The sequence below is a fragment of the Streptomyces pratensis genome, from assembly GCF_037137275.1.
Lineage (GTDB): Bacteria > Actinomycetota > Actinomycetes > Streptomycetales > Streptomycetaceae > Streptomyces > Streptomyces pratensis_B.
Genome location: NZ_JBBBEN010000072.1, coordinates 1 through 57,671 on the forward strand (window position 1 = coordinate 1; position 57,671 = coordinate 57,671).

The window sequence follows — 57,671 nt, forward strand, 5'->3', positions numbered from 1 at the left end:
TCCGCTTTCGCGTTCTCCCTTTCCGGCGGCTCCAACTTTACCAGACTCTCATTCGTTCCGTTTACCGGTCCGTTTTCGAAATGCTGGTGGCCTGTGGAATGGCCTTGCCTTTCGGCTGACCCGACTTTATCAGAGATTCTGAGTCGGAATTCCCGCCTTGTCCGGTGCTCTCCGGGCACACACGTGTGCCCCGCGCTTCCCGTTCAGGCGGAGCCGTTAACGTACTGGAGCGAGGCTCCCCGATGCAAATCGAGGGCCCCGCTCCAGTACGGCGGTGCGGAGGGGGTCAGACCTCCACCACGACCGGAAGGATCATCGGACGCCGACGGTAGGTGTCGGACACCCACTTGCCGACCGTCCGGCGGACCAGCTGCTGGACCTGGTGGGGCTCCATGACGCCGTCCTGGGCCGACTTGTCCAGTACTTCCTGGATCTTCGGGGCGACTGCGACGAACGCCCCGTCGTCGATGCCGGACCCCCTGGCCTGGATGTGGGGGCCGCCCACGATCTTGCCGGAGGTGCTGTCGACCACGATGAAGACCGAGATGATGCCCTCGTCGCCGAGGATGCGGCGGTCCTTGAGCGACGTCTCGGTGACATCGCCGACCGAGAGGCCGTCGACGTAGACGTAGCCTGCCTGGACCTTGCCGACGATCTTGGCCTTGCCGTCGATGAGGTCGACGACCACGCCGTCCTCGGCGATGACGATGTGGTCCTTGGGTACGCCGGTCAGGGCGCCCAGTTCGGCGTTGGCCCGCAGGTGGCGCCATTCACCGTGCACCGGCATCAGGTTCTTCGGCTTGCAGATGTTGTAGAAGTACAGCAGCTCGCCGGCCGAGGCGTGACCCGAGACGTGGACCTTGGCGTTGCCCTTGTGGACGACGTTGGCTCCCCAGCGGGTCAGACCGTTGATCACCCGGTAGACCGCGTTCTCGTTGCCCGGGATCAGGGACGACGCCAGGATCACCGTGTCGCCGGGGACGATGCGGATCTGGTGGTCGCGGTTGGCCATCCGGGAGAGGGCGGCCATCGGCTCGCCCTGCGAACCGGTGCAGACCAGTACCACCTCGTCGTCCGGGAGGTCGTCGAGGGTCTTCACGTCGACGACCAGACCGGCCGGAACCTTCAGATAACCCAGATCGCGGGCGATGCCCATGTTCCGGACCATCGACCGGCCCACGAAGGCGACCCTGCGGCCGTACTCGTGGGCCGCGTCCAGGATCTGCTGGATGCGGTGCACATGGCTGGCGAAGCTCGCCACGATGATCCGCTTCTGGGCGTTGGCGAACACCGTGCGCAGGACGTTGGAGATGTCCCGCTCGGGCGGCACGAAGCCCGGGACCTCGGCATTGGTCGAGTCGGAGAGGAGAAGGTCGATGCCTTCCTCGCTCAGCCGCGCGAACGCGTGCAGGTCGGTGAGACGGCCGTCCAGCGGGAGCTGGTCCATCTTGAAGTCACCGGTGGCCACGGCCAGCCCGGCGGGCGTGCGGATCGCGACGGCCAGGGCGTCCGGGATCGAGTGGTTGACCGCGATGAACTCGCAGTCGAAGACGCCGATGCGCTCACGCTGACCCTCGACGACCTCAAGGGTGTAGGGGCGGATGCGATGCTCCTGGAGCTTCGCCTCGATCAGCGCGAGGGTCAGCTTGGAGCCGATGAGCGGGATGTCCGGCTTCAGGCGGAGCAGATAGGGGACGGCGCCGATGTGGTCCTCGTGGCCGTGCGTGAGGACGACGCCCTCGATGTCGTCCAGACGGTCCCGGATCGTGGTGAAGTCCGGCAGGATCAGGTCGATGCCCGGCTGCTGCTCCTCGGGGAAGAGGACGCCGCAGTCGACGATGAGCAGCTTGCCCGCGTACTCGAAGACCGTCATGTTGCGGCCGATCTCGCCCAGGCCTCCGAGCGGCGTGACCCGCAGGGCGCCCTTCGGGAGCTTCGGCGGGGTACCGAGTTCAGGGTGCGGATGACTCAAAAGACTCTCCTTACCACGCGCGCCACGTACCGCTGAGGCACGTGGCGCGCATGTCATTCGTGCACTTGCTGTTGTCTTGGGTGGTGCTCGGGCGAGTCGCCTCGCCTGTTCAGTTGTGAAAGTCCGTGGTTACAGCTGTACCCCGCCGGCAGCGAGGTCGATCTTGAGCTGTGCCGTCTCCTGGGCGCTCAGCTCCACCAGCGGCAGACGCAGCGGGCCGGCCGGCAGGCCCCGGAGGGTAAGCGCAGCCTTCGTGGTGATCACACCCTGGGTACGGAACATGCCGGTGAAGACCGGGAGCAGCGTCTGGTGGATCTCGGTGGCCTTCTGCACGTCGCCGCTCAGGTGGGCGTCGATCAGGGCTCGCAGCTCCGGGGTGACCATGTGGCCGACCACGGAGACGAAGCCGACCGCGCCGACGGACAGGAGCGGCAGGTTGAGCATGTCGTCGCCGGAGTACCAGGCGAGGCCGGACTCGGCGATGGCCCAGCTGGCGCGGCCCAGGTCTCCCTTGGCGTCCTTGTTCGCGACGATCCGCGGGTGCTCGGCCAGCCGTACGAGGGTCTCGGTGTCGATCGGCACACCGCTGCGGCCGGGGATGTCGTACAGCATCACGGGCAGGCCGGTGGAGTCGGCGATGGCCGTGAAGTGCCGCAGCAGGCCCTCCTGCGGCGGCTTGTTGTAGTACGGCGTGACCGCGAGGAGGCCGTGGGCGCCGGTGCGCTCCGCCGTCCGGGCGAGCTCGACGCTGTGGCGGGTGTCGTTGGTGCCGATCCCGGCGACCACGTGTGCGCGGTCGCCCACCGCTTCGAGTACCGCCCGTACGAGCTGGTCTTTCTCCGCGTCGCTGGTGGTCGGGGACTCACCGGTGGTGCCGTTGACGATCAGACCGTCGTTGCCTGCGTCCACCAGGTGGGCGGCGAGCCGCTGGGCGCCGTCGAGATCGAGTGCGCCGTCCGCCGTGAAAGGCGTGACCATAGCGGTGAGGACCCGCCCGAAGGGGGTCTGCGGAGTGGAGATCGGAGCCATGGGTAACACGCTACTCGCTGCTCAGCGCGTGGTGTCCCCTCGGGGGGACGGGGAAGAGGAGCCCGGCACTGCCTGCTCGGGGGTTCAAGCAGTGCCGGGTCCGTTTGATCAGCCTAGATGAACTTACACAAATGCCGCAATACGGACACCGCCTATGGGGCGACCCGTCCGTTCTTGTTGAAGGCCGCATGAGTGAGCGGCATGAGCCGCGCCCAGTGCGCCTCCATCTGCTCGCCGACCATCTCGATCTCGCGCTGCGGGAAGGAGGGGACCTTGGCCAGCTCGTGCTGGGTGCGCAGTCCGAGGAAGTGCATCAGGGAGCGGGCGTTGCAGGTGGCGTACATCGTCGAGAAGAGACCGACGGGCAGGACCGCGCGGGCGACCTCGCGGGCGACTCCGGCGGCGAGCATCTCCTGGTAGGCCGCGTACGCCTGGCGGTAGGAGTCCTCCATCGCGCGGGTGGTGAGGTCGTACTGCTCCTCGGTGCCCTCGACGAACTCGTATTTCCCGGGCCGGCCCTGCTGCACCAGCTTGCGGGAGGCGCCGGGGACGTAGAAGACCGGTTCCAGCTCCCGGTAGCGGCCTGATTCCTCGTTGTACGACCAGCCGACGCGGTGCCGCATGAACTCGCGGAAGACGAAGATCGGGGCGCTGACGAAGAAGGTCATGGAGTTGTGCTCGAACGGGCTGCCGTGCCGGTCCCGCATGAGGTAGTTGATGAGCCCCTTGGAACGCTCCGGGTCCTTGGTGACCTCTTCGATCGACTGCTCACCGGCCGTGGAGACCCGGGCGGCGAACAGCACGTCCGCGTCGCCCGCGTCGCTTTTCACCAGGTCGACGGTGACGTCGCTGCGGAAGTGGGGCTTGGCGGGTTCGGGGGTGTCGGTCACCGGCGGGGGTCCTTCCAATGGCGTCGCTGGGCGGCGACCACTTTACGGGCCGGGCCGCGGACGCCGGTACCCGCGCATGCGCGGGTACCGGCGGGCAGCCGTTCGGGGAGTCGTTCAAACGTTACGGCGATTCGGGGCACCGATCCGGCCTGTCGTGCGTCTGACTCAGTAGCAGCACCCGTCTCTGAGAGCAAGGAGAGTTTCCTCATGTTCCGCCGGCGTGAATCCGTCCCGTTCTCGTTCGTAGCCGAGGCCGACCGATTCCGCAGTAATGTCACTCCTCCTCCCGCCGCCCGCGCTACCGTTCCCGAACTGCTCGGGCGCTCCCTCATGGGGATGACCGTGGTCGCCGCTCTCGTCGGCTCCCTGCTGCTGGGGCTCCCGGCGCTCGACTCCGGGCAGTCCCCGGCCCAGGGCAAGCAGTCCGAAGCGACCGAGGGGCGCTGACCCGTACGGCCCCCTGGGGTGGTCGGGTCAGTGGTGCCCTCGGTAGCCTCACCGGGCACAGCAATCGAGCGTGCTTGTGAGTGAGGATGAGCCGTGCCCCTGCCCTTTCTGACGGCCGACCGCGCATTCGACGCGAGCGCGGAGGACGTCGCGCTGCCGTTCGACGACCATGACAGCTGGCGGCGGCCCTACCGCCCCGGCCCGTGGCGGGTCGCGGCGGCGGCCACCTGTCTGCTGCTGGCCTCGTTCGTGCTGCTCGCGGCCGTGATCATCGGTGCGACCGGCGGGCCGTCCTCCGCCTTCGTGTGTCTGGCCCTGGCCGGTGCGGTGATCGCCGCCGCGCTGCGTCTGCTGCGGGTCGGCGCGTGGGTCAGCCGCCACGGCGTGCGGCGCGTCGGGTTCTTCCGCACCACCACGGTGGCGTGGAGCGACACGTCGGCCGTCCGTACGGCCCAGCAGCCCGTGAAGTGGATGGGCCTGCCCCGTACGGTGCAGGGCCAGGCGCTCGTCGTGGTCCGGCGGAGTGGCGAGAGGCTGCCGCCTCTGGCCACGGACCACAACGCGGACTTCCTGGGCCGTGACGAGGCCTTCGAGCGTGCCACGGACACCGTGGAGGCCTGGGCGGACGAGTACCGGCAGGGCTGAGCAGCGGTCGGACCACGCGGAGAGGGGCGGGCCCGGAGCGGAAAGCTTCGGGCCCGCCCCTCTCCGTGGCCCGGGAAGTCGCTCAGGCGTCGGACGGGCCGGCGGGCGAGGAGGCGGGCGATGCCGTCCCCGGCCTGCCGTGCAGCGCGATCGCCCGCTGCATCGCCTTGCGGGCGCGTGGGGTGTCCCGCGCGTCCTGGTAGGCGACCGCCAGGCGGAACCAGGCGCGCCAGTCGTCCGGGGCGTCCTCGGTCTCTTCGCGGCGCCGGGTGAAGACGGCGTCCGCGGCGTCCCGGTCGATGCGGCCGGACGGGGTGCGGGCCAGGTCGTCGACCGGCAGGCCGCCCTCCGCGTCCAGCTCGGCGGCCAGCGCGTTGGCGCGGCGGACGAACTGGGTGTTCTTCCAGAGGAACCAGACGCCGATCACCGGCAGGATCAGCACGGCCACGCCGAAGGTGATCGTGATCAGCGTGCCGTGGCGGATGAGCATCAGGCCGCGGCTGCCGACCAAGACGAAGTAGAAGACCAGGACGGCGGCCGTGACGATGTAGGTGATCTTTGCGCGCATGGGGGTGCTCAGTCAGTTCAGGTCGAGGAAGTGTTCCAGGCCGAACGTGAGGCCCGGTGTGGACACCACGCGCCGTACGCCGAGCAGGATGCCCGGCATGAAGCTGCTGTGGTGGAGGGAGTCGTGGCGGATGGTGAGGGTCTCGCCCTCGCCGCCGAGGAGCACTTCCTGGTGGGCCAGCAGGCCGCGGAGCCGGATCGCGTGCACGGGGACGCCGTCGACGTCCGCGCCGCGAGCACCGTCCAGGGCGGTGGCGGTGGCGTCCGGCTGGGGGGCGCTGCCGGCCTTCGCGCGGGCCGCCGCGATGAGCTGGGCGGTGCGGGTGGCGGTGCCGGAGGGGGCGTCGACCTTGTTCGGGTGGTGGAGTTCGACGACCTCCGCGGACTCGAAGTAGCGGGCGGCCTGTTCCGCGAACTTCATGGTCAGGACCGCGCCGATGGAGAAGTTCGGGGCGATGAGGACGCCTGTTTCCGGGGCGTTGTCCAGCCAGGCGGTGAGCTGCGCGAGCCGTTCGTCGGTCCAGCCGGTGGTGCCGACGACGGCGTGGATGCCGTGGCGGAGGCAGAAGTCGAGATTGCCCATCACCGAAGCGGGGGTGGTGAGCTCGACGACGGCCTGGGCGCCTGTGTCGGCGAGGGTCTCCAGCCGGTCGCCCCGGCCCAGGGCCGCCACCAGCTCCAGGTCGTCGGCGGCCTCGACGGCCCGTACGGCCTCGGAGCCGATACGGCCCTTCGCGCCGAGAACGGCTACGCGCAGCTTGCTCATCTTGCTTCCTTAAGGGGTTAGGAGACCACTTCGTGGAGGCGGTCCGCCTGCTTGTCCTTGAGCGGGCCGATGACCGAGAGGGAGGGGCGGCGGGTGAGGAGTTCGCCCGCCACCTCCCGTACGTCCTCCGGGGTGACCGCCGCGATGCGCGCGAGCATGTCGTCGACCGACATCTGCTCGCCCCAGCACAGCTCGCTCTTGCCGATGCGGTTCATCAGGGCGCCGGTGTCCTCCAGGCCGAGGACGGTGGAGCCGGCGAGCTGGCCGACGGCGCGGGTGATCTCGTCGTCGTCCAGGCCGTGGGCGGCGACCCTGTCCAGCTCCTCGCGGCAGATCGCCAGGACGTCGTGGACCTGGCTGGGCCGGCAGCCCGCGTACACGCCGAAGAGGCCGCAGTCGGCGAAGCCCGAGGTGTAGGAGTACACGCTGTAGGCCAGGCCCCGCTTCTCCCGGACCTCCTGGAAGAGCCGCGAGCTCATGCCGCCGCCGAGGGCGGTGTTGAGGACGCCGAGAGCCCAGCGTCGCTCGTCGGTGCGGGCGAGGCCGGGCATGCCGAGGACCACGTGGGCCTGCTCGGTCCTGCGGTTGATCAGCTCGACCTTGCCCGCGGTGCGCAGGGTTCGCGTCCCCTCGCGCGGCGCCATCGGGACGGCGTCGGTGCGGGAGAGGGCGCCGGCGCGCTCGAAGGCCCTGCGGACCTGCCGTACGACCGTGGCGTGGTCGACGTTGCCCGCGGCGGCGACGACGAGGCGGGTGGGGTCGTAGTGCTTCTTGTAGAAGCGGGCGATCTGGCCGCGGCTGAGCCCGTTGACCGTGTCGACGGTGCCGAGGACCGGGCGGCCGAGGGGGGTGTCGCCGAGCATGGTGTGCGCGAACAGGTCGTGCACGCAGTCGCCCGGGTCGTCCTCGGTCATCGCGATCTCTTCGAGGACGACTCCGCGCTCGGCGTCGACGTCCTCGGCAGTGATCAGCGAACCGGTCAGCATGTCGCAGACCACGTCGATGGCCAGGGGCAGGTCGGTGTCCAGGACCCGCGCGTAGTAGCAGGTGTACTCCTTCGCCGTGAAGGCGTTCATCTCGCCGCCGACCGCGTCGACGGCGGCGGAGATGTCGAGGGCGCTGCGCTTGGCGGTGCCCTTGAAGAGGAGGTGTTCGAGGTAGTGGGTCGCACCGTTCAGGGTGGGCGTCTCGTCGCGTGATCCGACGTTCGCCCAGATGCCGAAGGTGGCGGACCGGACGGAGGGCAGGGTCTCGGTGACGATCCGGAGACCGCCGGGGAGGACCGTGCGGCGGACGGTGCCGATGCCGCCTGTTCCCTTGATGAGCGTTTGGGTACGGGCGACGGCCCGCGCCTCGGAGGAGGCGCGGGCCGTCGTCACGGAACTACGGGACGTCACTTGTCGGTGTCGTCCTTCTCCTCGGCCTCTTCGCCCTCGATCACGGGGATGAGGGAGAGCTTGCCGCGGGAGTCGATCTCGGCGATCTCGACCTGGACCTTGGAGCCGACCGCGAGCACGTCCTCGACGTTCTCCACGCGCTTGCCACCGGCGAGCTTGCGGATCTGCGAGATGTGCAGCAGGCCGTCCTTGCCGGGCATGAGCGAGACGAACGCACCGAAGGTGGTCGTCTTGACGACCGTGCCCAGGTAGCGCTCGCCGACCTCCGGCATGGTCGGGTTGGCGATCGCGTTGATCGTGGCGCGGGCGGCCTCGGCCTGCGACCCCTGCTGGGCGCCGATGTAGATGGTGCCGTCGTCCTCGATCGTGATGTCGGCGCCGGTGTCCTCCTGGATCTGGTTGATCATCTTGCCCTTCGGGCCGATGACCTCACCGATCTTGTCCACCGGGATCTTGACGGTGATGATCCGCGGGGCGTTCGGGGACATCTCGTCCGGGACGTCGATGGCCTCGTTCATGACGTCCAGGATGTGCAGACGCGCGTCACGGGCCTGCTTCAGCGCGGCGGCCAGGACCGAGGCGGGGATGCCGTCGAGCTTGGTGTCGAGCTGGAGCGCGGTCACGAACTGCTTGGTGCCGGCGACCTTGAAGTCCATGTCGCCGAAGGCGTCCTCCGCACCGAGGATGTCGGTGAGGGCGACGTAGTGGGTCTTGCCGTCGATCTCCTGCGAGATCAGGCCCATGGCGATGCCGGCGACGGCGGCCTTGAGGGGCACGCCGGCGTTCAGCAGGGACATGGTGGAGGCGCAGACCGAGCCCATGGACGTCGAGCCGTTGGAGCCCAGCGCTTCGGAGACCTGGCGGATCGCGTAGGGGAACTCCTCGCGCGAGGGGAGCACCGGCACGATGGCGCGTTCTGCGAGCGCTCCGTGGCCGATCTCGCGGCGCTTGGGCGAGCCCACGCGGCCGGTCTCGCCGACGGAGTACGGCGGGAAGTTGTAGTTGTGCATGTAGCGCTTGCGGGTCACCGGGGAGAGGGTGTCCAGCTGCTGCTCCATGCGGAGCATGTTGAGGGTGGTGACGCCCAGGATCTGGGTCTCGCCACGCTCGAACAGCGCCGAGCCGTGCACGCGCGGGATGGCCTCGACCTCGGCGGCGAGCGTACGGATGTCCGTGACGCCGCGGCCGTCGATGCGGACCTTGTCCTTGATGACGCGCTCGCGGACCAGCTTCTTGGTCAGAGCGCGGTAAGCGGCGGAGATCTCCTTCTCGCGGCCCTCGAACGCCGGCAGGAGCTTCTCCGCGGCGATCTCCTTGACGCGGTCCAGCTCGGCCTCGCGGTCCAGCTTGCCGGCGATGGTGAGCGCCCGCGTCAGCTCGGAGGTGACGGCGTCGGAGAGCGCGTCGAAGACGTCGTCCTGGTAGTCGAGGAAGACGGGGAACTCGCCGACCGGCTTGGCGGCCTTGGAGGCCAGGTCGGACTGGGCCTTGCAGAGCGCCTTGATGAAGGGCTTCGCGGCGTCCAGACCGGCGGCGACGATCTCCTCCGTGGGAGCCTCCGCGCCGTCCTTGACGAGCTGGATGGTCTTCTCGGTGGCCTCGGCCTCGACCATCATGATCGCGACGTCGCCGTCGTCCAGGAGGCGGCCGGCGACGACCATGTCGAAGACGGCGTCCTCGAGCTCGGTGTGCGTGGGGAACGCGACCCACTGGCCCTTGATCAGGGCGACGCGGGTGGCGCCGATCGGGCCGGAGAAGGGCAGGCCCGCCAGGATGGTGGAGCAGGAGGCGGCGTTGATCGCGACCACGTCGTAGAGGTGGTCGGGGTTGAGCGCCATGACCGTCTCGACGACCTGGATCTCGTTGCGCAGGCCCTTCTTGAAGGAGGGGCGCAGCGGGCGGTCGATCAGGCGGCAGGTGAGGATCGCGTCCTCGGAGGGCCGGCCCTCCCGGCGGAAGAAGGAGCCGGGGATCTTGCCGGCCGCGTACTGCCGCTCCTCGACGTCCACCGTGAGGGGGAAGAAGTCGAGGTTGTCCTTGGGTCGCTTGGACGCGGTGGTGGCCGACAGCACCATGGTGTCGTCGTCCAGGTACGCCACGGCGGAGCCGGCGGCCTGCTTGGCGAGGCGGCCCGTCTCGAAGCGGATCGTGCGGGTGCCGAAGGTTCCGTTGTCGATAACGGCCTCGGCGTAGTGGGTCTCGTTCTCCACTAGTGATTTCTCCATACTCGTCGTCTTTCGTCCTTCCGCCCGTGTGGCGGAGGACGGTGCGGGAGAAGCGCACCGTTGATGCGGGCCGGTCTTCGATCGAAGCTCCCGGGCGCTTTCCCGGGGGCCACTACCGAGGACCGGCGGCGGCGGTCGCTGCGCCCCTCCCTCGTTCTGGTCTCGTAGCCCAGGTTACCGAGCTTGACACCGGTCGTGCACGTACGGCAAAGGGAGCGGTCCCCTGAACTGCGGGAACCGCTCCCTTTTCACAGCGTCCTTACTTGCGGCCGCCGGCCGCGCCGCGGCGGATGCCGAGGCGCTCGACGAGCGCACGGAAGCGCTGGATGTCCTTCTTGGCCAGGTACTGCAGGAGGCGGCGACGCTGGCCGACGAGGATCAGCAGTCCACGACGGGAGTGGTGGTCGTGCTTGTGCGTCTTGAGGTGCTCCGTCAGGTCCGAGATCCGGCGGGAGAGCATGGCGACCTGGACCTCGGGGGACCCGGTGTCGCCCTCCTTCTGGGCGAACTCGGCCATGATCTGCTTCTTCGTAGCGGCGTCGAGCGGCACGCGTACTCCTCTTGGTGTTCGAAGCGCCCACGAGTGCCTCTGGTCTTGATCGCAGAGGTGCTTCCGTGACTCGGAGGCGAAGGTCCGATGAGCGCAGCCCCCAGGATGATCCGAGGACGCGTACACAAACGGCCACTGGTCAGACTAGCAGCCGTTCGGGTCACGTCCCGCCGCAGGTCAGCCGGTGAGGGCGCGGGCCCGCGCGAAGACGTCGAGGACGGCAAGGCAGAGCGGGACGAGCGAGAGCAGCACGAGGCTCTCGGTCAGGTCTAGGAGGCGGCCCCAGAACGGGGAGAGCCCCTTGCGGGGGATGACCAGGCCGATGGCGGTGAGCAGGGCGGCCCCGGCGGCGAGGGTCGCGGAGAGCCAGACCGTACGGATGTCGAGAGCGCCGCGGTCCCCGTAGCGGACCAGGTCGTACAGCAGGTCCCCCGGCGGGTTCAGGGCGAGGCCGAGGACGAGGAGGGCGATGGCGCCGATGCCGGCCACCAGGGCGCAGGCGACCTGGGAGGTGTAGCGGAAGAGGCGGGCGCGCAGCAGCATGGCGAGGCCGGCGGCCAGGGCGAGGAACTGGCCCCAGATGTCGTCGGAGAAGCCGAGGACCGCGGCGGAGCCGACGACCACGGCCGCGCAGCCGCCGACGAGGCCGAGGAGCATCTCGTGGCCGCGGCGGGCCTGGGCGGCGATGCGGTCGGCGTCCACGGGCTCCGGGTCGCCCTCGGGGGTGTCCGGGTCTCCGTCGTCGTAGTCGGCGGCGGTGCGCGGTGAGGCGTAGCCGATGGGGAGCCGGGCGAAGCGGGCGGAGAGGCCCGGCAGGAAGGCGACCAGGCCGAGGGCGACGGGGGTGCAGACGGCCGCGGTCCGGGTGGCGGAGGCCTCTGTGAGGATGGCGACGAACGTGGCCAGGGTCCCGACGGCGGCCAGGAAGGTGCTCGCGACGAAGGGGGCGTCGCCGCTGGGGGTGAGCGCGACCAGGACGACGGAGACGACCAGGACGGCGACGCAGCCGAGCAGGAACTGCAGGCGGCCCGGCCCGTGCCCGGCGTCGGGGCCGATGGCTCCGGAGCCGGCGATGAGGACGAGGGGGAGGGCGCCGAGGCCGAGGGCGACGGCGGCGGCGCGATCCCCGTAGACCCGGGCGCGCACCCCGGCGAAGGCGGTGAGCAGGACTCCGGCGGCGCCCGCGATGATGCCGGGCAGGCCGTGCATGTCGTGGCGTACCGGGTCGGCGAACCACAGCACGAACGCCATCAGGACGAGCAGCAGGACGCCGCCCACCAGGCCCGCGCCGCGCAGGAGTTCCTCGCTCCACAGGTGGCGGTCGCGGGTGACGGCGGCGGCCACGGCGTCGGAGACGTCGTCGAAGACCGCGGGCGGCAGCGACTGTGCGAAGGGGCGCAGGCTGAGGATCTCGCCGTCGAGGACCTGCTGGGCGCCGAGGGTGCGGGCGCCGTCCAGGACGCTTCCGTCGCGGCGGACCAGGTGGTAGCCGGTGGGCGTTCCGGGCGCCTGGGTCTGGCCCGTGAGACGCAGGACCTCGGGGTAGACGTCGGCGACGGCGATGTCCTCGGGCAGAGCGACGTCGATCCGGCTGTCGGGCGCCACGACGGTGACGCGGCAGAAGCCCGTCGCTGCGGTCGTACTCACGTGTCTGGGTCCCCCTGATTCGCGGTTGCGCACGGTGCGCGCGCCACCCTACCGGGAGGGGCGGAAGCGCCCGGCACGTAGGATCTCCGTCGCGCGGACGGAAGTTACGCGCGCACGCAGCCACGGGGGCGTCGGTGCGGATCAGGACCGGCCTTCCGCCCGTCCGTATCGAGGGATTGATGTTCCGGTGAGCCAGATCGTCGTGAAACGACCTCCACGGTCGCTGCCGCCGGAAGTGCCGGTGGACGCGTTGACGTTGGAGGTCCCTCCGGAGCTGCCGCGCGGGCAGCAGGAGGGGATGCTGATGCAGATCCTGCCGGTGCTCGGCATGGGGTCCTCCGTGGTCTTCTTCTTCTCCCCGCAGGCCCCGCCGTTCATGCGGATCATGGGGGTCCTGATGCTCGTCTCGACGGTCGGCATGGTGGTCGCCCAGCTTGTCCGGTATCGCCGCGGTACGCAGGGGCAAATGGCGGACGTCCGCCGCGACTACCTCAAGTACCTGGCCCAGACACGGCGGACGGTGCGCCGCACGGCGCGCAGGCAGCGGGACGTCCAGCTGTACCTGCACCCGTCCCCGGAGCAGTTGTGGTCGGTGGTGGCGGAGGGTTCGCGGCTGTGGGAACGGCGGGTCGGCGACAAGGACTTCGCGCAGGTGCGGATCGGGCTGGGCGCGCAGCAGCTGTCGACGCCGCTGATCGCGCCGGAGACCGCGCCGGTCGACGAGCTGGAGCCGATGTGCGCCGGCGCGATGCAGAGGTTCCTGGCGGTGCACGGCTCGCTGGACGGGCTGCCGATGGCGGTCTCGATGCGGGCCTTCTACCACGTGACGGTCTCGGGCCATCCTGAGGCGGCGCAGGCGACGGCGCGTGCGATGGTGGCGCAATCGGTGACGCTGCACTCCCCCGAGGACCTGGTGGTCGCGGTGGTGGCGGCCCCGGGGGCGGTGGGGCGCTGGGACTGGACGAAGTGGCTGCCGCACACGCAGGCGCCCGGGCAGATCGACGGGGCCGGCACGAAGCGGTTGTTCGGGGACGACCTGGGCGAGCTGGAGTCGCTGCTGGCCGGCCGGCTGGACGGGCGGCCGCGGTTCGGGCGGGAGAGCCGGCCGGTGCTGGACCAGCCGCACATCGTGGTGGTCCTGGACGGCGGGACGGTGCCGCCCCACTCGCTGTTCGCCGCGGCCGAGGGGATGCAGGGGGTGACCATCGTGGAGGTGGTCTCCGGTGAACTGGACGAGCGGCGCGGCGGTCTGTCCGTGGTGGTGCGGCCGGGGACCCTGCGGCTGGAGTCGGGGGCGGGACTGGCGTACGAGGGGGTGCCGGACGCGATGTCGCTGCCGGCCGCCGAGGCGTTGGCCCGGCAGTTGGCGCCGCTGCGCACCGGCGGGGGCGGCGACGACGAACCCCTGCTGGCGAACCTGGACTTCACGGACCTGCTGAACCTGGGGGACGCGGGTTCGGTGGATGTGGCGCGCACCTGGCGCCCCCGGTCGGTCTCGGAACGGTTGCGGGTGCCGATCGGGGTCGGTGAGGGCGGCGAGCCGGTGATGCTGGACCTCAAGGAGGCGGCGCAGGAGGGCATGGGGCCGCACGGGCTGTGTGTCGGTGCGACGGGTTCGGGCAAGTCCGAGCTGCTGCGGACGCTGGTGCTCGGGCTCGCGGTGACGCACTCCTCCGAGACGCTGAACTTCGTGCTCGCGGACTTCAAGGGCGGTGCGACGTTCACGGGGATGTCGCAGATGCCCCACGTGGCGGCCGTCATCACCAACCTGGCGGACGACCTGACCCTGGTGGACCGGATGGGCGACGCGATCCGCGGGGAGCTCCAGCGCAGGCAGGAGCTGCTGCGGTCGGCGGGGAACTACGCCAACATCCACGACTACGAGAAGGCGCGGGCCGCGGGCGCGGCGCTGGAACCACTGGCTTCGCTGGTGCTGGTGATCGACGAGTTCTCCGAACTCCTCACCGCCAAGCCTGACTTCATCGACATGTTCATCCAGATCGGCCGCATCGGCCGGTCGCTGGGGGTGCACCTGCTGCTGGCATCGCAGCGCCTGGAGGAGGGCAAGCTGCGAGGTCTGGACACCTATCTCTCGTACCGGATCGGGCTGCGGACGTTCTCGGCGGCGGAGTCCCGTACGGCGCTGGGCGTGCCGGACGCCTATCACCTGCCGTCGGTGCCCGGTTCCGGTTACCTCAAGTTCGGCACGGACGAGATGACGCGGTTCAAGGCGGCGTACGTGTCGGGGACCTACCGGACGAGCGGCCCCGATCTGTCGGTCGGTCAGCTGCCGGTCGAGCGGCGGCCCGCCGTGTTCTCTGCCGCTCCGGTCCCGGTGGTGTACCGGGCGCCGGACCCCGAGCATGTGGCCGCTCAGGCGGCGCGGGCGCGGGCGGAGGACGACGCGCTGGCCGACACGGTGCTCGACGTGATCGTGCGGCGGCTGGAGGGCCAGGGGGTGCCGGCGCATCAGGTGTGGCTGCCGCCGCTGGACCGGGCGCCGACGCTGGACCAACTGCTGCCTGGGCTCGCGCCGACGGCGGACCGGGGGTTCACGTCGACCGAGTACTCGCGGCCGGGCGGGCTGGTCGTGCCGCTGGGGCTGATCGACAAGCCGTTCGAGCAGCGGCGTGAGGTGCTGTACCGGGACTTCTCCGGTGCGGCCGGGCATCTGCTGATCGTGGGTGGTCCGCAGTCCGGCAAGTCGACGCTGGCGCGGACCCTGATCTCGTCGTTCGCGCTCACGCACACTCCGCGGGAGGTGCAGTTCTACGGTCTGGACTTCGGCGGTGGCGGGCTGGTGGCGCTGGAGGAGCTGCCGCACGTGGGCCAGATGGCCTCGCGGCTGGACCCGGAGCGGGTGCGGCGCACGGTCGCCGAGGTGGTCGGCATTCTCAACCGGCGTGAGGAGTTCTTCCGCGCCCACTCCATCGACTCGATCGCCACCTACCGGCGCAAGCGTGCCCGGGGCGAGCTGCCCGGGGAGGTGTGGGGCGATGTGTTCCTGGTGGTGGACGGCTGGAGCGCGTTCCGCACCGAGTACGAGATGCTGGAGCAGGCCGTCACCGATCTCGCCTCACGCGGACTGGGCTACGGCATCCATGTGGTCGCCACGGCGGCCCGTTACATGGAGATGCGGGCGGCGCTGAAGGACCAGATGCTGGGCCGGCTCGAACTGCGTCTCGGCGACACCATGGACTCGGAGTTCGACCGCAAGGTCGCGGCGAACGTCCCGGCGGGGGTGCCGGGTCGCGGCCAGGTCGCGGAGAAGCTGCACTTCATGGCCGCGTTGCCGCGTATCGACGCGGTCAGTGACGCGTCGGACCTCTCGGAGGGCACGGAGGCGTTCGTCTCCACGGTGCGGGACAACTGGTCGGGCGATCCGGCCCCGGCCGTGCGGCTGCTGCCGCGCGTGATGCCCGCGGACCAGCTGCCCAAGGGCTTCGAGTTCCCGGAGCGGGGCATCGCCATCGGCATCGACGAGACGGCGCTGGAGCCGGTGTTCGTCGACTTCGAGACGGACCCGTTCTTCCTGGTCTTCGGTGACAGCGAGTCCGGGAAGACGAATCTGCTGCGGTTGATCGCGAAGCAGATCGCCGAACGCTACTCCCCCGACGAGGCGAAGCTCGTCGTCGGCGACTACCGGCGCGCACTGCTGGGCGCGCTGCCGGAGCAGCACCTGCTGGAGTACGCGCCGATGGCGAGCTCCCTGCAGATGCACATGGAGGCGCTGGCGGGGGTGTTCTCCCGGCGGCAGCCGCCCACGGACGTGACCCCGCAGCAGCTGCGCGACCGCAGCTGGTGGACCGGCCCGCAGATCTTCATCATCGTGGACGACTACGACCTGGTGGCGACGAACGCGGGCAACCCGCTGGCGCCGCTCGCGGAGTACCTGCCCTTCGCCCGGGACACCGGGGTGCGGTTCATCATCGCGCGCAGTTCGGCGGGTGCGTCGCGCGCGATGTACGAGGGGTTCATGCAGCGCGTCAAGGAGCTGGGGGCGCAGGGCGTGGTGCTGTCCGGCGACCCGGGCGAGGGCGAACTCATCGGTCCGGTGCGCGGCCATCCGATGCCGCCGGGCCGCGGCTACTTCGCCTCGCGGCGACGCGGGACGCCGATGGTGCAGATCGGGCGGCTTCCGGAGCAGCGCTGAGATGTCGGGCGGTGCGGGCCCCTGCCCGCCGGCGCCGCTCGTCGGTGACACAGCGGTGCGGGNGGGGCCCGCACCGGCCAGGGAACGGAACGGGGAATGTGATGGGTTTCGACGAGGAGTGGTCCCAGCTGCGGGCGGAGGCCACGCAGCGGCAGGCCGCGAGCACACGTCTCAACGGTGTGGGGGACGGGGCTGCCTCGCCCGGTGTCGGCGACAAGGATCTCGCCTCGACTCCGGCGGAGAAGGCGGCGGCGGCCAGAACCATCGAGAACGAGCTGCTGGGAAGCACCGGCAGCGCCATGAACGACGCGGACGAGTCGTCGAAGGCAGCGGCCACCGAGTTCGCCGACTGGCTCACCGGGCCGGCCATCACGAAGCTCGGCAAGACGTGGGACCGGCAAGTGCAGACCCTCATGGGCCGCCTGCGCACCGAGAGAGACGGGCTGAGCGGGACGGCGAACAACGTCGCCGGGCTCGAACTGGATCTCCGGTCCCAGTTCACTCCGCTCCTCACGTCCCCCTACGGGCCGGGGACTTCCGCTCTCGACGGGACCTGACGGCGGTCTGGGCGCCCGGCGCCGTCGCGGCACCAGGTCCTTCCGTCGGACCAGGCCGGGCCGGCGGCCGCAGCACACGGGCCCGCCGTCCCGAGCGGGAGGAGGCCTCCAGGCCGGGGGAGGCCGGCCACCGCTCCGTGCGGCGCCGCCCGGGCCGGGGGCAGCTCGCCGGCGCCGCACCGGGGCCCGCGGGCTCGGCCCGGCCGGGCAGCCACCGCCGTCGGGCGGGTCCGTGTCCGGCCGCCCCGCCCCGAATCGACGAACACCGCATCAAGGGGATACATGCTCACCTACAGCGAAGTCATGACGACCGACCTGAGCAAACTGACCACGGCCGCGGACAAGTGGGACGACATGGCCGCGGAGATCAAGAAGGTCGAGAACCGGTACAAGGACAGCGTCCAGCGCATCACGCTCGGCCCGTCCTGGACGGGGCTGAGCGCGGGCACCGCGCGACTCAACTTCGCCGCCACCCGCTACGAGTACGCCGCCGCGCAGACCCAGGCCAAGGCCATCGCCTCGCTGTTGCGGGACGCGCACAACGACTTCGTACGGCTGAAGAAGAACCTGGAGAACCAGCGCGCCGCGGCGATCAAGGCGGGGATGAGGGTCTCGGAGGCGGGCGTCGTCGGCTTCGACTACGAGGCGCTCACCGAGGGCGAACGCTCCGCCGCCCGGCACGATCCGGACTACGCGGAGAGCATACGCAAGGCCGTGGCGTCCTGGTCGAAAGCGCTCGACGACTGCGTCAAGGCGATCGACGACGCGGACCAGGGGGTGAAGATCGCGTTGGAGGCCGTCTCCAAGGACGGGTACGGGGACAAGAACGACGGCACGCCGGGCACCGGGTTCAACGGGCGGGCGAAGGACGACATCGAGGCGTACGAGGCGGAGAACACCGCGGACATCGCCACGCGTATCAACAACGGCGACCAGGTGTCCGCGGCCCAGATCGCGGAGTTCCAGCGTTCGGTACGGGACAACAGCCATGACAAGGCCTACGCGCAGGCGCTGCTCAACAGCCTGGGCCCGGGCGGGCTGATCAAGGTCAACGACAAGCTCAACGACCGCGCCTACGACTCGGACAAGAAGAACGCGTCCTCATACCTGGAGATCCAGAAGGGACTGGCCGACTCCGTCGCCACCGCCACCCGGGTGCCGGGGAGCATCAAGGACGCCCCGCCGGGTTCGGACGCCTTCAGGAAGTGGGTGGAATCCGACAAGGGCACGTTCTACCGGGAATGGACGGACAAGCTCGATGAGGCGGGCACGGAGAACTTCGGCAAGGAGACACATCCGGTCTACGGATACCAGTCGTTCGTCAGCGTGATGCAGCACGCGGACACCGAGTTCGACGACCAGTTCCTCTACGAACTGGGCCACGACCTCATCGCCCTGGACAAGGAGTCCCCGCAGTACTTCCGTCAGTGGGGCGCCGCCCACGACGGCATAGAGTCCGACCCTCTGGACGGGCTTCTGGGAGTGATGAGCAAGAACCCGGACGCGGCCACCGCGTTCTTCGATCCGGACGGAGTCGGTACGGGGAAGAACCACGTCGACAACACCCATATGGAATACCTGGTGGGGCGTGGCGAGGGTTCCCGTGACTGGCCGAAGATCGACGTGCCGGGGGTCAGGGTCACCACGTTCGACGATCCGAGCAGCAGGATGGGGCTGGGCCTGGCCCTGGAGGCCGCGGCGACCGGACGCGAACCCCTGCTGCCGGGACAGGACCCCTGGCCCGGAGCGAGGCACAGTGAAGAGCAGGCCCGGGTCATGAACGCGATCATCGAGCAGAGCTCCCCGGGAGAGAAGGACGGCACCGAGGCGAGCGTCCCCGCCAACATCCGCGGCCCCGTGGCCAACGCGCTGGCGGAGTACGCGTCCGACACGCACGAGATCATCGGGACCATGGACAAGCGGTACATCCACCCGGACCAGGACGGCTACTTCGTGGACGAGGAGGGCGCCCATCTCGCCGCCTCCCAGGAATCGCTGATCCAGGTGATGCGGGGACTTTCCGAGGACCCGAACGCCTACGCCGCCCTCCACAAGGCCGAGGCCAGGCATTTCAACAACCTGCTCGACGAAGTCCCCGCAGGCTCCACCGGTTTCGAGCAGGACGGCAAGTGGGGCAAGGCGGGTTCGGTCCTGGGCGCTTATACGGCGATCCGCGAGGACGTCATCAACGACGACCGTATGGACGCCTACAGCGAGGCCGACTGGAAGGCGAAAGTCGCCTATCACGTGGTCGGTGGAGCGGTCACTCCTGCCACGCTCACCCTCGGAGGAAGGATTCTGCCCATCGGCGACATGCTCCAGCGGGGTGTGGACACGTGGGCCTGGGAGTGGGGCAACCAGATGAAGGGCGAGGCGGACACCGAGGCCAATGGCAAGATCGCCGAGCACTACCTCAAGGCCACGATCCAGGCGAACGACACCATCGACGGCTGGGCGGCCGGCCGGTCCGACGGCGACGCGGTCAAGACGGAAGACCTCAAGGACACCATTTACAACGGCTTGGACCGAGGCGGCAACCTCGCCCACAAATACCTGACGGACACGACCAATTGAGGAGGTCCGTCGCGTCGGCGAGAAAGGAACGGGGAGAGATGGACGAACGACCGCGAGGCCCTCGGGGCACGAAGGCGCGACGGGTCGTCACGGCTCTGGCCGTCGGCGCGGTGGTGGCGGCCGCGGCGGCGGGCGGCTGGTTCGTCCTCGGTCCGGGGGCGGACCGGGGGGCGGCGGGCTGCGCGGGGCTGGGAGGGGACCCGAGGGTCCGTACGGCTCTGGGCGACGCGTACCGGCCGGGGATGGGGTGCGGTGAGCTGGGCCGGGCGATGCGGGAGGCGGCCGCCCCGGACGCCAACGCGGGCGCCGCCGCGGGCGGGCACAGCCAGAAGGCCGCCGCGGCGATGAAGAACATCCTGCTGGCCGCCGACGACGCCGTCCGCAGCAGCGAGCGGCTCGACCTGGACCAGGCCCTGCGGCTGCCGTTGGCCCGGGCCATGGCCCACTACGAGGATGTCTCCGTACTGCTGACCGATCCGGCGGACTCCGTCTACGCGCGGGAGAGCCTGTTCTCCCGCGGTCCGTGGAAGGCCGAGGACGGCTATCACATGGCGGTGGACGACGACTCGCTCATACGGGTGATCAGGGCCGTGTCCGCGGACCCGGAGGCGTACGCGATCCTCCGTGATGCGCAGACCGCCTGGGAGGCCCGGAGACTGGCGTCCCTCTCCCCGGACTCCGAGGAGTTGAGGTGGAGTGTCGGAGCCCGGGCGTTCGGCAAACTCGACGGGGTGGCGGCCCATGTCCACGACGGGCTCTCCCCCCAGGACGCCGGGGACTGGGACGCCGCCGTGTCGCGGCACCTGGTCGCGAGGGCGGAGGAGCGGAAGGGCGGAGAGGACTCCGTCGCCGAGCGGATCGAACAGGCCTGGCAGCGGACGCTCGCACGAGCACCGGAGGCCCAGCACGTCGCCGTGGTCGAGCGGCAGTGCGCGGTGATGCTCGACGCGGCCGGTCTCTCTGCTGCCGAGAACACGTGCCTGAACCTGGCCTCGCACACCGCCTCACGGGCGCTGAGAGTGCTGCGCGCGGTGTGACCCGCCGCGGGGCGGGCCCCGTGCCGCGGCGCCGCTCCGCCGAGCCTCCCGGACCCGGCCCCCGGCACCGCTGGACGGGGATAATCTGCAACGGGCGAGGAGCACGTCCCCCACGCGCGAGAGAAAGGCAACTGATGGGCACTCAGCAGGAGAAGGACGAGCTGTACGCACTCGACATCTCGGGGGTGGAGTGGCTGAGCGCCCCCGGCACGGAGGACGCGGAGGAGCGGGTGGAGATCGCGCATCTGCCGGGCGGAGCCGTGGCGATGCGGTCCTCGCTGGACCCGGACACCGTGCTGCGCTACACGGAGGCCGAGTGGACCGCCTTCGTCCTGGGGGCGCGGGACGGCGAGTTCGACCTGAAGTAGGCGGCAGGACTCACGAGAGGGGCGCGCTCACGGTGGAGCGTGCCCCTCTCGGCCGTCCGCGCGCGGGCGCGGGCGGGTCAGTACGCCTCGGTGAACAGCCGCGAGGACTTGACGTCCGTGGTGCGGTAGCTGTCCTTGCCGTTCTCGATGATCTTGGCGACCATCTCCAGGCGCTGCTGCATGTCCTCGGCGCGGCCCTTGTACTTGCCCTGGAGCACGACGTACTCCGCGTGGGCCTCACCGTCCCAGGTGCTGGTGACGACCTTGAGGGCGTCGTCCATCTCGCGGAGGTCGGTGAGGATGTTCTTCGAGACCACGCGGATGCGGTTCGCCATCTCCTGGACGCTCTCGTACCTGACCCTGGTGTTGTTCGGATCTCCGGCCATCAGTGCTCTCCCGTGTGTGCCGTGAAGTGAGGAAGGGGGCGGAACGGCTCAGAGGCCGTTGAGGGCCGAGTCGTTCTTGGCCGCGTTGAAGGCCGCGTAGACCTCTTCGTCGTTGGCGTTGCTCAGGTTCTTGGTCTGGCCCACGGCGTTCATGAGCACCTGGAGCAGGCGCCGGATCGTGTCGTGGTCCTCGTTGACCTTGATCTGTGCGGACGTGAATCCCGCGGCGCCGACGCCCGTCCAGCCCGCGCCGGCGGTGGCGAGGATGTCGGAGAGTTCGCGGGACTGCCGGGACACGGCGTTGGCCGTCTCGATGATCTTGTTCTGTGCCTTGACGACCGGATCGTCGGCCAGTCCGAACCCGGCTGCGGGGCTGCTCATCCGAGGGTCCTCTCTCTCAGTGTCCGGGCCCGCCCACGCGGCGCGGGCAGGCGTTCTCATTCCCCCGTGTGATCCGGATCAGGAGTGGGGTTCGGGCAGGTCCCCGGGGCGCGCGGCGTTCTTCCCGCGTCCGGGATCGGACTCGGCCACTTCTCGTTCCCCCATCACACACGTGAAGTCTGCTCCCACCCTAGCCACTTCGGCATCTCGCCCCAACCGGGGTTCCGGCCGGAGAGAGGTACCTCACCCGTCGCCCGTTCAACGCGGACCGCGCCGTCGCCGGACGTCGCGGACGACTGTCGCGGTTCCCGCCACGACCGAGACGAGCACCGCCGCGAGGGCGAGCGCGTAGGTGGCGTAGCGCTCGCTGCGCTCCTGCGACGTCTCGGTCATGGCCAGGTGGGCGGGCTCGGGGGCCGGCGGCTTCGGCAGGGGCGGGTCGGGGCGCGGGGAGGCGATCGGCACGTCGTCCTCGTCGCCGGCGAGGGCGCGGACCGGGTCGACCACGCCCCAGCCGACGAACGGGTCGTGGCCGGCGACGGAGCGCTCCGCGGTCTGCTCGATCCGCGCGATGATCTCCGCGGGCTCCCAGGAGGGGTACTTGGCGACCAGGAGTGCGGCGACCCCGGCGACGTACGGGGCGGAGAAGCTGGTGCCGTTGTCGGTGCACTGGCCGAAGCCGGGGACCGTGGAGACGATGTCGACGCCCGGGGCGGCGACCCCGACGAACTCCCCGGCCTGGGAGAAGGGCGCCCGCTCGTTGTTGCGGTCGGAGGAGGCGACGGCGAGGACCCCGTCGAAGGCCGCCGGGTAGGTGTTCTTCTGCTTGCCGTCCATGCCGTCGTTGCCCGCTGAGGCGACGACCACGATGTCCGCGGCGATCGCCCGAGCCACGGCTGCGCCCAGGGCGGAGTCGGGGGTCAGCGGCTTGGTGGTGTCCTGCGAGATGTTGATGACGTCGGCGTCCTCGGCGATCGCGTGGTCGATCGCGGTAGCCATGGTGGTGTCCTTGCCGCTGTTCTTCTCGTCGTTCTGGCGGATCGGGATGATGGTCGCCTCTGGGGCCAGGCCGACGAACCCGGTGCCCTTGGCGGGCCGTGCGGCGATGATGCCGGCGACCTTCGTGCCGTGGCCGATCTCGTCGGTGGTGCCGTCGGCCTTGCCGCCCTTGAGGAGGTCGCGCCCGGCACGGGTGTCGACCGCGGGCTTGAGCTGCGGGTTCGCGTTGTCCACGCCGGTGTCGATGACGGCGACGCGGACGCCCTTGCCCTTGGTGTCCTGCCACAGTTCGTCCAGCAGGACGCGCTGGAGCGCCCAGGGGCGGCCCTCGAACTGCTTCTTCATGGGAAAGGAGCACTCGCCGCTGCCGTCGATGCCGAGGCCCGAGCCGCCGCGCGAGGCTTCGACGGCGTGGGCGGCGTGCGGTGCGGCCAGGACCGCCAGCGCGGCGGCCGCCGCCACCGGGAGCCGTGCCGTCTTCCGGTCCAACATCTTGTCCTCTCCCCCGATGGGTACGGCGTCGTACGGTGCGGCGCCCGGCCGCACGGGCCGCCGGGCGCGCGGGCGCTCAGGAGCCCTGCGGCTGCCGGGCGCTGTTGGTGTCCAGCCGGGGCCCCTTGGAGAGCCATTGGGACCACTCGATCGGCACGAGCGCGGGTGTGGCCTTCTCGTAACCGAGCCGGATCTGGGCCTGGCTCGGCTCCGGCCGGCCGTCCTGGGTCTTCCGGCCTCCGGCGCCGATGTCGGAGCGCTCGGCGTCGCTGTCGCCGTTGGCCTGCACCGCGTAGCGCAGTCCGGTGTCGGTCACCAGGAACAGCGATCCGTCCGGGCGGGTCTGCCCGGTCCGCGTCTGGGTGTAGAGGAGCCCGCTGCCGGGGGTGACGTAGGTGCTCGTGCCCGCGGCGCCGATGTCGGCCGGGTAGGCGGCGCCGGCCCAGGTGGCCAGTGTGGTGCGCCCGCGCTCGTCGACGTCGGTGAGCACGTTGCAGACGGTGTCCCGGCTGTCCCCGCCCCCGGTCGAGTTGACCTGGACCGCCTTCCGCTCGGGCCAGCGGGGGGCCTGACCGGCGAACGGCTTCGCGTCGGGGACGAAGTCCTGGAGGCCCACCGCGCGGGCCTCGCTGTCCAGGTCGAGCAGCGCCGTCTGCGGAGAGTTGATCAGCAGCCAGGCGGTGAACTCGGAGATGGGCTGGGCCTTGCGCTCCAGCACCACGTAATGCTGAGTGCCCTCTCCCGTACGGGTCTTCAGCACCATGCCGACCCGGTTCTCCTCGTCGGAGAGCTGCCCCTGGACACCGGCCGGCGCACCGATGGCGCCGGGGATCTCCGGGAAGGCGAGGGGGCTGCCCTCGTGCAGGGTCGCCAGCCAGTCGTCGGTGACGGGCTGCGGGGTGCGGCTGCCGACCAGGGCGGTGGTCAGGTGGCCGTTGTCGGCGGCGGTCTCGTCGACCAGGTACTTGACGCCGTCAGCGTCGACGAGGTAGCGGGCCTTGTTCTTCTGTCCCTGGACGTACAGCACCTGTCCGCCGCTGAGCCGCTTCTCGCCCTCGGTGAGCCGGTCGTCGCGTCCGGCGAAGACGAACGCCGCCTTCTGCACGGTGTTGCCCTTGCCCCCGGGCTGCACGCAGACGGCCCACCGCTTGGCGGTGCCCGCGTCCTTCATGTCGGGCAGCCGGTCGGGGGCGTACGGGATGCCGAGGATCGGGCCGCGCGGCGGCCTGCCCGCGTCCAGGACCTTGTCGGCGACCTGGACGACCCCGAACTGCTGCGGGGTGAGCAGGAGCCGGGCCGAGGCCAGGTTCAGCACCGGGTGCAGCAGGTTCTTGCGGTTCTTGCCCTTGCCGGTGGGGAGCACCACGTACCGCGTGGTGGAGTCCTTGCCCACGATCACCTTGGTGCCGGGCTTGTCCCACCCTTTGGGGGCGGTGGGCTTGAACATGCCCCACGCGCCGAAGCCCGCCAGGATCAGGGCGCCGACGATCAGGCTCGGGACGACGGCCCGGAGCGGGCGGGGGGCGCCTTCCTCCGTGCCCGTGGCGGACGGCTGGAGGAAGGCGGCGACCGTGCGCTTCTTCGCAAAGGTGTACGCGTTGAGCTCGTCCCGCCGTGATGCCATGAGTCTGTCCGTCTCCCGTGTCTCCCCGCGCGGCCAGGGAGGGGGACGCCCCTCGCTCCCGTGCCGGACCCCGGTGCCGGACCTGCTGCCGGACCGGCCCCCTACTATGCCTGCTGACGCCGGGCGCCCAGGGGCCGGGTAGGGTGATCCAGCCCCCAAGCCCCCGGCGGGGCAGGGGCGATCGGGTTGACTTGGGGCCTTACGAACGGGGGAATGCCGGAATGATGGTTTCCGCAACGCGGACACGTCAGGCCGGGCGCGGGGCTCCTCCGGGGTCCCGCGGAACAGGGGAGCCGCCGTCGCGACGCCGGGGCTCGCGCTCGTCGGCCGAGGGCCCGGCCGACGCTCAGGCCGGGGCCGGCCGGACGGCCGCCCCGCGGCTGAACGGACGGGCCGGCCCCTTCGGTTCGTTCCGATTGCAACAGCTCGTCCTCCTCGAAGTCGCCGCCGGTCTGCTGCTCTCCGCCTGGGTGATCGAGCCGCTGCTGCTCGTCCCGGTCGGGGCCCTCGCCGCGGTGCTGGTCCTGCTGGCCGTGGTCCGCAGGCACCGCCGCTCGCTGCCGGAGTGGCTGAGCACGGTCATCGCCCTGCGGGCGCGTACCCGCCGGGCGGCCGCTCTGACGCTTCCGCCGGACGTCGAACCGGGCCTCGCCCCCGCGGTCGAGTGCGATCCGGCGCTGCGCACCAGCTCGTTCAGCGACCGCGACCGGCGGCCGGTCGGGATGATCGGCGACGGAACCTTTCTCACGACCGTCGTCCGGGTCGAGTCGGACGCCACCGCCCTGCGGCCTGACCGCTCGGCCCGCCCGCTTCCGCTGGCCCTGGTCAAGGACGTCCTGGAGGTCGACGGCATCCGGCTGGAGTCCGCGCAGGTCGTCCAGCACACCCAGCCGGCCCCCGCGCCGCACCTGCCGCCGCAGTCCGTCGCGGCGCGCAACTACGCGCCGTTGCAGGCCCGGACCGGGTCTCCGGCGCTGCGAATCACCTGGATCGCGTTGAAGGTCGACCCGGAGCTGTGCCCGGAGGCGGTGGCGGCGCGCGGCGGCGGAGTCGTCGGTGCGCAGAAGTGCGCGGTGCGCGTGGCCGATCAGCTGGCCAGCCGGCTCACCGGCGCCGGGTTCCGCGCGACGGTGCTCACCGAGCAGGAGCTGACCGGGGCCATCGCCACCTCCGCGTGCGTCAGCCCGATGGCGATGACGCACGCCAGTCGCGCCGAGACGCCGGGGCGGCGTACCCGGGAGACGGCGCGCACCTGGCGCTGCGACGACCGGCGGCACACCACGTACTGGGTGGCGCGCTGGCCCCGGTTGGGCGGCGGGGGTGCGTCGATGCCGCAGTTGGTGGCGCTGCTCACCTCGCTTCCCGCGCTGGCCACCACCTTCAGCCTGACGCTCGGCCGGGGCGACCGGTCCGAGGTCGAGGTCACCGGCCATGTCCGGATCACCGGCGGCAGCGACGAGGAACTCCTGACCGCACGGCACGAGTTGGAGCGGACCGCCCGGGGCGTGAAGACCTCTTTGGTGCGGCTCGACCGGGAGCAGCTGCCCGGGGTCCTGGCCACCCTGCCGCTGGGCGGGGCCCGCTGATGCCGGGCACCGCGGTGCAAACACCTGGCCCGGCGGGCGAGCGGAGCGCAGCGGCACGGGGCCCCGCGCCGAGCCCCGCAGGGGGTCGCGCGGTCATCGTCACCGGAACGCACGGGAGCAGGTACTGATGTCCACTCCGAGCAGCTCGACGGCTCCGGGCGGCCGGGCCCGGCGTGGTTTCGGGCTGATCGGCCCGCGCCGCGGCCGCCACACGGTCTCCCTGGACGAACTGGGTTCGCTGGGGCTGCCGGTCGGCGACGACGGCGCGGTGATCGGGGTCGACGCCGAGGGCCGGCCCGCGGTCCTGGGCATCAACCGGCCCACCCCGTACGAGGTCACCCTGATCGGCGGCCTCTGGACCGCACAGGTGCTGGCCCTGCGCGCCGCCGGGACCGGGGCGCGGATCGCGGTGGAGACGGGCCGGGCCCAGGCCTGGACCTCCCTCGCGCAGGCCGCGGGCGGCGGGCAGCCGTGCATCTCGCTGCACGACGTCGGCCGGGTGCCGCCGCAGGGCGCTTCGGCCGGTTCCCCGGTGGTCGTCGTCCGCGACTGCGGGATGCGGCCGCCCCGGGGCCGGGTGGCGTCGGGGCCGTGGCAGTCCGTGGTGACGCTGCTCCCCTACCTCAGCCCGGTGGCGCCGCGCCTGATGAAGAAGTCGGCGCTGGTGGGCGTCCAGCGGGTCTCCCCGGACGAGTCGGCGCTGATCGGCCGGATCATGAACCTGTCGTCGACGGAGTCGCAGGCGTTGTCCACGCTGGCCGACGGCGTCACGCTGTGGTGCGCCGGCCGGGACCGGCAGTTCGTGATGACGCAGGCCACGGATGCCGAGACGGGGTTGCTGGGCAGCGCACGCAGGATGGACTGAGAGGGACTCGGGCGGTGGGCGCCCGCTCGTCCTCCTCATCTCCGCGCCGGGCCCCGGTTCTCCTTCTGCGCGTGCCGACGCGTCACGGACCCGTGCGCACGCGTGCCGATGACGGCTGCTCACCCCGGTGACCGATGCCCGCACACCGTCGGCGGGGGACGTGAGGGAGAGGCAGAGCGAGGGCGAACGCCCTGCCTGAGTTCACGCGACGGCGATTAGGGTGGGTGGGGGCGCGGCAGAGAACCTGCGAGCAGGTGATGCGCGTCGCAAGGGGGAGAGCCGGGCGGACCGGTACATCGGGAACGGTCGCGCCCCCACCCACCACGGCACAAGGGTGCTCGACCACACCAGGAGGCAAAGTGAACGGCGATCGGGACGAGACCCACGGCGGATGGGACATGCCCGTCGACGAGTCGTCCGACGCGGATTCCGCCGAGATGACGGGTGAGTTCACCATCGACTACACCCCTCCCGCCTGGTACACGCAGAACGCGGCGGGCGATTCGTCGGGGGGAGCGGGCTCGCACCTGACGCCCCCCAGCGCGCCCGTGGCCGCGCCCGGCCTGCCGGCCCCCGGTGGCTTCGCCCCCGACCGGGCCCCCGCGCCGCCGACTCCCGCCGGGCCGGGCGCCCTCGAAGGCCAGGCGGCCCCTGAGACCCCGTCCGCGGCGCCCGCCGTCCCGCAGACGCCGCACGCGCAGCCCTCCCCCGCCGTTCCGGCAGCGCAGTCGGTCTCGGAGGCCTCCGCGCAGGAGTCCGGCGATCCGGGCCCGTTCGGCGGCGGGGACGTGGAGAGCGGTGCGACCATGCGGTTCTCCCCGGCCGCGCTCCAGCGGGAGATCGCGGAGCGCGACGCCGCGGGCTCCGCCGGGGCCGCGCAGGCCGGTGGAGCCGGCGCCGCGACCCTCGGCCCGGAGAGCGGTGCGGCTGCCTCGTCCACCCTCTCCGCCACCTCCGCCTCGTCCGGTTCCGGCACGGACGTGCCCCCCTCCGCCGGCGCCGGTCCCGCCTCGGGCGCGTCCACCGGTGCGGGCCCCGCCCCCGGCACGGATGCCCCGGTCGACGCTGCCGCGGACGCGGGCTCCGCCTCCGGTGCGGACGCAGGCTCCCGGACGGACGCGGGCACCTCAGCCGCCCTGGGTGCGGACCCGCGCCCCGCGGACACCGACGCGTCTTCCGACGCCGCAGACGCGTCCGGGAACGCGGACACCTCCGACGTGCCTCCCGACGCCGCGGCAGAAGCGGGCCCACGGGACGCCACTGCCTTGGACGCCCTGCCGCAGGATGCGCCGGCGCCCGGCCCGGGCGCCCCGCAGCCGGGCACCCCGCAGGACGCCGCCGCGCCGGCCCCGTGGTCCCCGCCCGCCCAGGGCGGCGCACTGCCGCCGTTGCCTCCCGCCTTCCAGCCGGCCGCTCCGCAGCCCCTCGCTCCGCAGCCCGCGGCGCAGTGGCCCGCGCCCGGCCCGGCGCACGGCTCAGCCGCCGGCTACGGTTTCCCGCACGCGGCTCAGGCCCCCCAGCCACCCCACCAGCCGCCCCAGGCCCCGCAGCCGCCCCAGCCCTTCCCCGGCCAGGGCGCACCGCTGCCGCCGCAGGCCCACCCCCAGACCCCCCAGGGCGCGGACGGCTACGGCTTCCCGCCGCATCTGCCCCCGCAGAGGGCCCACGGAGGTTACGGCTTCCCGCAGGCACCGCCGGGTCAGCCGGGACAGCCGCAGCCGGGGCACTCAGCCCAGGCGGGACCGCCGGCCCCCGCGCCCCAGCAGCCGGGGCAGGCGCCTGCGCAGTATCCGAACGCCCCGTATCCGCCCCTGGGCGCGCCGCACGCCCCCGCGCCGCACGCCCCGACGAGTCCGCCGCAGCCCGGCCCGTACCAGCAGCCCCCGGCACCGCACCAGCAGCCGCACCTCCCGGCGCAGCAGCCGGGCGGCCCCGGCGCACCCCACCAGCCGGTCGACCCCCGTACCGGCGCGGCCTGGCCCGCCCCGGTCGCGCACGATCAGCGCGAGCGGTCCGTGCCGGGCGCGCCGCTCGGGTACACGGCGGCCGTCGAGCTCTCGTCCGACCGTCTGGTCCGGGGAAAGCAGAAGGCCAGGAGCAGCCGCAACCCCTCGGGGGCCTCGCGGTTCAAGCTGGGCGGCAAGAAGGAGGAGATCGAGCGGCAGCGCAAGCTGGAGCTGATCCGCACTCCGGTGCTGTCCTGCTACCGCATCGCCGTCATCAGCCTCAAGGGCGGTGTCGGCAAGACCACCACGACGACCGCGCTGGGCTCGACACTGGCCACCGAGCGGCAGGACAAGATCCTCGCCATCGACGCCAACCCGGACGCGGGAACGCTGGGACGCCGGGTGCGGCGCGAGACCGGGGCGACCATCCGCGATCTGGTCCAGGCGATCCCGTACCTCAACTCGTACATGGACATCCGGCGGTTCACCTCCCAGGCCTCCTCGGGGCTGGAGATCATCGCCAACGACGTGGACCCGGCGGTCTCCACGACGTTCAACGACGAGGACTACCGGCGCGCGATCGAAGTGCTCGGCAAGCAGTACCCGATCATCCTCACGGACTCGGGCACCGGGCTGCTCTACAGCGCGATGCGCGGGGTCCTGGACCTCGCCGACCAGCTGATCATCATCTCGACGCCCTCGGTGGACGGAGCGTCCAGCGCCTCCACGACGCTGGACTGGCTCTCGGCCCACGGCTACGCGGACCTGGTGCAGCGTTCGCTCACCGTCATCTCCGGGGTCCGCGAGACCGGCAAGATGATCAAGGTCGACGACATCGTGCAGCACTTCGAGACGCGGTGCCGGGGCGTCGTCGTCGTGCCGTTCGACGAGCACCTGGCGGCGGGCGCCGAGGTCGACCTGGACATGATGCGGCCCAAGACGCGTGAGGCGTACTTCCGCCTCTCTGCGCTGGTCGCCGAGGACTTCTCGCGGGCTCAGCAGCAGCAGGGGCTGTGGACCTCCGACGGCCAGAACCCGCCGCCGCAGTACGCCCCGCCGCTGCCCGGCCGGCAGGGCCACCCCGCGCCCGGCGGTCCGGTGCCCGGTCAGCAGCCGTACCCCTCTCAGCAGCCCGGGCCCGGTGCGCCCTACCCGCCCCAGCACCCCGGTCAGCAGCCGTACCCTCCGCAGGACCATGGCGGACAGCCGCCGTACGGGGGATATCAGGGGGCCGGTCAGCCGGGCGCGCCGCAGCACCCCCACCCTCCGCAGCCGACGTCCGACGGAGTACGGAACGGGTGGCCCCCGCAGGCCCAGTCGGGTGCTCCCGGCGCGGGCGCACCGCAACAGCAGGGACAGCCGGACGGGCAGCCCGGCCCGGCCGGACCGCCCGATCCGCCGGGCCCGATGCCTCCCGCGGACTGGCAGCAGACGCCTCCGCAGCCGCCGCCCGCGCCTGGCCAGTGAGGCGAAAGAGGTAGAGACCAATGAGGGCCCGCACCGCTCGCGCGGTGCGGGCCCTTCGGGTATTCCCGCAGCACACACGCGGTTTGACACACCGTTGACGAGGCCGACCACCGCTGGTAGACCTTCGCTTCACCAACTGGCGCACCAGAGATCTCCCCGCCTTCTCCCAGCGAGTGATGACGCGAGGTACCGTCCATGGTCACAAGAGCCCCCGCCCGCTCCTCCCGGCCGCGCCGGCGCCCGCGTCTCCTGCTGGCCTCCGGCGCGGCCGCCCTGGCGCTCACCGCCGGGTCCGTCGTTCCGGGGCGTCCCCTCGTCCCCGCGCCCGCCGAGGCCCGCGCGGAGGACGGCAGGACGACGCTCACCGTCGCCGTCGCGCAGAGCGTCGACTCGCTCAGTCCCTTCCTCGCTCAGCGGCTGCTCAGCACGAGCATCCACCGGCTCATGTACGACTTCCTCACCAACTACGACCCGCAGGACAACCACGCCGTCCCGGGGCTCGCCACCGCCTGGGAGCCCTCCGCGGACAAGCTGACGTGGACGTACACGATCCGGTCGGACTCCCGGTGGTCCGACGGGCGCCAGGCCACCGCGAAGGACGCGGCCTGGACGTTCAACAAGATGATGACGGACGAGGCGGCGGCGACCTCCAACGGCAGCTTCGTCGGGAACTTCGAGAAGGTGACCGCGCCCAGCAAGGACAAGCTGGTCATCACGTTGAAGAAACCGCAGGCCACGATGGCCGCGCTGGACGTGCCGATCGTGCCGCGGCACATCTGGGAGAAGGTCGGCGACTTCTCGAAGTTCAACAACGACCAGGACTTCCCCGTCGTCGGGAACGGTCCGTTCATCCTGACGGACTACAAGGTCGACAGCTTCGTGAAGCTGGAGGCCAACAAGGACTTCTGGCGCGGCGCGCCCAAGTTCGACGAGCTCGTCTTCCGCTACTACAAGGACCAGGACGCGGCCGTCGCCGCACTGCGCAAGGGCGAGGTGTCCTTCGTCGCGGGCAGCCCCAGCCTGACCCCGGCCCAGGCCGCCTCGCTGGAGAGCGCCCCGGACATCAAGGTGAACGACGCCCCGGGCCGGCGCTTCTTCGCCCTCGCCGTCAACCCCGGGGCCCGCACCAGGGACGGCCGGCGGTTCGGCGACGGCCACCCGGCGCTGCTGGACCAGAAGGTGCGGCACGCCCTGTTCAGGGCGGTCGACCGCAAGGCCCTCGTCGACAAGGTCTTCCAGGGCCACGCCGTCGAGGGCGAGGGCTACATCCCGCCGCGCTTCCCGGAGTACTTCTGGAAGCCCGCCGCGGGGCAGAAGCTCTCCTACGACCCGGCGAAGGCCGCCGCGCTCCTGGACGAGGCGGGGTACCGGAAGAACGGTCAGGGCAAGCGGGTCGGCGAGGACGGCCGGCCGCTGGACTTCCGCATCCTGTGCCACGCCACCGACCCGAACGACAAAGCGGTCGGCAAGTACCTCCAGGAGTGGTGGGGCGACCTGGGCATCGGTCTGAGGGTCGACTGCCGCGACAACGTCTCCGACCCCTGGTACGCCGGTGAGTACGACCTGGCCTTCGACGGCTGGTCCGTCAACCCGGACCCGGACTTCGTCCTGTCGATCCACACCTGCGCCGCGCTGCCCGCCAGGGCGAAGCAGTCGGCCACGACCGACAACTTCATCTGCGACGAGCGCTACGACGAGCTGTACACGAGGCAACTGGCCGAGTACGACCCCGCCAAGCGGGCGGATCTGGTGCGGCAACTGGAGTCGCGGCTGTACGACACCGGGTACATGAACGTCATGGCGTACCCGAATGCCGTCGAGGCCTACCGCACCGACCACATCGAGTCCATCACCACCATGCCCTCGGCCGCGGGCAACATCTACGGCCAGGACGGCTACTGGAGCTGGTGGTCGGCCGTCCCGGCCGCCGGGGCCTCCTCGTCGTCCGCCGCGAGCTCCGGCGGCGTCTCCACCGGGGTCCTCGTCGGGGCCGGGGTCGCCGTCGTCGTCCTCGCCGGTGGCGGACTCCTGTTCGCCATGCGTCGCCGCTCCACCGCGGAAGACCGTGAATAGTCCATGAGCACTGAGAGCACTCCCGCGCCGCCTAAAGGCGCGGCGGGCGCGGAGGGCGACGGCCCGGCTCCGGCCGGGCCCTCGCCCCGCGCCCCGCGCTCCCGCGCGGCGGCCGCCTACGCCCGTTACGCGGCGGGCAAGCTGGCCGGTGCGGCCGTCTCCCTCTTCGCCGTCCTGGTCACCAGCTTCTTCCTCTTCCGGCTGATCCCCGGCGACCCGGTCAAGCAGATGACCGGCGGCCGTCAGGTGTCGGCCGGCCAGCTTGCGGCGATGCGCCGTGAGTTCGGCCTCGACCTGCCGCTGTGGCAGCAGTTCACTCAGTACTGCGGCAAGGCGCTGACCGGCGACTTCGGTACGTCGTACCAGTTCCGCGCCCCCGTCGTCGACAAGATCACCGAGGCGCTGCCCGCCACCCTGCTGCTCACCGGCACGGCCTTCGTCATCTACACGCTGCTCGGCATCTGGCTGGGGGCCCGGTCCGCCTGGCGCAACGGCGGCGCCGGGGACCGCGCCAACACCGCGTTCGCCCTGACGCTGTACTCGGTGCCCTCGTTCTGGCTCGGCCTGCTCCTCATCATCACGCTGTCGGTGGGCATCGGGCCGCTCCCCGGCCTCTTCCCGACCGGCGGCATGGAGTCCGGTTCCACGACCGGCTTCGACCGGGTGCTCGACGTCGCCCACCACATGGTGCTGCCCGTCATCACACTCGTCGCCGTGGAGTACGCGCGCACCCTGCTGGTGATGCGCTCCTCCCTGCTGGACGAGATGGGCAGCGACTACCTGACGACGGCGCGGGCCAAGGGGTTGCGCGACGATCTCGTACGCCGCCGGCACGCCGTCCCGAACGCGCTGCTGCCCACGGTGACCCTGCTCTTCGTGAACCTCGGCACGACGGTCGCGGGGGCCATCCTGGTGGAGACCGTGTTCTCCTGGCCGGGCCTGGGCGGCCTCTTCTACCAGGCGCTCAGCGTGCCCGACCTGCCGTTGGTGCAGGCGCTGTTCTTCGTGTTCGCCGCCGCGGTGATCCTGATGAACACGCTCGCCGACGTGATCTATCCACTGCTCGATCCCCGGGTGGGCCGATGACGACCTCGATGGAGAAGCCCCCCAGGACGCCGGAGGCCGGGGGGACGCAGAGCCCGCGGGCGCTCGCCCGTGCCCGGCGGCGGCAGGCCGCGCTCCGCTTCTGGCGGCAGTTCTGCCGGCAGCGGGCCGGTCTCGTCGGCCTCGCCGTGCTCGCGGTGATCACCCTGCTGGCGCTGACCGCCCCGCTGCTGGTGGGCGCCGACTCGCTGAGCGTCACCGACGCGCCGGGCGGCCCGATGGAGGAGCCGAGCGGGGAGTTCCCCCTCGGGACGGACCAGTTCGGGCGCAGCCTGCTCGCCCTGCTGCTCTGGGGGACCCGCGTCTCGCTGACGGTCGGGCTGCTCGCCGCGTTCCTGTCGGTGGCCATCGGCACGCTGGTCGGCATCACCGCGGGCCACTTCAGGGGCTGGTACGCGGGCGTCATCATGCGGATCACGGACTGGTTCCTGGTGATGCCGACGCTGGTCCTGGCCATCGCGCTGGCCACCGTCCTGTCCCGGTCGGTCTGGACGACGATCCTGGCGATCGGCGTGACGACCTGGCCGACGACCGCGCGGCTGGTACGGGCGCAGACGCTCTCCGTCGAGTCACGCCCGTACATCGAACGGTCCCGGGCGCTGGGCGGCGGGCACCGGCACGTCATGTCGCGCCATGTGCTGCCCAACGTGATGCCGCTGGTGCTCGCCCAGACCACCCTGGTGATCTCCGGCGCCATCCTCACCGAGGCGACCCTGGCCTTCCTCGGGCTCGGCGATCCCACGATCGTCTCCTGGGGCGGACTGCTCCAGGACGCCCGCGAGGCCGGCGCGGTCAGCTCCGGCGACTGGTGGTACCTCGCCCCGCCCGGGCTGGCCATCGCCGTGGTCGCCCTCGCCTTCACCCTGTGCGGCCGCGCCATCGAATCCGTGCTCAACCCCAAGCTGGGGGTGCCCCGTTGACCGCCACGACCACCACGACACAGCCGGACCCGTCCGCCTCTCCTGACCCGAACACGCCCGTCGGCGACCCGCCGCTCCTGGAAGTGCGGGACCTGCACGTCACCTACGGCGGCGGGAGCGGCGGCGTCCCCGCCGTGCGGGGGGTCGATCTGCGGGTAGAGGCCGGGCAGAAGCTCGGCATCGCCGGGGAGTCCGGGTGCGGCAAGTCGACGCTGGCCCTCGCCCTGCTGCGGTTGCTGCCCCCGTCGGCGCGTCTGACAGGCGAGATCCTGCTGGACGGCGAGGACGTCCTGACCATGAAGTGGGGGCGGCTGCGGGCGGTCCGCTGGGCGGGCGCGTCGATCGTCTTCCAGGGAGCGATGCACTCGCTCAACGCGGTGCACCGCGTCGGCGACCAGATCGCCGAACCGATTCTGCTGCACAGCAAGGCCACCCCGGCCGCCGCCAGAGAGCGCGCCGGGCAGCTGCTGGAACAGGTGGGACTGCCCGCCGCCCGGGCCGCGGCGTACCCGCACGAACTGTCCGGCGGTCAGCGCCAGCGCGTGATGATCGCGATGGCGCTGGCCTGCGACCCGCGCCTGATCGTGGCGGACGAGCCGACCACCGCGCTGGACGTGATGATCCAGGCGCAGATCCTGCGGCTGATCGAGGCGCTCGTCGCCGACCAGGGCGTGGGGCTCATCATGATCAGCCACGACCTGGCGGTGCTCGCCGACACCTGCGACCGGCTCTCGGTGATGTACGCGGGCCGGGTCGTCGAGGAGGGTCCCGCCCGGCAGGTGTACGCGGACGCCCGGCACCCGTACGGCAAGGCGCTCTCCGCCGCCTTTCCGAGGATCGGGGACCTCTCCTCCCGGCACGCCCCGCGCGGCCTGCCGGGCGACCCGCCGGACCCGGCGGCGCTGCCCCAGGGCTGCACGTTCCACCCGCGGTGCCCGGTGGCGCTGGACGCGTGCTCCGCCGACGACCCGCGGCTGCGGGACGCCGGCGACGGGCGGCGGGCGGCCTGCGTGCTGGTGGAGGCAGGCCCGGACGGCGCGCCGCCGGCGCCGTCGGCGTCCGGAAAGGCGCCCGCCGACGACACGAGGAGCCCTTGATGAGCACCACCCCACCGGCCGCCACCGCTCCCCTGCTCAGCGCGGAGGCGCTGAAGGTCGCCTTCCCCGGCCGGCGCGGGGCCGCCACGGCCCGTGCCGTCGACGGCGTCGACCTGGACATCCGGCCCGGGGAGATCGTCGCCCTGGTCGGCGAGTCGGGCTGCGGCAAGACGACGCTGGCCCGGTCACTGCTCGGCCTCGTCCCGCCTGCCTCCGGGCGCGTCACCTTCGCCGGCGCACCGCTCGCCGCCACCGGCCGCGCCCTCAAGGCGTACCGCAAACGGGTGCAGCTGGTCCTCCAGGACCCCAGCGGCTCGCTCAACCCCCGGCACACGGTCTACGACGCGGTGGCCGAGGGGCTGCGCATCCACGGGTACGCCGGGGACGAGCGGGCGGCGGTCAGCGAGGCTCTGGCGCGGGCGGGGCTGCGTCCGCCGGAACGGTTCTTCCTGCGGTACCCGCACGAGCTGTCGGGCGGTCAGCGTCAACGCGTGGTGATCGCCGGGGCGCTGGTGCTGAAGCCGGAGCTGATCGTGGCCGACGAACCGGTGGCTTCCCTGGACGCCTCCGTGCGGGGCGAGATCCTGGCGCTCCTGCTGCGGCTGCGCGACGAGCTGGGGCTCTCCGCGCTGGTGGTCACCCACGATCTGGGGCTCGCCTGGAACATCGCGGACCGGGTGGCGGTGATGTATCTGGGCCGGATCGTCGAGACGGGGCCGGTGGAGCAGCTGCTCACGGCTCCCCGGCACCCCTACACGCGGGCGTTGCTGTCCGTCCTGCCGGAGGCGCGGGGAGAGCCGATCGTGCTGGCCGGTGAGCCCCCGGACCCCTCGAAGGTGCCCCCGGGCTGCCGGTTCCACGTCCGCTGCCAGGTCCTCGCGTCGGGCGAGGCGGAGCGGGCGGGGGTCGCTGACGCGTGCCGCACGGTGGACCTGCCGGTGCTGAACGGAGGCGGGGCCGCCCAGGTGGCGTGTCACTGGGCGGCGGCGTGCGGTGGGGCCGGGCCCTGAGGCCCCGGCCCGCCGCGGCGGGTCGCGCCGGTGGGTGCGCCGGGCGGGCGAGGGGTGCGTCAGCGGGTGCGGGCGTACGCGGCGGTCAGCTCGCCGGCCCGCTTCACGTCGGCGGCCATCGCGACCAGGAGGTCGTCGACGGTGTCGAACTTCAGCATCCCGCGGACGTACGCGAGGAAGTCCACGGCCACGTGCAGCCCGTACAGCTCCAGGCCGACGCGGTCGATGGCGTACGCCTCGACGGTCCGCTCGGTGCCGTCGAACTGGGGGTTGGAGCCCACGGAGATCGCGGCGGGCATCGACTCCCCGTCCACCTCCAGCCAGCCGGCGTAGACGCCGTCGGCGGGGATCGCGGTGTGCGGCAGGGTCTCCACGTTGGCCGTCGGGAAGCCCAGCTCCCGCCCGCGCTGCGCACCGCGCACGACGACGCCCTCGACCCGGTGCGGCCGGCCGAGGATCTCGGCCGCTCCGGCGACGTCGCCCTCGGCGATCAGCCGGCGGGTGAGCGTGGAGGAGAAGGGCTGTCCGCCGCCCGCCTCACCGCTCACGAAGAGGTCGATGACCTCCACGGTGAAGTCATGGGCGGCGCCCAGCTCGGTCAGCAGGGCGACGTTCCCGGCGGCCCGGTGGCCGAAGCGGAAGTTCGGGCCCTCGATGACGGTCCGGGCGTGGAGCCGGTCGGCCAGGACCTTCGCGACGAAGTCGGCGGGCGACAGCTGGGAGAACTCGGCGGTGAACGGCAGGATCAGCACCGCGTCCACGCCGAGCTCGGCCATCAGCTCGGCGCGGCGGTGGTGCGGGGCGAGCAGCGGGGGGTGGCTGCCGGGGCGGACGACTTCGCTGGGGTGCGGGTCGAAGGTGACCACGACGGAGGGAACGCCCAGCTCACGGGCGCGCTCCACGGCCCGGCCGATGATCAGCTGGTGTCCGCGGTGCACGCCGTCGTAGGAGCCGATGGTGACGACGCTGCGCCCCCAGTCCTGGGGGATGTCCTCCAAGCCACGCCAGCGCTGCACTGTGACCGCTCCTCGCCCGAACCTGTGTACGTGTGTATGTCGATTACGCAGGTCTAAGACTGCCATGCTCACGCCCCACGGCCTGCATCGGCATCGGCATCGGGGGGCGTGAGCGCTCCAACTCCTCGACCGTGCGCCGGGCGCCGGGGCCCACCACCGCCGCCCACTCCTCGGGGGCGCCGGCCAGCCAGCGGGCGACCAGGGCGGCGAATCCGGGCGTCTGTCGAGCGAGTTCGACCACGGTGCGGTCGAAGCGGGCGGCGCCCTCGGGGGTGCGGACGAGCAGTGCGCCGGTGCGGTGGACGAGCGCGCGCGTACGGATCTCCGGGCGGCGCTCCGCACCCTCGGCCGCGGCCCGCAGCAACGCCTCCAGCACGGCCGGGTCCCGCCCGGTGTCCTGCTCGAACTCCAGCAGCACCTCCAGCAGCTCGGCCCGCAGCGGGCCGGACGCGGCGCTCTTGGCCCCGGCCAGGACCCGGGCGAGCGCGGCCCGCACGGGCGGCGGGGCGGGGCGGTCCCGGAGCAGCCCGGTCACCAGCGGCAGCAGCAGGGCCCGGGCCGCCGGGCCGTGCTCCAGGCGGAGGTCCACGTACAGCGCGACGTGCGTCCCGTCCTCCGGGTGGGCGTCGATGTACTCCCGTACGAGTCCGGCGACGTGCAGGGCGAGCGCGGGCGTGTCGAGGCCGGCGAGCGCCCGCAGCACCTCCCCGCCGCCGTCGCCGGGGCGGGCGAGGCGCGCGCGGAGTGCGGCGAGGACCGGCTCCGGGTGGGCGGGGAAGACCTCGGCGAGCAGTTCCACGGGCAGCCCGGGGTGGCCCGCGGCGAACAGGCGCAGCGCCTGCGGCAGGTGGCGGTCCCTGGTCTGCGGGTCCCGGACGAGGAGGGTCAGCGCGGCCGCGTGGAGTCCGCCGTCCTCCGGGCGGCCGAGGAGGACGAGGGCGGCGGTGCGCAGATGGGCCCGGTCGCCCTCCGCGGTGACCCGCTCCTGGAGGAGTCCGGCGTACCGGGCGGCGGCGGAGCGGCGGGCCGGGCGGTCCTCGTCCCGGGCCCAGCGCTCGACGGCCCGGCACAGTGCGGTGGGCTCGTCGTCCGCGAGGGCGGCGAGCAGCTCCCCGGCCCGCTGGTGCGGGGTGGCGACCAGCGCGTCGGTCAGCGCGTCGGGGGCGAGGTCGCGGCGGGCGTACAGCAGGGCCTGGGCCGCGGCGGCGACGGTGGGGCGCAGCGGGGCGTCCGGCGCGTCGGGGTCCACGAGCAGCGGGCGCTCGTCGGTGAACCAGCGGCACAGCAGGGGCTGCACGGTGGGCGCGTCGAGGGCGAGGCGACGGTCGACCGCGTCCAGATACCGCTCGTCGCCTGGGGTGCGCGGGAGGCCGTCGGCGGGCACGAGGCGGCGCAGCAGGTCGATCCGGTCCTCCTCCGGCAGCCGCAGCCGCCGCCAGAACCGGGGCCCGAACTCCCCGTGGGCGCCCAGCCCCCGGGCCGGGGCGGCGGAGCGCCGGGTGACGCGTCCGGCGAGGACCCGCAGAACCCCCAGGTAGGGGCGGGCGTCGGGCACCCGGAGCAGGCTGCCGGCCAGCAGGTGGGCCGCCCACCAGGCGGCGTCCTCGTCCCGGGGCCCCTCGTCGGTCCGGAGCCGGTCCAGGGCCTCGATCAGGTCGGCCATCCGGTGCGCGAGCGCGGCCGTGCCCTGGCGGCGGCCGAGCAGCACCATGGCCTGAATCACCGGGCCGATGCGGTGCCGGGGCACGGGCAGGCTGCGTGGCTCGCCCGTGCCCCGGGGGCGCGGGACCCGGCCGGGCTCGCCGCTCCCCCGGGGCCGGTGCCAGCGGTGCACCAGGGCCCGCAGCGCCGCGTCCAGATCGAGGTGCGCGCCCTGCACCCACTCGCCGAGCTCCTCGTGGGCGAAGCGGTAGCCCGCCCCGGCGGGGACGAGGAGGCCCTCGGTCAGCACGGCAGAGGCCCAGCCGGTGCGCCAGGGGAAGAGCTCCTCGAACGCCGCCCGGTCCAGCTCCCCCTGGCCCGGGCCCAGACAGCGGCGGGCCGCCTCGTGGACCTGGCCGGCGACCCGGGCGGCCAGCCTGCGCACGGCGGTGCCACGGGGCTGCTCGTCGGCGGCGGCCGCGATCCGGACGGCGACGCGCACGCACAGCAGGTCGAGGTGGGCGCCGAAGACGTCCTCGGCGCCTGGCCGGCCTGGGACGCCGGGCGGCAGCGCCTCGCGGACCTCGGCGAGCAGTCGCAGGGTGAGCGGATGCCGGTCGTGGCCGGGGGCGAGCCCGGCAAGCGGGATGCCGTAGCGCTCCTTGGCCCGCTCGGCCTGCTCAGGGGTGAGGTCGCCCAGGTACAGGGCGGGCGGCAGACCGCGGGCGGGGCGGCGGGGGCGGTGCAGCGCACCGGGCGGGTGGAGGGCCCCCGCGGTCTCCCAGTGTTCGGGGCGGCAGGCGACGACGATCTTGACCCGGTGCTCGTGCAGCCAGGAGGCGGTGGCCGCCGTCCAGTCGGCGAGCCGGTGGGCCAGCAGCGGCTCCATCTCCTCGGGGCCGTCGAGGACCATCAGGAGGGGGTGACCGGCGTCGGCGGCGAGCCGGGCGACGCGCTCGGGGGTGGCGGCGTCCATGTCGCCGCGGGCCCCGGCGGCGGCGACGATCCGGCCGGAGCGGGCGAGGGCGCGGCCCGCGGCGGCGGCGACGGAGGCGTCGTCGGCCAGCAGGTCGGCGCCGCGCAGCCAGAGCGTGGGGGCGGGCGCGCCGCCCTCGGCCCGGCGGGCGGCGAGGGCGGCCAGCTCCGTGGTGCGGCCGGTGCCGGGTGGGCCGACGAGACCGAGGACCGGGCCCGTACCGGCTTCGAAGGCGGTGAGCTCCGCGTGGACGTCCTCCCGCTCGACCGGGGCGACGGCGGCCTTGGGGCCGTCCGCAGAGCCGACGGAGGTGGCGGTGAGCTGAAGGGCCCCGGCGAGGTTGAGGTCGTGGCCGTAGGCGGGGGCCGTGAGGGCGTTGCGCCGCAGCAGGGCGTCCAGGGCTTCGTCGGCGCCGCGGGCGACCGGCAGGGCGAGCCCGGCCGCCTCGTGCGAGGTGCACAGCGCGGTGCACAGGACGCCGAGGACCGCGCCCGTGGCCGGGTCGGTCACCGGCCCCCCGATCGCCGCGCCCCCGGAGCGCAGGGCGTCGCGCCCGTCGGTGCCGAGGGCGAGCTCCAGGGCGGCGGGGACCGGGTGGACGCCGTCCGGCGCGGTGTACGTGGCGGGGGCGGTCCCGAGCACCCGGGCCTCGCGCCGGCCGTGCGCGGCGATGTCCACGTAACCGCCGGGCTCGGTCCGGGGGCGCGGGGAGACGGGGAGCGGCTCCGCGCCGAGGGCGTCGGGGTCGCCGGTGCGCAGCAGGGCGAGGCCGAGGGCGGGCAGTGCGGTGATGTCGTCGGGGCCGATGGAGCAGGTGCGGCCCTCGGCGCCGTGGAGGAGGAAGGGGCCGGGGGAGGCGACGGCCTGGTGGGCGGTGACGACCGTGCCCCGGTCGTCCGCGAGAAACCCCGTCCCTCGCGGCCGGCCGGCCTGATCGCAGATCCTCACCAGCTTCGGCCGGTCCCCGCTGCCCATGGTCCGACGTTAGGACGCGGCTGGCCCCCGCACGCCCACGGCGAGGGAAAGCGCCCCTCACGCTCCCGCGATTCACTCCGAGCGCCCGTCCAATGGGGTGAATGAGCGTGTCCTCTTGGACAGGAATGATGTGGGGGAGAACGGTGGAGCGGGCGCCCAGGGGGGGTGGGCGCCCGCTCCACGCAGATGCCGCGTCGGCACGCGGGCACGGCTCAGGCGAAGACGGCGAGGCTCTTGGCCCTGCCCTTCTCCTCCTCGACGAGCACGAGGAACGCCCCGTCCGGTCCGAAGACCGCGACCGGCCCCGGCGGATACGCCGGCATGTCCAGCCGCACGCCGTTGAGGAGCAGCTTGGCGCGCTTCTCGTCCACGTCCCAGCGGGGGAACGCGGACGCGGCCGCCTCTGCGACCGGCATCACGGTCAGCGACTCCTGGTGCTGGTCCAGGGTCCGCGCCGCGTCCAGTCCGTAGGGGCCGACCCGGGTGCGGCGCAGCGCGGTCAGATGGCCGCCCACGCCGAGCCCGGCGCCGAGGTCCCGGGCGAGGGCACGGATGTACGTCCCCGAGGAGCAGACCACGGAGACGACCAGGTCGAGGACCGGGGTGCCATCCTCCGCGACGGCCTCACGGACGTCGTAGACGCGGAAGGAGGAGACGGTCACCGGGCGGGCCGGGATGTCGAACTCCTCGCCGCCCCGAACCCGTGCGTAGGACCGCTTGCCGTCGATCTTGATGGCGCTGACCTTGGAGGGCACCTGCATGATCGGCCCGGTCAGCTCGGCCACCTGGGCGTCGATGGCCTCCCGGGTCACGCCGGACGCGTCGGTGGACGAGGTGAGCTCGCCCTCGGCGTCGTCGGTGACGGTGTCCTGGCCGAGCCGGATCGTGCCGAGGTACTCCTTCTCGGTCAGCGCGAGGTGGCCCAGCAGCTTGGTGGCCCGCTGGACGCCGAGCACGAGGACCCCGGTCGCCATCGGGTCCAGGGTGCCGGCGTGGCCGACCCGCCGGGTGCGGGCGATGCCGCGCATCTTGGCGACGACGTCGTGCGAAGTGAAGCCGGACGGCTTGTCGACGATGACAAGTCCGTCCGGCGTGGTGGTCTGCTGCTCGGTCATGCGGAGGTCGGACCCTCGTTCTCGTCGGAGGAACCGTCCTCGTCCTCGTCCTCGTCCTCCGGCTTGCGGTACGGGTCGGCCTCGCCGGCGTACTGCGCGCCGGTGGACACCTGGCGCACCTCCGCGTCCCTGGCCCGCGCCTTGTCGAGGAGGTCCTCGATGGTGCGGGCGTTGTCCGGGAGGGCGTCCGGCACGAAGGCCAGGCTCGGCGTGTAGCGGACCCCGGTCTGCCGCCCGACCTCGGAACGCAGGACGCCCTTGGCGCTCTCCAGCGCCGCGGCGGAGGCCGCGCGCTCCTCGTCGTCGCCGTAGACCGTGTAGAAGACCGTGGCCTCCCGCAGGTCGCCGGTGACCCGGGCGTCCGTGATCGTCACGAATCCCAGTCGTGGGTCCTTGATTCGCCGGTCCAGGGTCTCCGCGACCACGACCTGGATGCGATCGGCCAGCTTGCGGGCCCGCGCGTTGTCGGTCACCGGTCCGTCACTCTTCCTTCTGGTTTTCGCTTGCGTGTTCAGTCTTCGTCACTGTGCAGCCGCCGTCTCACCGACAGCAGCTCCACCTCGGGACGCGCGGCGACCAGCCGCTCGCACCGGTCCAGTACGTCCGTGAGGTGTCCGGTGTCCCCGGATACCACGGCAAGGCCGATCTCGGCCCTGCGGTGGAGATTCTGCCCGCCGGTCTCGGCCGCACTCACCGCGTACTTGCGCTGGAGTTCGGCGACGATCGGGCGGACGACGGAACGCTTCTCCTTCAGCGACCGTACGTCGCCGAGGAGCAGGTCGAAGGACAGAGTCCCTACATACATGGAGATCCGGATGTCCCGCCGGTTCGGGTTCGCGCCCCGCCAGAGCTTGGCGGGGACATCAGAACCGTACCGGAACGACCGGGGCCGATCGACGGAAATACGACCCGTCGACCGGCCCCGGCCGTGGGAAGGGGCCGGGGCACGAGCCCCGGGTCCCTCCCCGAACCCTGCGGATCAGCCTCGCGGCTTCTCGCGCATCTCGTACGTCGCGATGACGTCGTCGATCTTGATGTCGTTGAAGTTTCCGAGGTTGATACCGCCCTCGAAGCCTTCGCGGATCTCGGTGACGTCGTCCTTGAAGCGGCGCAGACCGGAGATGTTGAGGCTCTCCGCGATGACCTTGCCATCGCGCAGCAGGCGCGCCTTGGTGTTGCGCTTGACCTCGCCGGAGCGGACCAGCACACCGGCGATGTTGCCCAGCTTGGACGAGCGGAAGATCTCGCGGATCTCCGCCGTGCCGAGCTCGACCTCTTCGTACTCCGGCTTGAGCATGCCCTTGAGGGCCGCCTCGATCTCCTCGATCGCCTGGTAGATGACCGAGTAGTAGCGGACGTCCACCCCTTCGCGCTCGGCCATCTGCTGCGCACGCCCCGCGGCGCGCACGTTGAAGCCGATCACGATGGCGTCGGAGCCGGTCGCCAGGTCGATGTCCGACTCGGTGACCGCACCCACACCGCGGTGCAGGACCCGGATGTCGACCTCTTCGCCGACGTCGAGCTGGAGCAGCGAGGACTCGAGAGCCTCCACGGAACCGGACGCGTCGCCCTTGATGATGAGGTTGAGCTCCTGGACCAGACCGGCCTTGAGCGCCTCGTCCAGGTTCTCCAGGGAGAACCGGACGCCCTTGCGGGCGAAGTTGGCGTTGCGCTCACGGGCGGCGCGCTTCTCGGCGATCTGACGGGCCGTACGGTCCTCGTCCACCACCAGGAAGTTGTCGCCGGCGCCCGGGACGTTGGTGAGACCGAGCACGAGGACGGGGGTCGAGGGACCCGCTTCCTCGACGTTGTTGCCCGTGTCGTCGAGCATCGCCCGGACCCGGCCGTACGCGTCGCCGACGACCATCGTGTCGCCGATGCGCAGCGTGCCGCGCTGGACGAGGACGGTCGAGACCGCACCGCGGCCGCGGTCGAGGTGGGACTCGATCGCGATGCCCTGCGCGTCCTGGGCCGGGTTGGCCCGCAGGTCGAGCGAGGCGTCGGCGGTGAGGACGACGGCCTCAAGGAGGGACTCGATGTTGAGGCCCTGCTTGGCGGAGATGTCGACGAACATGGTGTCGCCGCCGTACTCCTCGGCCACCAGACCGAACTCGGTGAGCTGACCGCGCACCTTGGTCGGGTCGGCACCCTCGACATCGATCTTGTTGACCGCGACCACGATCGGCACCTCGGCCGCCTTGGCGTGGTTCAGCGCCTCGATCGTCTGGGGCATCACACCGTCGTTGGCCGCCACCACGAGGATCGCGATGTCGGTCGACTTCGCACCGCGGGCACGCATGGCGGTGAACGCCTCGTGACCCGGGGTGTCGATGAAGGTGATCTTGCGGTCCTCGCCGTTGACCTCGGAGGAGACCTGGTAGGCACCGATGTGCTGCGTGATGCCGCCGGCCTCGCCCGCGACGACGTTCGTCTTGCGGATCGCGTCCAGCAGTCGGGTCTTACCGTGGTCGACGTGACCCATGACGGTCACGACCGGCGGACGCGAGACCAGAGCCTCTTCGCCGCCCTCGTCCTCGCCGAACTCGATGTCGAAGGACTCGAGCAGCTCGCGGTCCTCCTCCTCGGGGCTGACGATCTCCAGGACGTAGTTCATCTCCTCCGCGAGAAGCCGGAGCGTCTCGTCGGAGACGGACTGCGTGGCGGTGACCATCTCGCCGAGGTTCATCATCACGGCGACGAGCGACGCCGGGTTGGCGTTGATCTTCTCCGCGAAGTCGGTGAGCGAGGCGCCGCGCGACAGCCGGACGGCCTGTCCGTTGCCGCGAGGCAGCATGACGCCGCCGACCGACGGGGCCTGCATGGCCTCGTACTCCTGGCGCCTCTGCCGCTTCGACTTGCGACCACGACGCGCCGGACCGCCGGGACGGCCGAACGCGCCCTGGGTGCCACCGCGGGCGTTGGGACCGCCGGGACGGCCGCCGAAGCCGGGACGGCCGCCGAAGCCGCCACCGCCGCCGGGACGGCCTGCGCCGCCGCCGCCACCAGGACCGGCCGGACGGCCTGCGAAGCCGCCACCGCCGCCGGGACGGCCTGCGAAGCCGCCGCCGCCACCGGGACGACCGCCGCCGCCACCGGGGCGACCGCCGCCGCCACCGGGACCACGGCCACCGCCGGGGCCGCCGCCGGGACGCGGGCCCGCGGCGGGACGCTGCGGCATCATGCCCGGGTTGGGACGGTTACCGGCGGGACCGCCGCCGGGACGCGGAGCCTGCGGGCGGGGCATGCCGCCCGGGGTGGGACGGGCGCCGCCCTGACCACCCTGGCCGCCCTGCGGACGCGGGGCGCCGCCGGGGCCGCTGCCCTGGGGGCGCGGGGCGCCGGGGCGCTCCGAGCCGCCGCCGGGGCGCGGGGCGCCGCCGGGACGGGGCGCAGAGGGGCGCGCCATGCCGGTGGAACCGCCGGAGGTGAACGGGTTGTTGCCCGGACGGGGGCCCGAGGGACGGGCGCCGGGGCGCGGGGCGCCCTGGCCCGCGGGGCGGGCGGGGCGGTCGCCGCCGCGCTCGCCGCCACGGCCGCCGTCACGCTGGCCGCCGTCGCGCTGACCGCCGGCCGGGGCCGGGCGGGCGGGGCGGGGGCCCGGAGTGGCGCCCGCGGGACGCGGGGCCTGGGGCTGCTGGGGGGCGGCCGGCTGAGCCGGAGCCGGAGCCGAGAACTCGGCGGCCGGGACCGGGGTCGCCGGGGCCGCCTTCGGCGCGGGCTTCGGGCCCGGACGGGGGCCCGCCGACGGCGCGGAAGGCGCTGCCGGGGTGCTGTTCGCCGGGGCCTCGGCCGCGGCCGGCTTGGGAGCCGGTGCGCCGGGCTTCGGGGCGGCGGGACGTGCCGCAGCGGCCGGGGAGGGCGCTGCGGGCTTTGCGGGCGTCGCCTTGCGGGGCGCGCCAGGCTTGGCAGCGGACTTGCCGGCGTTGCCACCGGGTCCCTGCAGTGCGTCGGTCAACTTACGTACAACCGGCGCCTCGATCGTCGAGGACGCCGAACGGACGAATTCACCGAGTTCTTGGAGCTTGGCCATGACGACCTTGCTCTCGACGCCGAACTCCTTGGCGAGTTCGTATACCCGGACCTTAGCCACTTCGCTCCTTTTAGGTCCGGGTTACCGCCGGACCGTCGCTACTTCATGGGCGTACTCATCGCGTACTCATCGAGTGCTCATCGCAATCTCGACCTACTTCCAACTCGCGAGGTACCTGACCGCACGGGGACCCGTGCCGTTCACTTTTCTTACGGTGTCACCCGCTCGACGAACCGCGTCAGTGCCGCGGTGTCGAACGGCCCCCTGGCCTTGAAGGCCCGGGGGAATGCCCGGCGGCGAACCGCCAGGTCGAGACAGACAGAGGCGGGGTGGAGATAAGCACCCCGGCCGGGCAGCGTACCGCGTGGATCAGGGGCGCAGACGCCCTCGTCCACCACGATGCGCAGCAGCTCGCTCTTGGCCGCTCGCTCCCGGCAGCCCACACAGGTGCGCTCGGGGCAAGCGCGGGCTTGCGTCCGGCCAGACACGGTTAAGTCTACCTCCCCGCAGCGACCTCACCCCGTGGGGGCAAAAATCGAACGGATGTTGTCGTGATCTCAGCGGCGTACGACCCAGATCTATTCCCTGGGCCCGCCCCGGGTCAACGCCTTTCCGAGCGCTCCCGGGCCCGCTCGGCCCGCTCGCGGTCGGCGCTCTCGCGCTCGGCGTCGGTCTCGGTGTCCGGCCGGATGTCGATGCGCCAGCCGGTGAGGCGGGCGGCGAGGCGGGCGTTCTGGCCCTCCTTGCCGATGGCCAGCGACAGCTGGTAGTCCGGCACGGTGACCCGGGCGGAGCGGGCCCCGAGGTCCACGACCTCGACCTGGCTCACCCGGGCGGGCGACAGGGCGTTGGCGACCATCTCGGCCGGGTCGTCCGACCAGTCCACGATGTCGATCTTCTCGCCGTGCAGCTCGGCCATGATATTGCGCACACGGCCGCCCATCGGGCCGATGCACGCGCCCTTGGCGTTGAGGCCGGAGCGGGTGGAGCGGACCGCGATCTTGGTGCGGTGGCCGGCCTCGCGGGCGATCGCCGAGATCTCGACGGAACCGTCCGCGATCTCCGGGACCTCCAGCGCGAAGAGCTTCTTCACCAGGTTCGGGTGGGTGCGCGAGAGCGTGACCGAAGGTCCGCGCACGCCCTTGGCGACCCGGACGACGTACGTCCGCAGGCGCAGACCGTGCGTGTACTCCTCGCCGGGAACCTGCTCCTGCACCGGAAGGATGGCTTCCAGCTTGCCGATGTCGACCAGGACGTTCTTCGGGTCCTTGCCCTGCTGGACCACGCCGGTGACGACGTCGCCCTCGTGGCCCGCGTACTCCCCGAAGGTGCGGTCGTCCTCAGCGTCGCGCAGCCGCTGCAGGATGACCTGCTTCGCGGTGGTCGCGGCGATCCGGCCGAACCCGGACGGGGTGTCGTCGAACTCCTTGGGCTCCTGGCCCTCTTCGAGATCGGCCGGGTCCTCCTTGGCCCACACCGTGACGTGGCCGTTCTCGTCGAGCTTCACGCGCGCCCGGCGGTAGCTGCCGTCGGTGCGGTGGTACGCGATGAGGAGGGCCGACTCGATCGCCCCGACGAGCACGTCGAAGGGGATCTCCTTGTCCTGCGCCAAGCCCTTCAGAAGCTTCACATCGATGTCCACGGCTACGCCTCCTCTTCCTTCTTGTCCTTGCGGTTGAATTCGATCTCCACGCGCGCCCTGGCGATCTCGTCGAAGGCGAGGCGGCGGGCGGTGGGCTTACGGCCCTTGACGCCGGGGACTTCGAGGTCGAGCCCGTCCTCGTCCACGGCGAGGATGCGGGCGACCAGCTCGTCGGACCCGTCGGCGGCGAGGTGGAACCTGGCCAGCCGGCCGGTGGCGCGTACGTAGTGGCGGTGCTCGCTCAACGGGCGGTCCGCGCCGGGGGAGCTGACTTCCAGGACGTATTCGTCGTCGCCCATCGCGTCGGTCTCGTCCAGCTTCTCGGAGATCGCGCGGCTCAGCTCCGCACAGGCGTCCAGCTCCACGCCCTCTTCCGAGTCCACGATGATCCGCAGCACTCTGCGGCGGCCGGCCCGGGACACCTCGATCTCCTCGAGGTCCAGCTGCTGGGCGCTGACGAGCGGTTCCAGCAGTCCGCGCAGCCTCTCGCTCTGGGTGGTGCTCATCCGGGTGACTCCTCGGCCGCGTGTGCTGTTGTGGGGATCGTCGTGCGTCAGGTCAAAGGGTATCCGGTCGCCAGGGGTGTTGCCGTCCCCCTGCCCCGTCACCGCGGGTACGCTCGCCTGCGGTGATCACTTCAGGACAGATCCTGTCAGGATCGGTCCCGGCCCGAAGGAGAAACGTGCGGCGCACGGGGACGACGCGCAGGGGGGCCCTCACCGCGACAGGGGCTCTGGCCCTGGGCGCGGTGCTGACCGGTTGCGGTGGCGACGACGAGGCGGCGGGCGGCGGGGAGCCCGCGCACTCGGGGGCGCAGACCGCCGCGCTCCGGGCCGAGGAGACCCTGCGCGAACAGGCCGCGCGCGAAGGCGCTCTCCTGCTCGCCCACTACGACCTGGTCGCCGCGGCCCACCCCGCGACCGCTGCGGGCCTGGCTCCCCTGCGGACCGCGGTGGGGGCGCACCGCACGGCGCTGGCGCCGCCCGGCGCCGAGGACGGGGCGCAGGACCGTGCGGAGGAGGACGCGCGGCGGGTCCCGCCCGCCGCCCCGGGCCCGGTGGCCGCCGACGCGGGGGCGGCGGTGAAGGGGCTGGCGGCCGCGGAGCGCCGCAGGGCCGACGCCCACACCGAGGCCCTGCTGACCGCGCGGCCCGAACTGGCGCGGCTGCTCGCCTCTGTGGCGGCGGCCGCGGCCGCGCACGCGTATCTGCTGACCGAGCTGGCCGAGGAGACCGCCGCATGAGCATCCCCAGCCGTCCCGGGCGGGACGAGGCGTCCTCCCCCGCGCTGACCGCCGCCCAGGCGGCTCTGGCCGCCGAGCACGCCGCGGTGTACGGCTACGGCGCGCTGGGCGGGCGGCTCGACGGGAAGCGGCGCGCCGAGGCGCGCGCGGCGTACGACGGGCACCGGGCACGCCGCGACGCGCTGGCGCGCACCGTGCGGGACCTCGGCGGCACGCCGGTCGCCGCGGAGGCGGCGTACGCGCTGCCGTTCGCCGTCGCGGACGCTCCGACGGCCGAGCGGCTCGCCGCGGTGCTGGAGGACCGGGTGGCGGGCGTCTACGCCGATCTCGTGCGGGCCTGCGAGGGCCCGCAGCGCAAGGAGGCGGCGGGCGCGCTGCGCGAGGCCGCGGTGCGGTCGGCCCGCTGGCGGGGCGGCAACGTAGCCTTTCCGGGGCTCGTCGAGCGGGCCGCGGCCGACGATCCGGCCGCCACGGGGCCGGTGGAGGCCGCGGGAGCGGACGGATCGCGCTGACCGAGGGACCGGAAAGGGAACACACGACGTATGGGCTTCGAACCTCCGCAGCGCCTGGTGCGCGCGCTCGGCGAGATGTACGGGGACGCCGGGACGGCCGACTGGCTGGGCCGGCTCCCCGCACTGGCCGGACAAGCGCTGGACGCCGCCGGAGGGGACCTCACCGTCGAACGGGTCGCCGCCCCCGGCGGCCGCAGCTCGCTGGTGGTCCTGGTGCACCGCGCCGACGGGACCCCTGCCGCGCTGAAGATCGCCCCGCCGGCGGCCGGGCCCGCACAGGAGCGGGCGGCGCTGGAACACTGGAACGGCTGGGGCGCGGTGAAGCTGCTGGACGCCGCCGAGGAGCTCGACGCGTCCGGTGCGCTGCTGCTGGAGCGCCTGCACCACGAGGTGTCGCTGCGTTCGCTGCCGGAGGCCAAGGCGCTGCTGGAGGCGGCGGGCACGGTGCGGCGGCTGTGGGTGGACCCGCCGGCCGCGCACCCCTTCGAGACGGTGGCCGAGCGGACCAGACGGCAGACCGCCGGGATGCGGACGGCCGCCGAGGACGCCCCGGAGCTGGCGGCGCTGGTCGAAGCGGCGCTCGCGGCGCGGGCGGAGTTGGTGGAGGCGGCCCCCGAACACCTTTTGCTGCACGGCAACTTCCGGCAGAGCAAGGTCCTCGCCGGGGAGCGGGCCCCGTGGCTGACGGTAGGGCCGGAGCCGGTGGTGGGCGAGCGCGCCTACGACCTGGCGCGACTGGTGCGGGACCGGGTGGAGGATCTGATCGCCTCCCCCGGGGGCCCGGCGACGGCGCGGCGGCGGGTCAGGAAGCTGGCGGAGTCCCTGGAGGTGGAGCAGGCCCGGCTGCACGGCTGGACGCTGTTCCGGGCGGTGGAGTCGGGGACCCGGGCGCTGGCGGAGGGACGGCGCCAGATCGGCGAGCTGACCCTGGAGTTCGCCCACTGGCTGTAGGGCGTCCGGCGGACCGGGGCCGGGCCCCCTTCGGACCCGGCCTTCGCGGACCACGACGTGGGGGTCAGCCCAGGTCTGCGGTGAGTCGGGCGATCGCCTCGTCGACGGTCAGCTCCTCACGCTCGCCGGTGCGGCGGTCCTTGAGCTCCAGGACGCCTTCGGCGGAGCGGCGGCCCGCGACCAGGATCTGGGGCACGCCGATCAGCTCGGAGTCGGTGAACTTCACACCGGGCGAGACGCCCGGCCGGTCGTCGACCATGACCCGCAGGCCCGCCGCGTTGAGCTTCTCCGAGACCTCCAGGGCCAGCTCCGTCTGGAGGGCCTTGCCCGCGGCGACGACATGGACGTCGGCCGGGGCGATCTCGCGGGGCCAGCACAGGCCCTTGTCGTCGGCGGTCTGCTCGGTGAGGGCGGCCACGGCGCGGGAGACGCCGATGCCGTACGAGCCCATCGTCACGCGGACGGGCTTGCCCTGCTGGCCGAGGACGTCGAGCTGGAAGGTGTCGGCGTACTTGCGGCCGAGCTGGAAGATGTGGCCGATCTCGATGGCGCGGTCCAGTGCGAGGCCGGCGCCGCACCGCGGGCAGGGGTCGCCCTCCTCGACGACGACGACGTCGAGGTACTGGTCGACCTCGAAGTCACGGCCGGCGACCACGTTCCTCGCGTGCTTGCCGTCCTGGTTGGCGCCGGTGATCCAGGCGGTGCCGGGGGCCACGCGCGGGTCGGCGAGGTAGCGGACCTTCTCCAGGCCCTGAGGGCCGACGTAGCCGCGTACGAGATCGTCACGGCCGACGAAGTCCTCGGCGGTGACCAGCTCGACCACGGCGGGCGCGAGGTGCTCGCCGAGCTTGCCGAGGTCGACCTCGCGGTGGCCGGGGACGCCGACCGCGACGATCTCGCCGTCCACCTTGACCAGCAGGTTCTTCAGGGTGGCCGAGGCGGGGACGTCCAGGTGGGCGGCGAGCGTCTCGATGGTCGGGGTGTCGGGGGTGTCCAGCTCCTCGACGGGGCCGTGCGCCGAACCGTCGACCGGGGCGAGCGCGAAGGTCACGGCTTCGGTGTTGGCGGCGTAGTCGCAGTTCGGGCAGTCCGCGAAGGTGTCCTCACCGGCCGCCGCGGGAGCCAGGAACTCCTCGGAGGCGGAGCCGCCCATCGCGCCGGAGACGGCGGAGACGATGCGGTGGTCCAGGCCGATGCGCTCGAAGATCTTGATGTACGCGGCCCGGTGCAGGGCGTAGGAGTGCGCGAGACCCTCGTCGGTGGTGTCGAAGGAGTAGGAGTCCTTCATCTGGAACTCGCGGCCGCGCAGCACGCCGGAGCGGGGGCGGGCCTCGTCGCGGTACTTCGTCTGGATCTGGTACAGCATCACCGGCAGGTCCTTGTAGGACGTGCACTGGTCCTTGACCGTCTGCGTGAAGATCTCCTCGTGGGTCGGGCCCAGGAGGTAGTCGCCGCCCTTGCGGTCCTTCAGGCGGAAGAGGAGGTCGCCGTACTCCTCCCAGCGCCCGGACGCCTCGTAGGGCTCCTTGGGCAGCAGGGCGGGCAGCAGGACCTCCTGGGCGCCGATGGCGTCCATCTCCTCGCGCACCACGTTCGAGATGTTGTCCAGCACCTTCTTGCCGAGCGGCAGCCAGGACCAGATGCCGGCCGCGTTGCGGCGCACGTACCCGGCGCGGACCAGCAGCTTGTGGCTGAGCGTCTCGGCGTCCGCCGGGTCGTCGCGCAGTGTCTTGATCATCAATCGGGACATGCGCTGGACCTGGGCCATGGTGAACTCCTGCTCGCAAGGGTGGTGGGCCCGAGGTTAACCGGGCGGTGCGTGCGGGCGGAAATCCATGCGGTCGGCACGCGGCAGCGGCAGCGGCGCGCCCATGACGGCGTAGGGCTGCGGAGCGCTGGGGAAGACGACCTGGCGGGCCAGGTCGCGGTAGCCGAGGGCGCGGTACAGGGCGCGGGCCGGGCTGTCCTTGTCGATCGCGGAGAGGAGCGACCGGGGGTTGTCGACGGCGTCGGTGACGGCGGTGATCAGAGTGCGGCCGATGCCGCGCTGCTGGTGGTCCGGGTGGACGTGCAGCTCGGTGATGACGAAGGAGTCGTCGAGCCAGCCGTCAGAGCCGGCGGCCCTCAGAAAGGGCTCGACGACGGTGGACCACCACTGGGCGCGGTCGCTGGGCAGCCCGTAGACGAAGCCGACGAGCCGGCCGTCGGGGGCGAGGGCGCCCAGGGCGCGGGCCCGGGGGTGCTCCAGGTGCCTCAGGACGATGGGGCGGCGTACGTCGATCTCCGCCCGGCTCAGCCCGAAGGCCGCCGCCTGGACCAGGAGGGCTTCGTCGACGCGGGCGGCCAGGTCGACGGGGCGGATCTCGACGCCGGGCGCCGCGGGACCGGTTCCGGGGGCTGCTGCCATGCGGGAACCCTACTGGCCGAAGGCTGTGGCCCACACCGCGCCCCGGCACGCGGGGTCAGAACAGGACGCTCATGAAGGCGCCGACCTCGCGGAAACCGACGCGGCGGTAGGCCTTGCGGGCGGGGGTGTTGTAGTCGTTCACGTACAGGCTGACGATGGGGGCGACATCGGCCAGGGCGTAGCGCAGGACGGCGGCCATGCCCGTTTCGGAGAGGCCCTTGCCGCGGTGTTCCGGGGCGACCCAGACGCCCTGGATCTGGCAGGCCTGGGGGGTGGCGGCGCCGATCTCCGCCTTGAAGACGACCTTGCCGTCGTCGATGCGGGCGAAGGAGCGGCCGGCGCCGATCAGTTCGGCGACCCTGGCCTGGTAGAGGAGCCCGCCGTCCCCGGCGAGCGGGGAGACCCCGACCTCCTCGGTGAACATGGCGACGCAGGCCGGCATCAGGGCCTCCGTCTCGTCCTTGCGGATGCGGCGGACGAGCGGGTCGGGGACGACGTCGGCGGAGGGGCTCTCGGTGACCATGAGGGGCTGCTGGGGGCGGACCTCGCGGGCGGGGCCCCAGCTCGGTTCCAGGTGCCGCCACAGCAGGGCGGTGGGGTCGGCGGGGCCGACGATGGAGGAGCAGCGGCGGCCGGCCCGGCGGGCGCGGTCGGCGAAGGCGCGGACGGCCTCCGGGCCGGCGCAGATGGGGACGAGGTTGGCGCCGGAGTAGCACAGGGAGCGGAGTCTGCCGTCGGCGTACCAGCCCCACATCTCACCGCCGAGACGCCAGGGGTCGAGTCCCGCGACCTGGACGCGGGACGTGACGAAGGCGTTGGCCACGGGCTCGCTCTCCAGAATGGCGAGAGCTGCGTCGAGGTCGCTGGGTTCGAGGACCCGGGTGGTGGTCTGCGTCAACACGAGGGGGCCTCACCATGCGGTCTGCTGATTTCCGCACTGTACCCAACAAGCCTGTCGAACGCCGCTCGGGCCGGGAAGCGGACGGCCGGAGGGCGGTCGTGGGCTCCGGGAACGGCGCGTACCGGCGGCCCGCGCAGGGGTGCCGTACGCCCGGGGGGGGGCCGTGCGCAGGGGCGGCGGGCCGGGTGCGGGCCGGGGCCGCCGGGGGCCGGTACGGGCGTGCGTAGGGTGCGGGGCCCGCGCCCGCCGCGGCGCGGCCCCGCCGGACCTGGGGTCGGCGGGGCGGCGGTCCGGGCGCGGGAGCGGGTCAGCTGATGGAGACCCCGGGCTCGCCGGACGGGATGCCGTCCTTCTCCATCTGCTCGGCGATCTTCATCGCCTCCTCGATCAGGGTCTCGACGATCTTCGACTCGGGCACGGTCTTGATGACCTCGCCCTTCACGAAGATCTGGCCCTTGCCGTTGCCGGAGGCGACGCCGAGGTCGGCCTCACGGGCCTCGCCGGGACCGTTGACGACGCAGCCCATCACCGCGACCCGCAGCGGGACCTCCAGCCCGTCCAGGCCGGCGCTGACCTGGTCGGCGAGCTTGTAGACGTCCACCTGGGCACGGCCGCAGGAGGGGCAGGAGACGATCTCCAGTCGGCGCTGCTTCAGGTTCAGCGCCTCCAGGATCTGGAGGCCCACCTTGACCTCCTCGGCCGGAGGGGCCGAGAGCGAGACGCGGATGGTGTCGCCGATGCCCTCGGAGAGCAGCGCGCCGAAGGCGACGGCCGACTTGATGGTGCCCTGGAACGCCGGCCCCGCCTCGGTGACGCCGAGGTGCAGCGGGTAGTCGCTCTGGGCGGCGAGCTGGCGGTAGGCGTTGACCATGACGACCGGGTCGTTGTGCTTGACCGAGATCTTGATGTCGCGGAAGCCGTGCTCCTCGAAGAGCGACGCCTCCCACAGCGCCGACTCGACCAGGGCCTCCGGGGTGGCCTTGCCGTACTTCTTCAGGAGGCGCGCGTCCAGCGATCCGGCGTTGACCCCGATCCGGATCGGGGTGCCCGCGTCGCCGGCCGCCTTCGCGATCTCCTTGACCTTGTCGTCGAACTGCTTGATGTTGCCGGGGTTCACCCGCACCGCCGCGCAGCCGGCGTCGATCGCCGCGAAGACGTACTTCGGCTGGAAGTGGATGTCCGCGATCACCGGGATCTGCGACTTGCGGGCGATGGTGGCGAGCGCGTCGGCGTCGTCCTGCGTGGGGCAGGCCACCCGCACGATCTGGCACCCCGACGCCGTCAGCTCGGCGATCTGCTGCAGGGTCGCGCCGATGTCCGACGTACGCGTCGTCGTCATCGACTGCACGGAGACGGGCGCGTCACCGCCGACCGCGACCGAGCCGACCTGGATCTGGCGGCTGACCCTTCGGTCGGCGAGTTTGGTCGGAACGGCCGGCATTCCGAGAGAAATCGCAGTCATGCGCGTGTATCCCCAAGGTGTGGATCAAGGTCCCGAGATCGGCGGGCTCCAGGCTCCGAGGTTACGGCACCGGAGCCAGGGCGGACGCACCGTGTCGGGGTGTCCGCCCGTCGGTGACCGGCCGGACACGACGTGTGCGTCCGGCCGGGCGCCGGCGGGTGTATCAGGTGATCTTGACGGGGTTCACGATGTCGGCCACCAGGACCAGCAACGTGAAGCAGATGAAGAGTCCGGCCACCACGTAGGCGACCGGCATCAGCCGGGCCACGTCGAAGGGGCCCGGGTCGGGTCGCCGGAAGACCTTGGCCACGTTGCGGCGCACGGACTCCCACAGCGCTCCCGCGATGTGACCGCCGTCCAGGGGGAGCAGCGGAAGCATGTTGAACAGGAACAGCGAGAGGTTGAACCCGGCGAGCAGGAACAGCATCATCGCGACCTGGTTCTGCGCCGGGATGTCGAGGTTCATCACCTCGCCGCCGATCCGGGCCGCGCCCACCACGCCGACCGGCGAGTCGTCGGCGCGTTCGCCGTCGCTGAAGGCGGCGTCCCACAGGGCCGGGATCTTGGAGGGCAGGGCGATGATCGAGTCGACGCCGTTCTCGATCATGCCGCCCATGCGGACGACGGAGTCGCCGAAGGTGAGGGGCACGATCTCGGTCCGGGCGGCGAAGCCCAGGTAGCCGGCCTTGATGAACCGGTCGGGGACGACCTCCCCGTCGGCGTCCTTCTTCGCGACGGCGTTCTCGCGGAGCACGGCGTCCAGGGTCACCTCCCGCCCGTCGCGCTCGACGACGAGGGTGGCGGGGCCGATGGTCTCGCGGATGCGGTCCGAGAGCGTCGTCCAGTCGTCGACCCGCTGCCCGTCGAAGGCGACGATCCTGTCGCCTTCCTGGAGTCCGGCGGCCTTGGCCGGGGAGACCGGGTCGCCGTCCTCGCAGACGTCGCGCTTCTCGCTCTGCGCGATCACGCACTTCTGGACGCCGGCGACCTCGGTGGTCTGGGTCTGGAAGCCGAAGGTCATCGCGACGCCCATGAAGATGGCGACGGCCAGCACCAGGTTCATGAACGGGCCGGCGAACATCACGATGACGCGCTTCCACGGCTTGCGCGTGTAGAAGAGCCGCTTCTCGTCGCCCGGTTCCAGCTCCTCGTAGGCGGCGGACCGGGCGTCCTCGATCATGCCGCGCCACGGGGAGGTGGAGCGCGCTTCGAGGCGGCCGTCGGGGCCGGGCGGGAACATCCCGATCATGCGGATGTAGCCGCCGGCCGGGATGGCCTTGATGCCGTACTCCGTGTCGCCTCTCTTGCGCGACCAGAGCGTCGGCCCGAAGCCGACCATGTACTGCGGGACCCGGACGCCGAACATCTTGGCCGTGGAGAGGTGGCCCAACTCGTGCCAGGCGATGGAGAACAGCAGGCCCACGACGAAGACGGCGATGCCCAGGACCGTCAGCAGGATCGAGGTCAGAGTCATGCGCGCGCCTCCGCTGTCGCTTTCGCCGAGAGTTCCCGGGCCCGTGCGCGGGCCCAGCTTTCCGCTTCGAGGACGTCCGCGACGCTGAGCGGGGTTCCCGGTGCGGGGGCGCCGTGTTCGGACACCACAGCGGTGACCGTATCCATGATTCCGTTGAAGGGCAGCTGTCCGGCGAGGAAGGCGTCGACGCACTCCTCGTTCGCGGCGTTGAACACGGCGGGCGCGGTGCCGCCGAGGCCGCCGACGTGCCGGGCGAGGCCGACGGACGGGAAGGCCTCGGTGTCCAGCGGGAAGAACTCCCAGCTGGAGGCCTTCGTCCAGTCGAAGGCGGGCGCGGCGTCCGGGACTCGCTCGGGCCAGCCGAGGCCGATCGCGATGGGTCCGCGCATGTCCGGCGGGGTGGCCTGGGCGAGCGTCGAGCCGTCGCTGAACTCGACCATGGAGTGCACGGCGGACTGCGGGTGGACCACGACCTCGATGCGGTCGAAGGGGATGTCGTAGAGGAGGTGCGCCTCGATGACCTCCAGCCCCTTGTTGACCAGGGTCGCGGAG

Annotated in this window: 46 protein-coding genes (1 of these 46 running past the window's edge); 18 read left to right on the top strand and 28 right to left on the bottom strand. The window is 72.3% G+C overall.

Annotated elements, in window-relative coordinates:
- Positions 1 to 286: 286 nt before the first annotated feature.
- The 3 genes from V9U70_RS07555 to thyX all read right to left on the bottom strand — a co-directional run bounded on the left by V9U70_RS07555 (position 287) and on the right by thyX (position 3,891).
- The gene (locus tag V9U70_RS07555; protein ID WP_336673696.1) at positions 287 to 1,972 is read right to left on the bottom strand and encodes a ribonuclease J; all 1,686 of its coding nucleotides are present in this window, start codon (positions 1,970 to 1,972) and stop codon (positions 287 to 289) included.
- 129 nt (positions 1,973 to 2,101) lie between these two features.
- Complete coding sequence (gene dapA / locus V9U70_RS07560) at positions 2,102 to 3,001, bottom strand: 4-hydroxy-tetrahydrodipicolinate synthase (RefSeq protein ID WP_336673697.1); 900 nt, start codon at positions 2,999 to 3,001, stop codon at positions 2,102 to 2,104.
- Positions 3,002 to 3,153: 152 nt separating this feature from the next.
- On the bottom strand, positions 3,154 to 3,891 hold the full coding sequence (gene thyX / locus V9U70_RS07565) for an FAD-dependent thymidylate synthase (protein WP_336673698.1): 738 nt from the start codon (positions 3,889 to 3,891) through the stop codon (positions 3,154 to 3,156).
- Between the two features lie 207 nt (positions 3,892 to 4,098).
- Here thyX and V9U70_RS07570 point away from each other — a divergent pair, with 207 nt between their 5' ends.
- Both V9U70_RS07570 and V9U70_RS07575 read left to right on the top strand, forming a co-directional pair.
- A complete protein-coding gene (locus tag V9U70_RS07570; protein WP_336673699.1) occupies positions 4,099 to 4,338 on the top strand; it encodes a hypothetical protein in 240 nt (79 codons plus the stop codon).
- Between the two features lie 93 nt (positions 4,339 to 4,431).
- Positions 4,432 to 4,983, top strand: coding sequence for a hypothetical protein (locus tag V9U70_RS07575; protein WP_336673700.1), 552 nt, complete (start codon positions 4,432 to 4,434; stop codon positions 4,981 to 4,983).
- Positions 4,984 to 5,065: 82 nt separating this feature from the next.
- Here the strand turns inward: V9U70_RS07575 and V9U70_RS07580 are convergent, their stop codons facing one another.
- The 6 genes from V9U70_RS07580 to eccD form a co-directional block, all read right to left on the bottom strand.
- A complete protein-coding gene (locus V9U70_RS07580; RefSeq protein WP_336673701.1) occupies positions 5,066 to 5,551 on the bottom strand; it encodes a tetratricopeptide repeat protein in 486 nt (161 codons plus the stop codon).
- 12 nt (positions 5,552 to 5,563) lie between these two features.
- On the bottom strand, positions 5,564 to 6,316 hold the full coding sequence (dapB, locus tag V9U70_RS07585) for a 4-hydroxy-tetrahydrodipicolinate reductase (protein ID WP_336673702.1): 753 nt from the start codon (positions 6,314 to 6,316) through the stop codon (positions 5,564 to 5,566).
- A 17-nt stretch (positions 6,317 to 6,333) separates the two neighbouring features.
- Positions 6,334 to 7,713, bottom strand: coding sequence for a M16 family metallopeptidase (locus V9U70_RS07590; RefSeq protein ID WP_336673703.1), 1,380 nt, complete (start codon positions 7,711 to 7,713; stop codon positions 6,334 to 6,336).
- Entirely contained in the window at positions 7,710 to 9,923 is a 2,214-nt protein-coding gene (locus V9U70_RS07595; RefSeq protein ID WP_336673766.1) for a polyribonucleotide nucleotidyltransferase, read from the bottom strand. Before V9U70_RS07595 ends, V9U70_RS07590 begins: the two co-directional genes overlap by 4 nt.
- Before the next feature lie 274 nt (positions 9,924 to 10,197).
- Positions 10,198 to 10,488 (bottom strand): 30S ribosomal protein S15, encoded by a 291-nt coding sequence (rpsO, locus tag V9U70_RS07600; protein ID WP_336673704.1) that lies wholly within the window; start codon positions 10,486 to 10,488, stop codon positions 10,198 to 10,200.
- 177 nt (positions 10,489 to 10,665) lie between these two features.
- Entirely contained in the window at positions 10,666 to 12,135 is a 1,470-nt protein-coding gene (eccD, locus tag V9U70_RS07605) for a type VII secretion integral membrane protein EccD (protein WP_336673705.1), read from the bottom strand.
- A 187-nt stretch (positions 12,136 to 12,322) separates the two neighbouring features.
- On the opposite strand from eccD, the gene eccCa reads away from it, so the two are divergent.
- From eccCa to V9U70_RS07630, 5 genes are all read left to right on the top strand, one after another.
- Positions 12,323 to 16,288: a type VII secretion protein EccCa gene (eccCa, locus tag V9U70_RS07610; RefSeq protein ID WP_336673706.1), complete on the top strand. Its 3,966-nt coding sequence runs from the start codon at positions 12,323 to 12,325 to the stop codon at positions 16,286 to 16,288.
- Positions 16,289 to 16,389: 101 nt separating this feature from the next.
- Positions 16,390 to 16,845, top strand: coding sequence for a hypothetical protein (locus V9U70_RS07615; protein ID WP_336673707.1), 456 nt, complete (start codon positions 16,390 to 16,392; stop codon positions 16,843 to 16,845).
- A gap of 282 nt (positions 16,846 to 17,127) precedes the next feature.
- Positions 17,128 to 19,419 (top strand): DUF6571 family protein, encoded by a 2,292-nt coding sequence (locus V9U70_RS07620; protein WP_336673708.1) that lies wholly within the window; start codon positions 17,128 to 17,130, stop codon positions 19,417 to 19,419.
- 38 nt (positions 19,420 to 19,457) lie between these two features.
- On the top strand, positions 19,458 to 20,456 hold the full coding sequence (locus V9U70_RS07625) for a hypothetical protein (RefSeq protein ID WP_336673709.1): 999 nt from the start codon (positions 19,458 to 19,460) through the stop codon (positions 20,454 to 20,456).
- A gap of 134 nt (positions 20,457 to 20,590) precedes the next feature.
- Positions 20,591 to 20,824, top strand: coding sequence for a DUF397 domain-containing protein (locus V9U70_RS07630; RefSeq protein WP_336673710.1), 234 nt, complete (start codon positions 20,591 to 20,593; stop codon positions 20,822 to 20,824).
- 77 nt (positions 20,825 to 20,901) lie between these two features.
- Here V9U70_RS07630 and V9U70_RS07635 read toward each other — a convergent pair whose 3' ends face one another.
- From V9U70_RS07635 to eccB, 4 genes are all read right to left on the bottom strand, one after another.
- A complete protein-coding gene (locus V9U70_RS07635; protein ID WP_336673711.1) occupies positions 20,902 to 21,210 on the bottom strand; it encodes a WXG100 family type VII secretion target in 309 nt (102 codons plus the stop codon).
- Between the two features lie 48 nt (positions 21,211 to 21,258).
- A complete protein-coding gene (locus V9U70_RS07640; RefSeq protein WP_336673712.1) occupies positions 21,259 to 21,591 on the bottom strand; it encodes a hypothetical protein in 333 nt (110 codons plus the stop codon).
- Positions 21,592 to 21,849: 258 nt separating this feature from the next.
- Positions 21,850 to 23,082: a type VII secretion-associated serine protease mycosin gene (gene mycP, locus V9U70_RS07645; RefSeq protein WP_336673713.1), complete on the bottom strand. Its 1,233-nt coding sequence runs from the start codon at positions 23,080 to 23,082 to the stop codon at positions 21,850 to 21,852.
- Positions 23,083 to 23,158: 76 nt separating this feature from the next.
- Positions 23,159 to 24,706 carry a type VII secretion protein EccB gene (gene eccB, locus V9U70_RS07650; protein WP_336673714.1) on the bottom strand — a complete coding sequence of 516 codons (1,548 nt, stop codon included), beginning with the start codon at positions 24,704 to 24,706 and terminating at the stop codon, positions 23,159 to 23,161.
- A 224-nt stretch (positions 24,707 to 24,930) separates the two neighbouring features.
- Between eccB and eccE the strand changes: the two genes are divergently transcribed.
- The 8 genes from eccE to V9U70_RS07690 all read left to right on the top strand — a co-directional run bounded on the left by eccE (position 24,931) and on the right by V9U70_RS07690 (position 36,774).
- Positions 24,931 to 26,292, top strand: a complete 1,362-nt coding sequence (eccE, locus tag V9U70_RS07655) for a type VII secretion protein EccE (RefSeq protein WP_419723950.1) — start codon at positions 24,931 to 24,933, stop codon at positions 26,290 to 26,292.
- 127 nt (positions 26,293 to 26,419) lie between these two features.
- On the top strand, positions 26,420 to 27,157 hold the full coding sequence (locus V9U70_RS07660; protein WP_336673716.1) for a hypothetical protein: 738 nt from the start codon (positions 26,420 to 26,422) through the stop codon (positions 27,155 to 27,157).
- A 359-nt stretch (positions 27,158 to 27,516) separates the two neighbouring features.
- Entirely contained in the window at positions 27,517 to 30,570 is a 3,054-nt protein-coding gene (locus tag V9U70_RS07665) for an SCO5717 family growth-regulating ATPase (protein ID WP_336673717.1), read from the top strand.
- A 195-nt stretch (positions 30,571 to 30,765) separates the two neighbouring features.
- Entirely contained in the window at positions 30,766 to 32,643 is a 1,878-nt protein-coding gene (locus tag V9U70_RS07670) for an ABC transporter substrate-binding protein (protein WP_336673718.1), read from the top strand.
- Positions 32,644 to 32,646: 3 nt separating this feature from the next.
- The gene (locus V9U70_RS07675; RefSeq protein ID WP_336673719.1) at positions 32,647 to 33,729 is read left to right on the top strand and encodes an ABC transporter permease; all 1,083 of its coding nucleotides are present in this window, start codon (positions 32,647 to 32,649) and stop codon (positions 33,727 to 33,729) included.
- Positions 33,726 to 34,667 (top strand): ABC transporter permease, encoded by a 942-nt coding sequence (locus V9U70_RS07680; protein ID WP_336673720.1) that lies wholly within the window; start codon positions 33,726 to 33,728, stop codon positions 34,665 to 34,667. The genes V9U70_RS07675 and V9U70_RS07680 overlap by 4 nt, the downstream gene beginning before the upstream one ends.
- Positions 34,664 to 35,764 carry an ABC transporter ATP-binding protein gene (locus V9U70_RS07685; RefSeq protein WP_336673721.1) on the top strand — a complete coding sequence of 367 codons (1,101 nt, stop codon included), beginning with the start codon at positions 34,664 to 34,666 and terminating at the stop codon, positions 35,762 to 35,764. Before V9U70_RS07680 ends, V9U70_RS07685 begins: the two co-directional genes overlap by 4 nt.
- Complete coding sequence (locus tag V9U70_RS07690; protein WP_336673722.1) at positions 35,764 to 36,774, top strand: ABC transporter ATP-binding protein; 1,011 nt, start codon at positions 35,764 to 35,766, stop codon at positions 36,772 to 36,774. Before V9U70_RS07685 ends, V9U70_RS07690 begins: the two co-directional genes overlap by 1 nt.
- A 59-nt stretch (positions 36,775 to 36,833) precedes the next feature.
- Here the strand turns inward: V9U70_RS07690 and V9U70_RS07695 are convergent, their stop codons facing one another.
- From V9U70_RS07695 to rimP, 9 genes are all read right to left on the bottom strand, one after another.
- On the bottom strand, positions 36,834 to 37,790 hold the full coding sequence (locus V9U70_RS07695; protein ID WP_336673723.1) for a bifunctional riboflavin kinase/FAD synthetase: 957 nt from the start codon (positions 37,788 to 37,790) through the stop codon (positions 36,834 to 36,836).
- A gap of 43 nt (positions 37,791 to 37,833) precedes the next feature.
- Complete coding sequence (locus V9U70_RS07700; RefSeq protein WP_336673724.1) at positions 37,834 to 41,382, bottom strand: trypsin-like peptidase domain-containing protein; 3,549 nt, start codon at positions 41,380 to 41,382, stop codon at positions 37,834 to 37,836.
- Between the two features lie 212 nt (positions 41,383 to 41,594).
- Complete coding sequence (truB, locus tag V9U70_RS07705; protein ID WP_336673725.1) at positions 41,595 to 42,497, bottom strand: tRNA pseudouridine(55) synthase TruB; 903 nt, start codon at positions 42,495 to 42,497, stop codon at positions 41,595 to 41,597.
- A complete protein-coding gene (rbfA, locus tag V9U70_RS07710) occupies positions 42,494 to 42,970 on the bottom strand; it encodes a 30S ribosome-binding factor RbfA (RefSeq protein ID WP_336673726.1) in 477 nt (158 codons plus the stop codon). The genes truB and rbfA overlap by 4 nt, the downstream gene beginning before the upstream one ends.
- 38 nt (positions 42,971 to 43,008) lie before the next feature.
- The gene (locus V9U70_RS07715; protein ID WP_073771471.1) at positions 43,009 to 43,302 is read right to left on the bottom strand and encodes a DUF503 domain-containing protein; all 294 of its coding nucleotides are present in this window, start codon (positions 43,300 to 43,302) and stop codon (positions 43,009 to 43,011) included.
- Between the two features lie 174 nt (positions 43,303 to 43,476).
- Complete coding sequence (gene infB, locus V9U70_RS07720) at positions 43,477 to 46,587, bottom strand: translation initiation factor IF-2 (RefSeq protein ID WP_336673727.1); 3,111 nt, start codon at positions 46,585 to 46,587, stop codon at positions 43,477 to 43,479.
- A gap of 149 nt (positions 46,588 to 46,736) precedes the next feature.
- A complete protein-coding gene (locus V9U70_RS07725) occupies positions 46,737 to 47,015 on the bottom strand; it encodes a YlxR family protein (RefSeq protein ID WP_336673728.1) in 279 nt (92 codons plus the stop codon).
- 113 nt (positions 47,016 to 47,128) lie between these two features.
- Complete coding sequence (gene nusA, locus V9U70_RS07730; RefSeq protein WP_336673729.1) at positions 47,129 to 48,169, bottom strand: transcription termination factor NusA; 1,041 nt, start codon at positions 48,167 to 48,169, stop codon at positions 47,129 to 47,131.
- A gap of 2 nt (positions 48,170 to 48,171) precedes the next feature.
- The gene (gene rimP, locus V9U70_RS07735) at positions 48,172 to 48,675 is read right to left on the bottom strand and encodes a ribosome maturation factor RimP (protein WP_336673730.1); all 504 of its coding nucleotides are present in this window, start codon (positions 48,673 to 48,675) and stop codon (positions 48,172 to 48,174) included.
- Between the two features lie 176 nt (positions 48,676 to 48,851).
- Here rimP and V9U70_RS07740 point away from each other — a divergent pair, with 176 nt between their 5' ends.
- The 3 genes from V9U70_RS07740 to V9U70_RS07750 are packed head-to-tail and all read left to right on the top strand — an operon-like array spanning position 48,852 to position 50,875.
- Positions 48,852 to 49,412 carry a hypothetical protein gene (locus V9U70_RS07740; RefSeq protein ID WP_336673731.1) on the top strand — a complete coding sequence of 187 codons (561 nt, stop codon included), beginning with the start codon at positions 48,852 to 48,854 and terminating at the stop codon, positions 49,410 to 49,412.
- On the top strand, positions 49,409 to 49,924 hold the full coding sequence (locus tag V9U70_RS07745; RefSeq protein WP_336673732.1) for a ferritin-like domain-containing protein: 516 nt from the start codon (positions 49,409 to 49,411) through the stop codon (positions 49,922 to 49,924). Before V9U70_RS07740 ends, V9U70_RS07745 begins: the two co-directional genes overlap by 4 nt.
- Positions 49,925 to 49,954: 30 nt before the next feature.
- The gene (locus V9U70_RS07750; RefSeq protein WP_336673733.1) at positions 49,955 to 50,875 is read left to right on the top strand and encodes an aminoglycoside phosphotransferase family protein; all 921 of its coding nucleotides are present in this window, start codon (positions 49,955 to 49,957) and stop codon (positions 50,873 to 50,875) included.
- Positions 50,876 to 50,939: 64 nt separating this feature from the next.
- On the opposite strand, the gene V9U70_RS07755 is transcribed toward V9U70_RS07750, so the two are convergent.
- The 6 genes from V9U70_RS07755 to dxr form a co-directional block, all read right to left on the bottom strand.
- The gene (locus V9U70_RS07755; RefSeq protein ID WP_336673734.1) at positions 50,940 to 52,643 is read right to left on the bottom strand and encodes a proline--tRNA ligase; all 1,704 of its coding nucleotides are present in this window, start codon (positions 52,641 to 52,643) and stop codon (positions 50,940 to 50,942) included.
- Positions 52,644 to 52,679: 36 nt separating this feature from the next.
- A complete protein-coding gene (locus V9U70_RS07760) occupies positions 52,680 to 53,282 on the bottom strand; it encodes a GNAT family N-acetyltransferase (RefSeq protein ID WP_336673735.1) in 603 nt (200 codons plus the stop codon).
- Positions 53,283 to 53,337: 55 nt separating this feature from the next.
- The gene (locus V9U70_RS07765; RefSeq protein WP_336673767.1) at positions 53,338 to 54,180 is read right to left on the bottom strand and encodes a GNAT family N-acetyltransferase; all 843 of its coding nucleotides are present in this window, start codon (positions 54,178 to 54,180) and stop codon (positions 53,338 to 53,340) included.
- Positions 54,181 to 54,490: 310 nt separating this feature from the next.
- Positions 54,491 to 55,645 (bottom strand): flavodoxin-dependent (E)-4-hydroxy-3-methylbut-2-enyl-diphosphate synthase, encoded by a 1,155-nt coding sequence (gene ispG / locus V9U70_RS07770; protein WP_336673736.1) that lies wholly within the window; start codon positions 55,643 to 55,645, stop codon positions 54,491 to 54,493.
- A 163-nt stretch (positions 55,646 to 55,808) separates the two neighbouring features.
- Positions 55,809 to 57,119 carry a M50 family metallopeptidase gene (locus tag V9U70_RS07775; RefSeq protein ID WP_336673737.1) on the bottom strand — a complete coding sequence of 437 codons (1,311 nt, stop codon included), beginning with the start codon at positions 57,117 to 57,119 and terminating at the stop codon, positions 55,809 to 55,811.
- Positions 57,116 to 57,671: the final stretch of a 1-deoxy-D-xylulose-5-phosphate reductoisomerase gene (gene dxr / locus V9U70_RS07780; RefSeq protein ID WP_336673738.1), read on the bottom strand. It continues 698 nt past the right edge of the window; 556 of the gene's 1,254 nt are visible here — the last part of the coding sequence; the start codon falls outside the window, past its right edge; its stop codon occupies positions 57,116 to 57,118. The genes V9U70_RS07775 and dxr overlap by 4 nt, the downstream gene beginning before the upstream one ends.

Excerpts from the sequence above, each read along its gene's own strand:
- rimP (WP_336673730.1), bottom strand. The coding sequence starts at position 48,675 with ATGAGCACCACCCAGAGCGAGAGGCTGCGCGGACTGCTGGAACCGCTC.
- dapB (WP_336673702.1), bottom strand. The coding sequence starts at position 6,316 with ATGAGCAAGCTGCGCGTAGCCGTTCTCGGCGCGAAGGGCCGTATCGGC.
- V9U70_RS07660 (WP_336673716.1), top strand. The coding sequence starts at position 26,420 with ATGTCCACTCCGAGCAGCTCGACGGCTCCGGGCGGCCGGGCCCGGCGT.
- V9U70_RS07715 (WP_073771471.1), bottom strand. The coding sequence starts at position 43,302 with ATGTATGTAGGGACTCTGTCCTTCGACCTGCTCCTCGGCGACGTACGG.
- V9U70_RS07580 (WP_336673701.1), bottom strand. The coding sequence starts at position 5,551 with ATGCGCGCAAAGATCACCTACATCGTCACGGCCGCCGTCCTGGTCTTC.
- V9U70_RS07760 (WP_336673735.1), bottom strand. The coding sequence starts at position 53,282 with ATGGCAGCAGCCCCCGGAACCGGTCCCGCGGCGCCCGGCGTCGAGATC.
- eccB (WP_336673714.1), bottom strand. The coding sequence starts at position 24,706 with ATGGCATCACGGCGGGACGAGCTCAACGCGTACACCTTTGCGAAGAAG.
- ispG (WP_336673736.1), bottom strand. The coding sequence starts at position 55,645 with ATGACTGCGATTTCTCTCGGAATGCCGGCCGTTCCGACCAAACTCGCC.
- V9U70_RS07750 (WP_336673733.1), top strand. The coding sequence starts at position 49,955 with ATGGGCTTCGAACCTCCGCAGCGCCTGGTGCGCGCGCTCGGCGAGATG.
- V9U70_RS07640 (WP_336673712.1), bottom strand. The coding sequence starts at position 21,591 with ATGAGCAGCCCCGCAGCCGGGTTCGGACTGGCCGACGATCCGGTCGTC.
- V9U70_RS07570 (WP_336673699.1), top strand. The coding sequence starts at position 4,099 with ATGTTCCGCCGGCGTGAATCCGTCCCGTTCTCGTTCGTAGCCGAGGCC.
- V9U70_RS07625 (WP_336673709.1), top strand. The coding sequence starts at position 19,458 with ATGGACGAACGACCGCGAGGCCCTCGGGGCACGAAGGCGCGACGGGTC.
- eccE (WP_419723950.1), top strand. The coding sequence starts at position 24,931 with ATGGTTTCCGCAACGCGGACACGTCAGGCCGGGCGCGGGGCTCCTCCG.
- V9U70_RS07670 (WP_336673718.1), top strand. The coding sequence starts at position 30,766 with ATGGTCACAAGAGCCCCCGCCCGCTCCTCCCGGCCGCGCCGGCGCCCG.
- V9U70_RS07620 (WP_336673708.1), top strand. The coding sequence starts at position 17,128 with ATGCTCACCTACAGCGAAGTCATGACGACCGACCTGAGCAAACTGACC.
- V9U70_RS07690 (WP_336673722.1), top strand. The coding sequence starts at position 35,764 with ATGAGCACCACCCCACCGGCCGCCACCGCTCCCCTGCTCAGCGCGGAG.
- dapA (WP_336673697.1), bottom strand. The coding sequence starts at position 3,001 with ATGGCTCCGATCTCCACTCCGCAGACCCCCTTCGGGCGGGTCCTCACC.
- V9U70_RS07680 (WP_336673720.1), top strand. The coding sequence starts at position 33,726 with ATGACGACCTCGATGGAGAAGCCCCCCAGGACGCCGGAGGCCGGGGGG.
- V9U70_RS07745 (WP_336673732.1), top strand. The coding sequence starts at position 49,409 with ATGAGCATCCCCAGCCGTCCCGGGCGGGACGAGGCGTCCTCCCCCGCG.
- V9U70_RS07755 (WP_336673734.1), bottom strand. The coding sequence starts at position 52,643 with ATGGCCCAGGTCCAGCGCATGTCCCGATTGATGATCAAGACACTGCGC.
- V9U70_RS07615 (WP_336673707.1), top strand. The coding sequence starts at position 16,390 with ATGGGTTTCGACGAGGAGTGGTCCCAGCTGCGGGCGGAGGCCACGCAG.
- truB (WP_336673725.1), bottom strand. The coding sequence starts at position 42,497 with ATGACCGAGCAGCAGACCACCACGCCGGACGGACTTGTCATCGTCGAC.
- V9U70_RS07635 (WP_336673711.1), bottom strand. The coding sequence starts at position 21,210 with ATGGCCGGAGATCCGAACAACACCAGGGTCAGGTACGAGAGCGTCCAG.
- V9U70_RS07675 (WP_336673719.1), top strand. The coding sequence starts at position 32,647 with ATGAGCACTGAGAGCACTCCCGCGCCGCCTAAAGGCGCGGCGGGCGCG.
- V9U70_RS07775 (WP_336673737.1), bottom strand. The coding sequence starts at position 57,119 with ATGACTCTGACCTCGATCCTGCTGACGGTCCTGGGCATCGCCGTCTTC.
- V9U70_RS07700 (WP_336673724.1), bottom strand. The coding sequence starts at position 41,382 with ATGGGCAGCGGGGACCGGCCGAAGCTGGTGAGGATCTGCGATCAGGCC.
- V9U70_RS07630 (WP_336673710.1), top strand. The coding sequence starts at position 20,591 with ATGGGCACTCAGCAGGAGAAGGACGAGCTGTACGCACTCGACATCTCG.
- mycP (WP_336673713.1), bottom strand. The coding sequence starts at position 23,082 with ATGTTGGACCGGAAGACGGCACGGCTCCCGGTGGCGGCGGCCGCCGCG.